Genomic DNA, 40,539 nt, shown 5'->3' with positions numbered 1-40,539 from the left:
ACGTTCGTTTGTAGATCAACAGAGTAGCCCCGTCAATGTCGGAGTAAATGCTTGCGCCCTCCGGAGGGCGCAAGCATTTACTCCGACACATACCTTCCTTTCAGTTGAACGTTTGGAGGATTTATATTTTGCAATCCCCTATGTAGGACTTCCTATAGTCCTATATGAGGGAGATGTTCAGTTGGGGGATTGCGCTGACCCTGACGGATGAGGAGGGGGTGCCGAAATCTCCCATGACTTTAAACGGGTTAAAATAGCTTGTGCCGTTTGGGGGCGACTGTGCCAGTCGGGTGCCATCAAGTCATCGAGTAACTGTGCTAACTCAGGAGAGAGGTGCGGAAGGTGACTGCACCAGATGAGCTGTCCTTGAGGGGTTTCGGGAAAGTCGAGGGGGGTTAATCCAGTTAAGGCATATAAAAAAGTCCGGGCGATCGCGAAAAAATCCGATTGGGGTTGGGTATCCCCGAGGAGTTGTTCCGGGGGTGCATAACCGGAGGTTCCCACCCGGGTACTTCGATTGTGGCGATCGGCGACACTGCCAAAATCAATCAGTTGCACTTGTCCATCGGGTGTGAGAATCAGATTGCTGGGTTTAATATCTCGATGCACCACCCCTTCGTGATGAATTGTGCCGATGATGTCCATCAACTGGGCTAACCAGTTGCCAGCAACGGTTTCGGAAATAGGACCTTGTTGCTCAATCAGTTGTTCTAGGGTTTTTCCGGCTTTTTTTTCCATGACGAACCCCTGGAGGGATTTGCGATCGCCCAGGGTGAGGATAAAATATCCCCCCGGTTCTACCAGGGGAATCCCCGGATGTCGCAACCAGATCAAGACTCGTGCCTCTTGTTTAAACAAGCGGACAAAATCAGGTTGAGTGGTAAATTTAAGGACTTTCATCACTTTGGGGGTTCCCCATTCCTGTTCTCCCCAATCCTGAACTTCATAGATATCGCAGGGATAAGCGGGATTGGGGTCTCGCAAGGGGGTTTTGATGCGATAGCGATCGCCAATCAGTAAGGGAGAACCGCAGTTGCCGCAGTGACTCTCGGTATCGGGGTTTTCCCGCTGGATGCAGTTGGGATTAATACAGTAACTCACAACCCATTTTAGAATATGATTGGCTCGAAGATGAGCGAGGGGAAACTTGGCTTTTTTGCAACGGTGAAAGCATTTTTTTGTGAAAAGCTGTCTACCTTAAGCCAAATTTCCCCGAATTGGATTGGGAACTCTAGGCGATCGCCTAGGGAAAACCCAGTTTAACCCGCCATAATCGCAAGCAAGTTACGAAGGTTAGCGCTGGCATATCCCACATCCATTTGGGTTTTATCTTCGAGTTTTCCAGCAATGGCTTCGAGTTGAGCAATCAACTCATCATATCCCCCACTTCGCATCACGAAAAGTTGCAACTGGTTTTTAATTTGTTGCACCATTTGGGGTTTCTGAGCGGCGGCAGCTTTGCCTTTTTTGCCGGTAGTTTGCACTGCGCCGAGATTATGTTGGATTAAAATTCTTAAACTTGAGAGTTTTTGAGTTTTCACCAACTCTTTAATCTCTTCACAGGCATTTTCCACTAATTTAGTGGTGACAAACTTCATCATCAACGGTTGTAAGGTGAAGAAAATGTCGCTGGCTGTTTCCTGTTTTTCGATTAAGGCGCGGCGATCCAAGGAATCGAGGTTTTTGAGCATATCCGAGAGGGATACGGATAATAACATATCCTCGCGCAAGCCGGAGAGAGTAACCGGAGTCTTGGCGATCGCCAACCAGTACAAGATTTCTTCTTCTGAGGGAGATAAGCGCCCGAAATGCTGCTCTAGTAACTGAGTCAGCGTATCTTCGATAAACAACTCGGTCGCTTTGAGGAAAGTGGCGGTATTTCCATTAAAGAATTCTTTAATGGTTGTGGCAACAACTTTATACCCTAAGAGATTATCTCCATAGCGTTTAACCATTTCACCCCACTCTTTTTCCGTGGGGGCCACTCCTTTATCGGCAAAGATTTCCCGGGCGATTTCGTGGGAATCCATCGGTTGCAGGGTCTGGACTTTTTCCCCATGCAACAAGGCAATTTCAGCGGGTTCTTCCGTGGTAACCAGGACGAAACAGCTTTGATGATTGGTTTGGGCAATCCGTTTGATGAAATCGCGATAGTTTTCAAATCCTGGACGATAATTCCCGGCGAGTTCATCCCCTTGGAGCAAGGCATCGATATCGTCTAAGATGATCAGGCAGCGATTCTTTTTCAGCAAGTCTAGCAGGCGTAAGATTCTGCCGCTGAGATCATCGGGAATATCCGGTTTCTTTTGGGTAGAAAGGGTTTGCAGCAGGTTCCCTAACAAGTCTTCGAGTTTGGGGGTTGCAGCAAGGGACCGCCACACCACGAACTCAAACTCGCTTTCAAGTTGTTTAGCAATTTGTACGGAAAGTACGGTTTTGCCAATACCTGTCATGCCTAAAAGGGTGACTAACCGAGAGCTTTCATCGATAATTAATTCTTCTAGGATTTTAAGTTCTTCGGTGCGTCCGTAAAATTGGGATACATCCGGCGATTCACCCCAATCTTGGCTGCGACTTCCGGTAGAGACGACTTCGGTAGAAGGTTCGGCTGCTGCTGCCGGTTCAGCTTTTTTGCGGGAAGTTGTAGCCGGTTCGGCTTTGGCTTTCCCTTTGGTTTTTGTGGGTGCTGGTGCTTCTGTTTCTTGGGCTTGGTATTGATAGAATAGCTGATGCCGCAATTCGGCCAATTTGCCCGGACCGCGCCCGTAAATGCTAAATTTTCTGTAGACTTCGCCGAGTCGTTTGCGAACCGCAATATTGCTGATCCCTAGGATCGTGGCGATCGCGGCGGTGGAATTGCCGTCAAGTGCCATCATGACGGTTTCTAACTCAGCATCGGAAACGCCGCGTTCTTTCGCGACTGCGGTTAAAAATTCGGGGGGAATTTGGTTAGTCAAGGTTTCTAAATCTTTACAAACGATACAACGTTTTTCATTATACTGTGTTTCTAACGATTTGTTGCCCGCTTCGGCGATCGAGTCAAAAATTTTTAACGGATTGAGTCTTGTACCGATGGCGATCGCCCTTTCACCCTAGCAATCAATGTTCTAACCCCTCTCCCCTCGTGGTTTGGACGGTGCTAGAGCGTCTGTTCGGGCTGTTTATTTCTTTAGCTACTTGACAATATTTTATCGATTATGCATCAGCACTTTGAATAAAAAATCAAGTGCCTCCCAGATATTTCACTCATCCTGGAAAAAAATGCACCCTAGAAAGATAAAAATTTTCATCCCCTCACCTCCCTCTAACTCAGGGGTTCGGAAAATATCCCCATGCCGCATTGGACACCCCCAGTTCTCCCGCCCTTTGAAGACAATCGGGACAAGAGCAACTGTTTGTTAATCCCAATGGAGAACAGAATATATACTTAGACAAAAAGCCATAAATTTTAACACAAGGCATAGAAAAAATCAACTCACGCAACAAAAAGTGACAAAACTTGCGATCGCCGATTGCGATCGCCTGCCCGTCAGGCATCCCCAATTCCCCAACCCCAGCGGAAACCAGAGGGTGAACTATGCTTTGTATTTTCCCCAACTCCAGGTATAAAGACTCTATCCGGGCAACATCACCCCTCACCCTCACTCCGACATTCCCCCTAAAGCCCGCAATCGGGCCAAATCTAACAAGCGAATCCGCGCCCCCTCAATCTCCAAAACCCCCTCACTGCTGAGTTTCGCAAACACCCGAGAAAGCGTCTCCGGAATCGTCCCCAAAAAAGCAGCCAATTGCCCTTTCGTAATATCCAATTCCACTTGTTCCAAAGTACCCTGGGGTGAATCACTTAAGTACAGAAGATAAGCAGCCAAGCGTTGCGGGACATCCTTCAACGACAAATCTTCCACCACATGAGCCAACCAACGCAGATGACGGGCAAAAATTCCTAACAAAGTTATGGCAATATTGGGATGAGCTTGCATCAAGGCCACCAATGCAGACCGGGGAAAGAATAACACCTGAGTGGACTCTAGGGCAGCAGCAGAAGCGGGAAACGGTTGACCATCAAAAGCAGGCACCTCCGCAAAATGCTGACCCGGACCAAAGATTTGCAAAATCTGCTCTTTGCCTAAGGGAGATTGTTTAAACACTTTAACTCGACCCGAAATCACGATGAAAAAACCAACTCTTTCATCATCGCCCTCCCAAAACAACACCTCTGCTTTTTGATAGGATTGCCCGATCGCAATCTGGGCAAGGGCCTGATGCTGGTCTGGGGGTAAACTCTGAAACAGGGCAGTTTGGGCAAGAAATGCGGGTTTATCAAAAGATTGGTCTTTCAAGAGGGGATTTCCAGGACTGGATCAACTCATTGATTTGATTGTACCGGCAAAACGGGCTGATCCAGAATGGGGTTGAGAAAAACTCACACCCACCGGACCTAACCCCCCAACCCCCTTCCCTTCAAGGGAAGGGGGAGAAGAGGGAGATGGGGGAGATGGGGGAGATGGGGGAGAAGAGGGGGAAATGGGGGAGAGGGGAAAATAGTTTTTCACGTTAATCTAGCAAACTTGATATGAGCCCTGATCTCTATCCCTGTAGGGGCGATTCGAGAATCGCCTGTGCCAATTAGAATCAATGCTTCAAATCCGCCTCAATCTGAGATGAGAACCGAATCGAGTATAAATCTGGCTTTCTTTGACTTAAGTCAAAGACATTCCCCGAGGGCCAACTTACAGTAGAGATAACAAGACGAAAGCGACCGAGAGGTAAGATCATGTATTGCAGCCAATGCGAACAAACTGCCGGTGGAGAAGCCTGTTATCAATGGGGTGCCTGTGGTAAAAGTCCCGAAGTGGATGCCCTGCAAGATTTATTAACCCATTTATTGCGCGGACTTGGACAAGTGGCGATCGCCGCCCGGAAACAAGGAATTATTAACCGCCAAGCCGATCGCTTCACCTGCGAAACCCTCTTTTCCACCCTCACCAACGTCAACTTCGACCCCGAAAGTTTTGTTCACTATATCCATCAGGCGATCGCCCTGCGGGATGGATTGAAAGCGCAACTGCAAGCTGTCGCCCCCGAGGTCCGTTTTCCCGAAGGTCCCGCCACCTTGGAACCCGCCCCCACCCTCGATCAATTAGTCCAACAAGGTCGAGATGTAGAATATGGATTTATCTCCAAATCCGCCCAAGATGTTGATATTTTCTCCCTCAAACTGACCATTATTTATGGACTCAAAGGCATCGCCGCCTATGCCTACCATGCCCAAGAACTGGGACAGGAAGACGATCGCCTCTATGCTTTCTGTCATGAAGCCTTAGCTGGACTTGACGCCGTGGATTTGACCCTAGAAGACTGGGTACAAATGGCCTTAAAAGTCGGGGAAATCAACCTCTTGGCGATGGAACTCCTCGATGCCGGAAATACGGGCAACTATGGTCATCCTGTCCCCACCCGTGTTCCCCTGGGAACCCAACCGGGTAAAGCGATTCTCGTCTCGGGTCATGATCTCAAGGACCTAGAGGAACTGCTTAAACAAACCGCGAATCAGGGAATCTCTGTTTATACCCACGGGGAAATGCTGCCCGCGCATGGGTATCCGGGACTCAAGCAGAAATATCCCCATCTGTATGGTCATTATGGGACCGCATGGCAAAATCAAACCCGCGAATTTGCGAAATTCCCAGGGGCGATCGTCATGACCACCAACTGCCTGATGCCACCCCACAACACCTATATTAATAGAGTGTTCACCTGTGGCCCTGTAGGTTGGCCCGGATTGGCCCATATTGAAAACCGCGACTTTAGCGATGCGATCGCCTGTAGCTTATCCATGCCAGGATTTACCGATAACACCGACCCCCGCCAAGTCACCACCGGATTTGCCCGGAATGCCGTCTTGGGTGTTGCCGATGAAGTAATCGCCGCCGTCAAACGGGGAGATATTCGCCACTTCTTCCTCGTCGGCGGTTGCGATGGGGCCAAACCCAGCCGCAACTATTACACCGAATTCGTGGAAAAAGTCCCTGAAGACTGCGTTGTGCTCACCCTAGCTTGTGGCAAATTCCGGTTCTTTGATAAGGAACTCGGAGACATTGGTGGAATTCCGCGCTTGATGGATGTGGGTCAATGTAATGATGCTTATTCAGCCGTGCAAATTACCCTAGCTTTAGCCAATGCCTTTGGGGTGGGAGTAAATGAACTGCCATTGTCGATGATTTTGTCATGGTATGAACAAAAAGCAGTCTCGATTTTGCTGACGCTGTTCCATTTGGGAATTAAAAATATTCGCTTAGGGCCAACCCTGCCTGCATTTATTTCTCCGAATGTGTTTGAGTTGCTTTCCCAGACTTATAATCTCAAGGCGATCGGCACTCCCGAGGAAGATTTAGCCGCCTGTTTAGGGACGACTGTCGAGGCATAATAAGGTCTATAAAAACCCGCAGGCTTAAGCCTGGGGCTACACGGACGAAGCGGTGCCTACGCAGGCTGAAATAAAAGCCCGCAGGCTCAAGCCTGGGGCTACACGGACGAAGCGGTGCCTACGCAGGCTGAAGTCGAGGCATAATCTGGTCTATAAAAACCCGCAGGCTTAAGCCTGGGGCTACACGGACGAAGCGGTGCCTACGCAGGCTGAAGAGAAAACCGACCTTTACCACCCGGATGGGGTATGAAAAGTCATTTTTATAGAGGAGCCCGCGCAGGCGGGCTTTGTTCGTATAGCCCCAGGCTTGAGCCTGCGGGCTTTTTCTTATTCCCAATCTGGGTAGGGTATCCAATTCGGTTTTCAAAAGTCTATAAAAACCCGCAGGCTTAAGCCTGGGGCTACACAGACGAAGCGGTGCCTACGCAGGCTGAAGAGAAAACCGACCTTTACCACCCGGATTGGGTATGAAAAGTCATTTTTATAGAGGAGCCCGCGCAGGCGGGCTTTGTTCGTATAGCCCCAGGCTTGAGCCTGCGGGCTTTTTCTGTGGACTTCTTCCAAATCGGGTTGTCTCAAGTCATGTTTAGAGAGGAGCCCGCGCAGGCGGGCTTTGTCCGTATAGCCCCAGGCTTAAGCCTGCGGGCTTTTTATATTCTTGAAAATTTAACCCATCTGGTTGATAAACCGGGCTTTTTTTTAGTTAAATTTAGGGAGAGTTACCTACGCGAAAATGCCCTCGTGAATTTTTCGAGAAAATGTTAGGGTTGGCAAAGTAATTGGGGGGAACTCTGATGCATCCCGATAGGGGAAGAGTCGAGAAGCTCCAAGCCATCCCATAGACTCCGTTAAATCACGAAATTATGAAAACTACGACCCAGTTAATTGTTGCAGCCGTTGCTCTATTTACGTCTTCTTTTATTAATGTGGCATCGGTTTCTTATTTGATTAATCGCATGAGTGATGATGGTCGAGTGGTGAATCATGCCGGAATTATCCGAGGTGCGGGCCAGAGATTGGTTAAGTTAGAACTGGCTGATGTGGAAGAAGATGATTTAATCAATGAAATTGAGCGAATCATCCAGGGATTGATTGAAGGCGATCGCGATTTAAAACTTCCGCCAGCAACCGACCCCAATTTTTTACAGAAAATGCAGGCAGTTCAAACCGGGTGGTTTACCCTGAAAGCCATCATTCAAGAGCATAGAACTGCACCCCAGGGAGATGAGATTCTCCTGGAAGAGAGTGAATTATTTTTTGAATTGTCCAATGCGGCTGTATTTGCGGCTGAAGATTTTGCCAAGGGGAAAGTTCAGTTAACTCAAGTCAGTCAAATTACTTTGTTTTTATTAAATTTGGCCGTATTAGTAGGGATTTGTTGGGTCACCCATATTCTCCAGTCTCAAATCAAAAAAGCGATTGTGGCGATCGCCTCCTCTTGTACCGAGATAGCGGCGATCGTCACCCAACAGGAATTGGTGGTTTCCATGCAAGCGGCTTCTGTCCATCAAACCACCAACACCACCACCCATATTCGTCACAGTTCAGCGGAGTCCGCCCAGGAGGCGATCGCCGCAAAAGAAGCCGCTTCGGCTGTCATGAATTTAGCCGTAGAAGGAGGTAAAACCGTCCATGACCTGTTAGAAGAAATGGCAACTGTGCAAAATAATTCTAGTGCAATTTATCATAAAATTACTGACTTTAAAGAACGCATCCGACGTATTGAAACCATTTCTAATATGGTCAGTCGCATGGCGAATCAAACAAATCTTTTAGCCTTAAATGCAGCCATAGAAGCCAAACGTACCGGAATTGATGGCAAGGGATTTACGATTGTAGCGGCTGAAATTCGTCAGCTTGCCAACCACAGTAAAAAATCTGCCGAAGAAATTCAACAGTTGGTTGCTGATATTCAAGCTGCGATGAGTTCCACCTTACAGGTAACCCAAGAAGGAAGTAAAAAGGTAGAACAATCTGTGGAAAGTATCCAGAAGATGACGGCAGCCTTTCAATCCGTTGCCGATGCCATTGATGAAATTTTCACCCGCAACGCCCGCATTTCTTTGAGTGCACAGGAACAAGCCAACGCCATTCAGCAAGTGGTTGAAGCAATGGATTCTATCAACAATGGGACGAAAGAAACCGTGAATGGTATCGGTCAAACCAAACTGGGAATGCAGCAACTCAATCAAGCAGCATGGAGTTTAAAGACAATGGTTTAGCAAAACTGCCGGGGTGTATCTTCAGATTCAGACTCGTGAGTTAGAGTTGAGACTGCGAACAATCCAGTAACTAATCGATAGGGCAAAAATGGCAACAGCTAAACCCAGTAAGGCAAATTCTGAATATTTTTCTAGGTCAAAAATAATAATTTTTCGGGCAACAGCAACCAGAGATGTGACAATCACCAGTTCCACTTGCACCGTATGTTTTTTCATATAGGCTGTAATATTCTCTAAAATTTCCATAGAAATCAGAACATTCAGGAACAAGCCAAATATTTCAAATAATGTATTTGTTAAAAAGCCCACAGGTTCAGTCAGCAAGACTTGAGTTAAAAATACAATCAAGTCAGCCACCGCAACTAAAATGATTAGAATCATTAAAATTGACAAGACTTTGGCGATCGCAATCTGAATTTGTTCGGTAATATGAACAAAATTTTCATCTCTAAATCCATCGCTAATTCGGTAATACCATCTTCTCAAGCGTCTCATCGTTTAACGTAAAAATAAAAGAACTCCGCACAGCCACCAGGGGGGTACCGGCGCTCATCCGCCAGCGACCCCCGCAGTAGTCGTCTATACCCCTGCCGGTGCTTTTGCCAACACCTCGGGGCTTAAGACCTGATTGAGTTTACCACTGCGATACCCTTCTAGGTCTAAATTAACGTAAATAAACCCAAACTCTTGAAAGGCAGCCACTAAAGCAGGCAAGTCCGTAATTAAAACAAATTCCTTGATTTGTTCCGGGGGTAATTCAATTCGGGCGCTGTCTCCTTCGGACCGAACTCGGAGATTTTTGAGTCCTAATTTTCGCAAATAACGCTCGGCGCGACCCACTCTTTGGAGCTTTTCTACAGTAATTTCTTCCCCATAAGGAAAGCGAGAACTTAAACAGGGTTGGGCGGGTTTATCCCACCAAGGCAAGTCTAAGAATTTCGCCAGTTGACGCACTTGAACTTTGGTGAGTCCGACTTCCGCAAGAGGCGATCGCGCTCCTCGTTCTTTCGCCGCTTGAATCCCCGGGCGATAGTCATGCAAATCATCCCCATTCACCCCATCTACCACATAAGGATATCCCCGAGATATCGCCAAAGGTTTGAGGGTATCATGGAGTTCACTTTTACAGAAATAGCAGCGATTCACGGGATTAGCAGTGTAATTGGGATTCGCCATTTCTTGGGTGGTGACTTCTTCATGAGCAATGCCAATTTCTGCCGCTTGAATCCGGGCATCTTCTAAGTCTTCTGGAAGCAGAGATGGGGAAACCGCTGTCACGGCTAACGCTTTCTCTCCCAGGGTATCGTAAGCAATTTTGGCGACTAAGGTACTATCAATGCCGCCGGAATAGGCAATTAATGCCCGGTCCATTTCTTGAAAAATTTGTTGAAGTTGTTCGAGTTGTTGAAGTTGTTGCATGAGGAGTTGAAGTTAAACAAAGGGTCACAGAGTCAAATTTGGAGGCGATACCGGCGTTAGAAAAAGGGTTGCATTGTCCAGAAGACCGAACCCCTAGGACAGGAGAGAAAGATGCCGGTTTAAAATTCCCGTCGAGAAAAGATTAAATTGGCGATCGCCAACAGGAGCACGATGTAAAATAAGGCGTAAATGAAATTGAGAACCAAGGTCCCCCCATCGGGTAATATCCCATAAACCGCTTGATTTTTGAGGTCTAACCGGGATAAGTCAGGTAAGATTAAATATAACCCTCGGGTAATTGCTTCAACCGTGGGACTTTTACTCAGTTCACCGGCTTGAACAATATCCTCACTCAGGTGTCCCATGACATAAACGGCAAAAGTCAGGAGGGTTGCTAGTAATGAACTGGTAAAGACACTTAAGGCGATCGCCACTGCCGTGAGTAACGACAGTTCTAAAAATAGATAAAACGCCGCAACGAGCAGACTCAACAGGGGATAATCTATCTGAGATAAACTCATCAACCCTAAATACAACGCCATCGTCACCGTAATCAGGACCGCTAGAACACCACAGAGTCCGAGATGTTTGCCGACGATAAATTCAGCACGACTAATGGGTTTAGCCAGCAAGACGAGAACCGTGCGATTTTCGATTTCATTTTGGATCGGTGCAGTTCCGACAAATGCCGCAACAATTAATCCCAAAAAGCCGATCGCCGCAATTCCCAAATCCAGCAGAATTTTGTCCTCAGTGAGAACAGCATATTCTGGGAGAAGGCGCATTGCCCCGATAAAAAATAACCCAAACACCATGATAAAATAGAGGACGCGAGCGCGAATCACTTCCCAAAAGACATTGTTGGCGATCGCTAACGTTCTGCCTGGGTTCACCAAGACACCTCCTCGCTTCAATTTCAACTTTTCTCGATTTTGCTATGAGCAAATTTTAAAGGCATAGGGGCTAAAATGCAATAGAAAAATCCCGGGACTTTGCCCAGTCAATCTAGCCGCCGAGAATCGCCTCTCTCTTTCTATTTTAATCGAAACCTTGTCCGAGTAAGGGGATGGGTCCGGATTTGCGATCGCTCGTGGGTCCGCACTCCATCTGTGCCCGATCTAACGCCTCTGCCGGAGGGCGACTGCTGGCGGGTTCCGGTTGCCGAAAGGTTCGAGAAATTTCGCAGGATTTTTCCAGGTAATATTCCTCCCCGGTTAAGGGCAACCCTGTCCAAATCGCGAATAAGGTGATACCATATCCAGCCTGACGCTGAATCACCGTTCCCCGCAGTTCCCACCATTGATTTTCTTCAATATTCGGTAACCTTTTTTTAACCGTTTTATCCATCTCAATCCGGTTTTCTAGCAATCCTGAAATCACTTGATCCACTCTGGGCAACTGTTGCCCCTCTATCTGTTCCCGGAGGAAAGCTTCCATCTCGTTAATCAGGATATTTCCTTGGGGGATTTCCGGCGCTTCAATTCCCCGATAAATTGCGAATGAACTGCGGGTTAAATCCTCCGTTAATAAGCTCGGATAATTTATCATCCACTGATTTAGTAAAAATCCAAATTGCAACCATAAACTAATCAAAACATGAAATAAAAACATCACCGTTAATTCTTTCAGCATTGAAATAGGAGGCCAACTGGGTAAGAGTTGCCCTCTAAAAAATTTAGGCACGGACCGCACCGAAGCAGTCAACAAGGGCCAGGTGACAATCATCCCTTGATGTCGCCAATTCTCGGGTAAGTCATCTAACAAGAGAATACTAAGTAGCAATCCCACAATCCAAGGACCGATCTTGATGCCCAATACTGTTATCGGTCGTTCCCATTGCCACCAAGCTGTTCCCAGCACAAAAAATATCAAGAATCCCGTATGGGTAAAATGATAGGCATTCAAAGCCGGAGGAACCAGTAGCCAGGAAAAGACAGAGAGCAACCCAGAAAATATGCTTAATAAAATCAAGGTTTCCCAACAAAAGGGTCGGGGAGGTCTTAATCTATCGATCCAGTATTTGAGCATTTTAGCCAATGAAACGGTGGAGGATAGGAGCCAGAAGCTACTCAGGGTATATTGATGCCTGGTTTGGTGATTATTCCAGGCTCTAGTTGCCGATTACCCTATCTGGTGTAATCTGAACTTAGATTTTAAAAGTCTTTTAACCATAATACTAATAAAATCACGCTATGACTATAGGAATGACCCCATAAAACAGCCATTGCTTGTCGTCGTTCAGGGGCTTTTTTAATTTTGCGAGTGTAATATCTCGCATCTTCTTCTAAGTCAACTTCAGCTTCTGTTTTGAGCGGATAAGCGGAGTCAATGATTTTATTGAATAAATTCAAACTAATGAGTTTGATAGCAAAGTTGGCCCAGAATAAAACAAAGCCAATTCCAAAAATTAAAGAAAGACTGCCCTCTCCTAATTGATTCAAAAAAACATAGGTAATGAGTTTGATTTTGAGGGTGGGGGAAAGAAAAGGTTCGATATAGAAGAAAAATATCCATCCCACACAAGTGGAAATTAAATTAATGGATAGGGCATATTCAACGCTAGTTTTCCGGCTAACTTGACAGCGAGCATAAAATACAGACGATTCAATGGCGACTGAAATTGTTAAAATAAAGGTTTGAAGCAAAATAGTCGGCAGAGGAAAAACCATAGTGGCTATTGACTCCTAATCTTGCCTATTCTACCTGACTGGGAGGGGGTTGAGTGGGGGAGATGGGGGAGATTGGGGAGATTGGGGAGATGGGGGAGATGTTTGTAGTAACGACTTCAGTCGTTACCGCGTTACTTGGCATCCGCCAAGTAACGCCCCATTGGAGGCGATCGCACCCAGTCCCCAAACAGGCGCTTAAGCCGCTCAGTGTGAGTGTCATGGCGTATGCCATGACACGATAGCAACGACTGAAGTCGTTACTACAAACGATCCGGAAACGACTGAAGTCGTTACTACAAACTTGGACCATCCTCCCCATCTCCCCCATCCTCCCCATCTCCCCCATCCTCCAATCTGCTGTGAATTAGGGAAAAGGGGACGAGAACTCTGATAATAAGAGGAGAAGGCATTCATAAAATACAAAGGAGCTATGACAAGAACTGGCATCGGCATTCGCACGGCGGTTTCCCACGAGCGCATCGTAGGTCAAATTCACGTTTATGATGGCGCGGGAAAGGGGAAATCCCAGGCGGCCCTTGGAGTCGTGCTGCGTTCGATTGGCTTGGGCATTAATACGCCCCTGCAAAGCAGAGTGCTGCTGTTGCGGTTTCTCAAGGGTCCGGCGCGGCATTATGAGGAAGATGCGGCGATCGAGGCTTTGCAACGGGGTTTTCCGCATCTGATCGATCAAGTTCGCACGGGAAGGGCGGAGTTTTTTGGACCGGATGAAATTACTCGGTTTGACCGACTGGAGGCGCAACGGGGATGGGATGTGGCAAAAGGGGCGATCGCCTCGGGTCTCTATTCGGTGGTGGTGTTGGACGAAATTAATCCAGTTCTGGATTTAGGATTACTCTCCACCGAGGAGGTGGTTCGTACCCTGGAACAGAAACCAGAACATCTGGAAATTATTGCCACGGGGCGATCGACACCCCCAGCTTTATTGGAGATTGCGGATTTACATTCGGAAATGAAGTCCCACTATCATGCCGGAGGGGTAGAAAATGGCATTGATGGGATTGAAATTTATACAGGTGCTGGAAAGGGTAAGTCTACCAGTGCCTTGGGTAAGGCGTTGCAGGCGATCGGGAAGGGAATCAGTCAGGACCAGTCCCATCGGGTGCTGATTGTGCAGTGGTTGAAGGGGGGAAGTGGCTATACGGAAGATGCAGCGATCGCCGCGTTGCGTCACAGTTACCCCAATCTGGTGGATCATCAGCGCTGTGGTGGCGATGCCATTGTCTGGCGGGGTCAACAGAAAGAAATTGACTATGTGGAGGCAGAACGGGGGTGGGAAATTGCGCGATCGGCGATCGCCTCGGGACTCTACAAAACCATTGTCCTGGATGAACTCAATCCCACCGTTGACTTAGAACTGCTGGAAGTGCAACCGATTGTTGATGCTTTACTCCGCAAACCCAAAGACACCGAAATCATTATCACCGGGCGCTGTCAAAATATTCCGGCCTACTTTGAGTTAGCCAGTGTTCATTCAGAAGTCTTCTGTCACAAACATTATGCTAATCATGGGGTAGAACTCAAGCGCGGGGTTGATTTCTAAATTTGATAATTGATAATTGATAATTGATAATTATCAACTATCAATTATCAATTATCAATTATCAACTAGCGGTTCCGGTGCGAACCAGCATTACCGTACAATCACAATTACGGGCGATCGCCTCGGGGATATTCCCCTTGACCACCGAGTGCAGTAAACCTTCGCGACTCGCACCCAGGACAATCACATCACATTGGTCTTTTTGAGCCAAATCAATCAACGCATCCTCAACGGAGTTAGCGCAGAGGGACGTTGAAACCACTGGACAGGAGACTTTCCGTTCCAGAAAAGCCAGAGCCTGGTCAAATACCCCCTGATCGGCACCATAAGTTCCGGGCCCAAACACTTGACAGAGGCGAATTTCAGGATTAGAAGTCATCGACACCAATCCGGGCAGTAATTTCACCGTAGCTAAACCACTCGGCCCACCCCGAATGGGAACCAGCCATCGTTGAAACGACTGAGGACGGGGTAGGGGGCGCTCCAGTCCGGTCTGAGAGACCGAAATCTTCCGGTGACGCTGGGTTTCCCGCCTGCGTCGCCAGGGGGGGAAGGAGGTTTTGCCCATTTTCACCAAAATCGCATCACAAGGGGCTTGACGAATCATGGTATCCGCCACATTCCCAAAAATCCGCCCGGGAGTGCCGGTATTGCCTTTCCATCCCATTAACACCAGGTCGATATGTCGCTCATCAATGGTTTCCAGCATAGCCTGGGCCAGATCATGGGCTACCCGAACTTGAGTATGCACGGGCACATTCCAATCCCGACCCATGCGTTCGGCAAGACGCAATAACCGACGAGAGGGAATGGTTTTGACCGGGGTTTCATCGGGGGATTGGTGACGGGAGATGACAATGATTTGTAGGCATTCCAGTTCATAGTTGCGCTGATGAGCGATCGCCACGGCCAAGCGCAGCAATGCTGGGGCCGTTTCCGGATTAGCCAGGGGGACGAGTAAGCGACCTTGACCTGTGGCGGGCGATCGCGTCTGATAGACCAGATAGGAGGCTTCTGGGTGCGGTCCAAATCCCTGTTTTCCCGTGAGGCGATCGCTTTCGGCGCGAATGATATCCGTGCGCGTAATAATCCCCACCAGCTTTCGGCCTTCCGTGACGGGCACGCGACTCAGATTGTAGCGGTTGAGTTGAAACAGCACTTCCATCAGGGTATCCCGAGGCGAAACTTTCACCGCCTGGGGAGTCATAATCTTTTCCAGGATGGTATCTGGGGGTAAATTCAGCTTAGAGATTTTAGCCAAATCCGATTGGGCCACCATGCCCACTAATTTTCCCTCATCTAGGACCGGAAATCCGCGATGATGAGAGCGGGAAAATGCCTGGACGACTTCCTCAATGGAGGTTTCGGGGGTTAAAGTTTCCACTCGGCGCTGCATGACATCTGCCGCGCGAATCTCACTTAGAATCGCATTCGGGGTGGCGTCTTCTTGGAGGTCAATGCCCTTAAGTTTGAGTAACTTATCATAGAGGGAACCGCTTTCAGCCATTTCCGCGACGAGGTAAGACACCACGGAAACAATCATCAGGGGGAGGACTAAATTAAAGTCCGTGGTAATCTCAAAAATCATCACAACAGCGGTAATGGGGGCTTTGGAGACCGCACAAAAAAAAGCCCCCATGCCTGCTAGGGCGTAAGTGGTGGGTAATCCGGTATCGAGGATGGAAAATTCCCAAATGCCCACTAGATATCCCAAGGCGGACCCGAGAATCAGAGAAGGGGCGAATAAACCTCCCGGTGCGCCGGATCCAGCGGCAATGATGGTCAGGCAAAAGTGAGTCAGGAAGGCGATCGCCGAAGCGCCAGCGGTGGGAGTTCCGGTGATCAGGAACTCCCGCAAGCCGCTATTATTGCGAAATAACGGGGGCAACAGGGCGATCGCCACGCCGCAAATCAATCCCGCCAGTCCCATGCGCCAAGGCAGGGGTATTTGCAGCACCTTCCGGTTGAATTTCAGACTCGCGAGAATGCCTTGGGTGAAGAGGGTCCCCAGCAAACCGGAGAGAATTCCTAAAATCAGGTAGAACGGGATTTCTGGGGCCGTGAATTGGGATTGAAAGCCCCCTGCACTTAAATTCAAATCCAGACTTTTTCCCCCCAGGATGCGGGAGACAACGGCCCCAATAAAGGAGGCGAGGATAGCTGGACCTAGGGAGAAGGCGGAAATATCATGGAGGAGTTCTTCAACCGCAAACAGAACGCCCGCGAGGGGGGCATTAAATCCAGCAGCTAAACCGGCGGCGGCACCCGCCGCGATCAGTTGTCGTCGGTAATCTGGGGAGGTGGGAAACCAGCGGCCAATTTCAGCCGCGATCGCCGCGCCGATTTGTACCGTTGGACCCTGCCGCCCCAAGGTCAACCCGGATCCCACTGTGATCACGGTAGTGATTAATTTAATGAAGGCGACTCGTAAATCGAGGGATAACGGAAATCCAGCCAGGGCCGCCTTCACCTGGGGAATGCCACTTCCGGATGCTTCCGTGGCAAAGCGTTCGACGAGAAATCCGGCAATCGCCCCTCCCATCAGTCCAATCATCGGCAATCCAATCCAAGAAGGCAGATTAAACGACGCATAGATCCGCCATCCACCTAACCATCCCACCCCTTGTTTCAGGAAAACCGCCGCCAGTCCTGAGACCAAACCAATTAAACAGGCTTCAAACATAGCAAGCTGTTTCGGTCTCAGGAAAAACGCTCTAAGCCTTGCCACTACCCAACTATGCGAGGAAAGAGACTGGAGCCACATAATCTCGTTTGCTCTGAGTTTTAAGTCAGGGAATTTGCGTCATTGGTCATTTGTCTTCTGTCCTTTGTCATGGGTCATTGGGAGGCAGGAATTGATAATTGATAATTGATAATTGATAATTGACAATTGACAATTGTCCTTTGTCATTGGTTCTTTCGTTTAATGACAAATGACAAACAACAAATGACCATTGACAAACAACAAAGGACAAAGGATCAAGGACAAATGACCAATGACAAAGAACAATCAAATCTAATAGGTTTTTCCCGTAACCGAGAGGCCCTCTAAAATCAGAGAAGGAGTATAGCAAGCGCCATTCCATTCCGCATCCCCCCCGATATCGATGACTTGTTTAAGAGCGGTATAGACATTTCCAGCCACCATCGTATCTTTAACGCGCCCAATGACCTGGCCGTTTTTGACCCGGAAACCGAGGTCTACATTAATGGAAAAATCCCCAGAAATTCCCGTCGCACCCCCGAGCATTTGATCCACGACGATCGCCTCATCTAATCCGGCAATTAGTTCAGCTAAAGATTTAGAACCCGGTTGGATCAGCCAGTTAAATAGACCCGGCGTGGGATAACTGCCTAAACCGGGGCGAAATCCGTTGCCGGTGGTGCCGATTCCCAGTAATCCTCCGGTGGTGCGATCGCTGTAGAACTGCTGGAGCACCCCATTTTGAATAAAAATAATCCGTTGGGTGGGCGTGCCTTCATCATCAAAAGGACAACTATAAGGCCCCGCATCCGGTTCTTGGGAAATGGTTAGAGACTCAGAGACGATCGCTGCACCGAGGCGATCGCTCCAGGGAGAGGATTGCTCCCAGACTCGCTTACCATTGATGGCTTCCTGGACCGTTCCCCACAGCATATCCGCCGCTTTAGCGGTAAATAAAATGGGCACTCGGCCACTAATTGCCGGAGCATTGTCCTGACTCCAGCCTAAGCGCTGCAAAATTTGCCCTGCGACTCCCCTGGGTTCTAGGCGTCCCCGTTGGGTTTGGCCGTCGGATACACTCAGGAAATCTTCTGAGCGAATCCAGTCGGCGGAAAGATAGCAACTTAAAGTGGTGTCTTTATAGCTACAATCGAGACCATTGGAGTTCAGCAGGCGGGTCGTTTCGCTGTCGCAATCCCATTCTCCATTGCAGAGAATTTCCGGGTAGGCATCGCGAATCAAGGCGATCGCCTCTTTTCCCCAGTCGAGCAACTGTTCCACCGGCACCATTTCCCCTAAATCGGGATAGGATGCGGAACGGTTGTCTGTCATTTCAATGGTTTCCGGCTGTGCCAAGGTACTCAAGGCGATCGCCTTGTCCACCAAGGATTTCGGGTCTACCGGCCCATAAGCGACCGCTAAACCCGGACGCCCATTCTTCCAGAGTCGCAGCGCCGTGCCTTCAGATTGAGCACTTTCGAGTTGTTTGAGACGATTTGCCTCAAAATAAACAGGGCGAGAGTGCGATCGCGACTGAAACACCTCTGCCGCCTCGGCCCCCGCTTGCTTTGCCAGATCTAAGAGCTGTTCTGGCAGTTCCTCTGTTTGCAAATGTTCAGACCCCATGAGAATTCAAGGATGAAGGATGAAGGGTGAAGGGTGAAACAGCTAGAGTCAAATCAGAAATATCTTTCCCCAACGGTTCACACTTGTAGAGCGCAACCCGATGTTGCGGACGCGACAAGACTTCACACTTCACAACTTTACGCTAAGTTGAGTTCCTGTAATAGCCAAAATCCTGCAAAAGATTCAGAATTGGGATCCGTTTGAATGGCTAAAAAATGCACCCCTTGGGCTTTATCCTTGGTTTCAGCAAATCCAGCCGCTTCGGCGCGAGTGGTTTTATCGGTTAAATTCGCCAGAATCCACCGCTCATTAAACCCTGTTTCTAAAACCACCTGTCCGGGTTCTTCCAGTTCGGGTTTCAAAAACCCTAACTCTAGTCCTGACATCCATCCCGCTAGGGCTTTCGCCCGGTTTGAGAAGACAATCATCCCCGGAATGATAGTTTCAGGGGTGAGCTGAGGCACTAAACTTTTTTCACCTAAAATGGGGAAGGCTTCTCCAAAGCCAATATCCCATTCGTTCATTTCTGCAAAGCTACTCGCTTCCAAGGTAACGAATGCCCAGCGATCGCCCTGTAGCGCATCGGGAAGGCGTTCCGGTTTCGGCGTTTCAAATTGCACCGAAGGGGTTAACCCGGCCCCTTGGAACCCCTCTTCTAGGGGATAAACCGTGTCCATCCGTTCCTGCAACCAACGGTATAGCGCGACAGTCCGCCGGGAGGGTTTGGAGGTAATTCCCAAATCCTTGCAGGCTTTGGTGATCATATTGTTCATCTGGCGACGGAAAAAGCGAATCTGTGTCGGCGGTTTGCCCGCAGTGGCGATCGCTTCATTGATGGCATTTCCTAACCACATCGAATTGACTTCGCTATTGGAACAATATTTTGAAAAGCGCAACAACTCTTCTGTGGAGCAGGTATCAGTCGGAGTCTCACAGATGAGCACTTCCCAGCGCTTTTTGCCATTCTCATCGAGAATCGGTTTGGAGTAAAAATCTAGTTCCCACGTTTTGCTCATCGATATTTTGCGCCGTTTTCCCAGCCTACTATCTCTATGAGCGATCGTATCATTAACTGGAGTTGATCTATGATTCATATTGACGGCTCGTTTGGAGAAGGTGGGGGTCAGGTCCTCCGGACTTCCCTGAGTCTCGCCACCCTCACGGGGACTCCGCTTACCCTCGATCGCATTCGCGCTGGACGCCCCAAACCTGGTTTAGCCGCCCAACACCTCACCGGGGTCCGCGCCGCAGCGACCCTCTGCAATGCCAAAGTTTACGGGGACTCCCTCGGTTCCCAATTTTTAGAATTCGTTCCCCAATCCCCCCCTCAACCGGGTCACTATCGGTTTGATGTGACCACCGCCGGGTCCGTGAGTTTAGTCCTACAGACGATTTTGCTGCCGTTAGCCTTAACCCCAGGAGAATCCCGGATTACCCTCTGCGGGGGGACCCATGTAGCCTTTAGTCCCACTTTTCCCTACATTCAGGAGGTTTATTTACCGGCGATCGCCCGCATGGGAGTCTGCGCCGAAGTTACCTTAGTCAAGTGGGGCTGGTATCCCCGAGGTGGGGGCGAAATTGAACTGCGGGTCACTGGGGGCCAGCCCCTCTGCGGACTCAATCTCCAGGAACGCGGTAAACTCCAACAGGTCCGAGGATTAGCTGCCGTCACTGAACTCCCCTCTCACATCCCCCAACGCATGGCCAACCGTGCCGAAAATCGCTTGCGCGAGGCCCAAATGAAAGTTCAGGTCAAAACCGCCCGAGAAAAAGGAATCGCTCCCGGTGCGGGCCTCTTTCTAACCGCGCACTATAGCAATAGCATCGCTGGATTTAGTGCCCTGGGAAAACAGGGATTACCCTCGGATCAAGTCGCCGATCGCGCCTGTGATGCCTTGTTGCAATTCCATCACAGCAGTGCCGCTGTTGATGTCTATCTCGCGGACCAATTATTATTACCCGCCGCCTTAGCCACTTCTCCCACCCACTATCATGCCCAAGCCATTTCTTTACATTTAACCACCAATGCCGGAGTCATCGAACAATTTGGTCTAGCCAAAATAGAGATTAATCCCGACCAGAATCTAGTCTCAGTTTTCCCGCAATAGCTGATGTTTCTTTGATGTTTTGCCCTTAACTCAATCCCGTAAAATCATGCACCCTGATTAACTATAATAGATTTAAATTTGGCGAAATTATCAGTTAAAACAGCGAATCAAACTATTCACGGAAACGAACCCTTTAATTGGAGCTTCTATCTCCACCCACGAGCGTTGGATTCCCCCTGGATCGGGAATATATTCGTAATCTTCAACCAATTGAACTCGTCCATTAGCGGGAACTCCTCCGAGATACTGAGAAGGACCGGAAACAGCAGAACGAATCGCCAGACCCTGGGGGGTTACCAATCCATTCACTTGGCGGCAAAACTGACCATTGGGAATCTCAGGCGTCTCGGAAACCGGGGATGGGGTGGTAGAAGTCGGTGGGGTTGCAGGGGGTGGTGGAGAGGGTCTGGCACTTCCGGAACAGTAGGCGAGATTGCCCCCACTATTCGGGGGACCATTGGAAATATAGCCTTCAACAGGGGCCGTGATTTTAATCCAGATGCGACCATCGGAACCGACAATGGGTTCGGCATCAGGCGCTAACGTCACGGTGGCGTTAGGGTCTACGCCGCCAATTTGGGTTTGACTGGGGTCTGGGGTGCGGTGGACCGCTAAACCCCGACGTTCCGTGACGCGACGGCATAGATCAGGGGGTTCTGCCTGTGCCAGGGGAGTGGCGATCGCCTGGGGAAGGGTGTTGGTTAGGACACTCAGGAGGGCGATCGGGATTGTCCACAGATTTAACAATTTCATGGGTTGAGTTTTGTCTCCAATTCCAACAGTTTCAGGTTTTAATTTTAGTAGAAATTCTTGATTTTAATGGGAAAGTTTTCAGGATTTTACCGGGATTTATATCGGGAATTGGCCAGGATGACAGGGTAAATAGTTTAATCCATTGGATGGAGGGTTTTTAGCTCAATTCATTTACTCTTTTAGTTGTAGTTGGGTAATTTTTTTGCGGGGTGATGGAAAGCCGGAAACGACTGAAGTCGTTACTACAAACGGGGGAATAAACGACTTCAGTTTCCATTTCCCCGATCTGCCGTTTCTCACCCTCATCCTCGTGACTTGGCTTCAGCCAAGTCACGAGGTAACGACTGAAGTCGTTACTACAAACAGGGGAAGAACCGACTCAGATTCCCATCTCCCCCATCTCCCCCATCTCCCCCATCCTCCCCATCTCCCCTATTTACACATAATTAAACTATCTGTAGACACAAACCCCGATACCGGGTTCGTAATTTGTACCCACTCTCTTGCTTCTGAGTTGCGATCGCGGAGGATTTGATAATTGGGGATGAGACTCACCCGAGCTCTCGGGGGGACCACACCTAAAGAGGCAGCAGAACGGGTGGGTTCAGCGCGAATGACCAATCCATTCGGTGCCTCTCGACCTTCTACTTCACGGCAGAGATTGGCGGTTACGGGAGTTGGATTGAAGGGATTCGCAGAAACGGATCCATTGCAGTAGACCAAGCTTTCCGTGGGGATATATCCGACGATTGGGGATGAAATTTCAATCCAAGTCCGGGGTTCACGATTTTGATCCGGCAGAAGTTGAGCATTCGGTGCGAGTAAAACTTGAGCTCCGGGTGCTAATCCACCGCGATTGGTGGCAAATCGGTTGGCATCGGCATGAATGCTGATGCCTTGGGGGGCCAAATTGGGGTCAATCCGACGGCAGAGGGAGGTGCCGAGGTTGGGAGAGGGGCCAGGGGTGAGGGCGGTGCCGGTACAGGGGACAAAATTGCCGGAACTTCCGGGTTCGCCGTTGGAGACGTATCCCCGGACAGGTGCTGTGATTTCAAACCAAACTCGTCCATCGGGACCGGGAATTTGGCGAGCACCGGCAGAGAGAGTTAGGGTTTCATTAAAACCGACCCCTCCGATCGCCTCCGAGTTGGGGTTCGGTTGAGAACGGATTGCCAGTCCCTGTTGTTCCGTGACTTGCCGACAGAGGGTGCCGGTTGCCTGCGCCAGTTGTAAGGAGGATTGCGCGGTGGTGGCGGGGGGGTGGAATCCCGTGGAGGCGATCGCCCAGAGGCCCAGTCCTACCCCTAGAATGGTCCGATTTTTTAACGGTTTCATCACTATCCTGATTTCTCTTGCGAAACTTTATTTTAATTTTAGGGAGCGATCGCCACAAATGGGGACCTGTGGTGGCGCTGACTCCCCAAGTTTAGGGCGATCGCTTTTGGCCGGATAATGTTTCCACTCTTGGCTCTTTTTCGGTTGGGATGCCAGAACTTTACACCCCTTTACAAAGGCAATCTTGCCATCTCATCCGCTCCCGATGGTTCTCTTTGGAATCTATGTTATAACCCACCTATCTACCCTTTCTTTCACAAGTTTTATGAAGATTTTAAAAAAGGACATCGATTGGGCAGTCTCGGAAGGAATTCTCTCCTCAGAACAAGGAGAATCTCTTTGGAATGCACTCCAAAAGCGGACAAGCAACCGTCCTCAGTTTAATTTCGCTAATGTTGCTTACTATTTTGGGGCCTTCATTGTGCTTTCCGGGATGACTTGGTTTATGAGTTTAGCTTGGGAGGAGTTTGGGGGCAAGGGTTTATTATTTTTAGCTTGCTTTTACGCTTTTTTGTTTATCTTGGCCGGTCAAACTCTCTGGTTTAAGCAAAATTTAAAAATCCCGGGTGGACTCCTGTTTACCATTGCAGTTTGCATGACTCCCCTGGCTATTTTGGGATTGATAACCCAGGCAGAATCATGGCTTTTCCAATATGTTTTTGACAGTCAATCCAGCTACTTTATTCAGGAAAAAAGTAGTTTTATTTTAATGGAATTAGGGACTATTCTAGCCGGAATTATCACCCTGAGATTTATAAAATTTCCTTTTTTGATGGCTCCGATTACCTTAGCTTCAGGATTTTTATCCATTCATCTCACTGCTGTAATTGTTTTTTATACTACCGGACAAACCTGGTGGTCCTACCAAGATTATTGGGTATTTTTCTGGTTTGGATTAATTGGTTTGATGGTGGCCTACTGGGTGGATGTCAAAACAAGTCGCATTGAAGAAGATTATGCCTTTTGGCTTTATTTATTTGGCTTGATGTCGTTTTGGTTTAGTCTGAGCTTCATGGGAAGGGGCTACTACGGGAATCCTTTGATCTATTTATTCATTAATATTGGCTTGATTTTGCTGTCCGTTTTGTTGCATCGACGGGTTTTTATCGTGTTTGGAACCCTAGGAGTTTCCTATTTATTATATGATTTATCTTATCGAACGTTTCAGGGGTCTTTGTTGTTTCCGTTAACTATCATGGTGTTGGGACTGTTGGTGATTTATGCCGGGATTCAATATCAGCGCAACGAGGAGGCGATCGAGCGATTGATAGTGGGCAATCTGCCGATGAGTGTTCGAGATATTTTACCTCGTCGGCGTTCCTGATTGTTTAAAAATCTAAGCCAGGATTGATGCAATTTTTAACATTAAACCCTAAATGTAGAGGCGATTCGCGAATCGCCTCTACATTTATTGCACCGGCATACTAGAGGTTTTTCCAGAATTTAATCCAGCTTTTTTAATCATTGAATCCGGTTAGACTGTCCGCGTAGGGATTAATAAATTCCGGTTGGAGTAGGGCCGGACTCTTGCCGTTTTCCGAGTTTTTTTCTAGTTTTGCCTCTTGTTGGTAACGAAGCACGGGGAGGTGCATCAATTCTTGTCGATAAATTTTGAAAATCCGGTTTAATGAAGTCGCTATTCTATCCCAACTGGCTTTGTCTGTCAATTTTTGAGCAATTTGTTGAATCAGTTCGTCCTCTTCGCTATCTTGGACGAAGGCTTGGAGACGATCGCCATCAGGAAAAATAGTGGCTTGGTAAACTTCTCCCTCGCACCACCACAATTCCCCCTGACTGAGCAACCAAGTCAGCAAGTAGGTTTCTGCATATTGTTCTGTAACCCAAGTCGAGATTTGCATAGACTCCATTTTTGGTCCATTGAATGGTCAGCTTTGACTTTGGCGATCGCAATCGCTCGTCACTATATCTCAAACAATCCCCCTCCATCCGGTTACCCTGAAGAAAATTTTTGTTGATAGCTTATGATTAGCAAGAATATTTGACCCCCATTCATTGCCATGAACCCGCGATTTTCTCCTAAAACAATTAATTATTCCCAAGTAATTCACTTGAGTCACCCGATCGCCCCGAATATCCCCCAATGGCCGGGAGACCCTCCTGTTGAGTTCCAGGCGATCGCCAACTTAACAACCGATGGCTATTATTTACGCCGGTTTTCGATGGGAGAACATAGCGCCACCCATCTGAATGCACCCAATAGTTTTTATCCCGAAGGAGTAGGAATTGAGGCTTATGCTGCTGAATCCTTAATCGTCAAAGCTGTGGCGATCGATATCTCTGAGATGGCCGATGAGAATCCCGATTATACCCTGACTTGCGCTGATGTCTTGGCCTGGGAAGCACAACAGGGAGAAATCTCTCCCGGGACCGTCGTCTTATTATATACCGGCTGGCAGAACAAATGGTCCGACCCCGATGCCTTTATCAACCAGCAGCACTTTCCCGGGTTTGCACCAGAAACTAGCCGATTTTTGCTCGATCGCCGTCAAATTGGCGGCGTAGGCATCGATACACACGGAGTCGATGGGGGACAAGATTTCACCTTTGCCACCAACCGGCAAGTGTTGGCACAACCGCGCATTGTCCTGGAAAATCTCACAAATTTGGACCAGTTGCCTCCCACGGGAACAACCCTGGCGATCGCGCCGTTGCAGTTGGTCCAGGGTTCCGGTTCTCCCGCTACGGTGTTGGCATTTTTGCCTTGAAAATAGCCTGTATTCTCAGGGGAGGTGATCCCAAGGAGTTCACAACATTTCCCTCTAATTCCGATGTCCATTGCGATCGAGCCATTTCAATAATGCCTGTTCCAATTCCGGGGAAAGTTGCACCGGCAAGGTTCCGGACCGAACGTGCAAATCTCGTTGAGCAAAGGGAATTTCCACCCCGAGATGGTGTAGCAAGGAGAAAATCCGGAAATACAAATCACTTTTAATCCCAAACTGCTGACTCGGTTCCGAGATCCAAATCAGGAGTTCAAAATCTAAAGAACTGCTGCCGAACCCTTTGAAAAATACCCGGGGTGGGGGAACCAGCAAGACATCGGGATGTCCCTTGGCGGCATCTAAGAGGGCATTTTCGACCTGGCGAACATCAGAAGTATAGGCGACGCCAACGGGCAGATGCAATCGAGAGACGGGATTGCGGTGGGACCAGTTAATCACCTCGGTTTCCAAAAACTTGGAATTCGGCACAATGATAAAAATCCGGTCTAAGGTTTGGATAGTGGTACTGCGACCCCCGATGCGCTCAACAGTGCCGACATATTCCCCGACTTCGACAAAATCCCCGACTTGAATGCGACGCTCAAAAACCAGAACGATGCCACTGCCAAAGTTTTTGGCGATATCCTGAAACCCGAAACCAATCCCTACACCTAGGGCACTAGCAACGATGGTGAGGGAGGTGATATCTAGTCCCCAGAGTTGCAGAAGGACGACGCTGCCGATGATGATTAAGGAGTATTTGGTGATGATGGAGATGGCTTCTTCTGCACCGCGATTTAGTCCGGCGAGACGCAAAACCCGCGATCGCAAGGCATTGGTTGCCATTCCGGATACAGCGACTACGGCAATTAGCATCGCGGCGATCATCAGCAGATCGATGACGTTGTAAGAGCGTTCGGTCAGGGTGATAATGGGGGTGGTAAAGGAGGTAATCAGGACGGTGGTGATCTGGTAGCTCCATTGTCGGCTTAAGGGGAAGAGGTTGGCAATATAAAGAAGGGTCCCCCCTGCCAAGACGATGCGAAAGAGTGTTCCGAGGAGGGTGAATAACACATCGATCGCCCCGATGGAGTTGTCGGTTTCTCCCTCGGAGTTTGTACCTCTGAGGCGATCGCGTAAGGGTTGGCGATACCGTCGCCACAGTTGGGTTAATCCGCGATTTAGGACCAAGATGGCGATGATAATGGCAATGGCGTGAATCAGCGATCGCTGGATAAATCGACCCTGCCGTTCTCTTCTGGCTTGTTCTAGGGCCTCTTGAATATCCCGCATCCAAACTTCAGCTTGAGCTTGGGGGGTGAAGTTATCCTCCGTATCCCCGGCAGTGACGGTGACTAAGAGGCGATCGTTGAGGTAAATGGCAGGCAGTTGATTCGTTTCGCGCACCTCTAGTTCAAAGGGCATGGCCGAATCTGCAACGGATTGGAGCTGAGTTTCAATCACGTTGGCGCGAACATCGGCGGGATATTCCCCTGCACGAGTGACAAAGAACAGGCGTCTGCCATCCAAGCTCACGGCAGCTTGTGCTTGTTGGAGTTCCTGATTGAGCCATTCCGAGCGGAATTGGGCGATGTAGGGTTCGGGTGGGACCGTGGCGATCGCCTCCTGGAACTGTCCCACTGGCGCAACCCACTTCAGAGGGGAAAGGTTTCCGGTGGCTCCAGCACTGTGAATCGGAGTTAGGGACAGGAGTCCGATCAGGGCAAGCAAGGGGATGATGGTTGCCCTGAACCGGGGTTGAAAGTTCCCAATTCGGGAGGGATTAACGGTTCTTCTTGGTTTCACGAGGAAGCTCAATGGCTTGATTTTGGACTCACCGGACATCGAAAGTCGATTTTAGTTGTCCTTATTTTGCCATTCCCTAGAGGAAAACAGACTGGGTTATCCCTTCGCTTTTTGTAGTTTAAAGTTCACACCGCTGAGGGGGACCTTTGAAACAAGTCGGGATAGTTGTGGTTGTAATTGTAGCAACAACTACTCTCAAGCATAAGGGGTCGGATCACCGCTGTAACGGCTCTTGTTTTTAGAGAAAATAGCTGATTTCCTGCTGGGACCTACTACTTTTTGGTTCTGTTGAAGATGCAATGATTTTTTTTCAAAAAAGTGCAGTTTAATTAATTCTTAAGATTTCTCAAACCTTGAATTTTCACCGCAAAAAAACCCCCGAAAATGATTTTCAGGAAAATTAATTTATAAAACTGTACGGATTGGGGGTTGGAATCTGAGTATAGAGCTTGAATAAGTACCCGGTTTGATCGAGCGATCGCCTGCATTTCCCATAAAAGAGGGAATGTTGCAAGAAGACCCGTTTTGCGGAATTTCGGTTCCCTAAAACGGCATTTAGATTGCAATATTCTTCAGGGATTAACCTGAGTCGATCGGGAAATTCCGTAGAAACACGGGATCGGCAGGATTGATGACCAAGAGATAACCCTAATTTAGGTGAGCGAGGTGATTTCTGCTAGACCCCTGGCGGTTGTTCACAGAAGAGGACCCGACCACCTGAAGGGTACGACTTTCTTCAAAGGCGTTTCCCAATGACGAACCCTATCAGGGGACGGTCTGGGGGGTTTTTTTATGCCCAGATTGGGTCTGAATTTAACGCTTTGTCCGACTGAGGAGGCGAACAATGAACATTCAACAGCTTGCAATTGGCACTTTAGCGGCCATTGTTACAGCGGATTTAATCCAAGATGCCAGTGTCAGTCCCGGTGGAAGGTCCCCAGCACTGGCATCCCCTGCGAGTAATGAAGTCCGCGATCCTCACCACCCTGGCGAGGATGCATTACAACACTATGCGGCAGTCACCCCGGGCGATCGGGACAAAACCCTGGATCCGAGTCTCACTGACTTCAATCCTGGCGATCCGACTTTGAGGGCCTCTTTGGAGCCTCAAATGCCATTAACCGACCTAGAAGGTCACTGGGCCCGAGAATTTATTGAAGTGCTGCAAGCGCAGGGAATTATTTTCGGCTTCCCCGATGGGAGTTTTCAACCCGATGCAGCGATGACCCAAGCGCAATTTGCGACAGTGCTGCAACGAGCCTTCCCAGACCGTTATCTCGGGGAGGATGAGTCATTGAGTGGAGAGGTTTCGGAGGATGACTGGGCACAAAGGGCGATCGCCCTCGCATCGTTCAGAGAATGGATGGGAGGAGATCCCACCCAAGGGTTTGAACCCAACCAACCGCTTCCCCGATTGCAAGTGTTAGTCGCCCTAGTCAAGGGCTTAAACTTAAAACCCCCCAGGGACATCCTGGGAAATGTAGACACTTATTTTTCATCATCGGCATCTATTCCCCCCTATGCACAAGCACCCCTAGCGGGGGCGATTCTCCTCTTGCAGAAACTGGAACAGCATCAGCATCTTTATGGAGGGACAACTCCGAATGACTGGTTTTCCAATCCCGATCGCATCGCTACCCGTGGGGAAGTCGCCGCTTTTATTTACCAGGCCCTGGCGATCGTCGAGGCAGAATCCTCCGGAACCTCGGTTCCCCCGGTTTCTGAGTCTCAATCTTTAACCCCCACCGGGGAAAGTCCGGAAATAACTGCATCCCTGTTTCCCCCCTTACCCGCAGAAAGCGCGGTCACTCTGTTTCCTCAATCCCCAGAAACCCATGAGAATCCGGATGACTCTCTGGAGAACTTCCATCAGAACGATCGCCCCGCCGTCGAGTCCCGATTCTTCCCACCCAGTAACCTTTGGGGGATTGGGGGAGAGGGATTTGCCATGACCGAAACCCCTCTCGAACCTTCCTTGGATCTCGACTCCCAAGCGGTTCCCACGGATGAGACGGTGACCGTTGGCGATCGCTTTCAACCCACTTGGGAAGGCCGATCCGACCCCTCGGAAAGCCTCAACGCCCTGTTACCCCCTCGTCCCGTCACCCCTACCCTCTCTGAAGCGTCCCCAGACCCCCTGGAAAACAGCATCAGCCTCCGTTTGGAAACCTTACGCGGCAGAATTCAAGCGACTCCCTCCCCGGTTCCAGAACTGCCCCCTCTAGCCGCAGCCGGTTCCTATCTTCCAGAACCCGCTGAACTCTTTCAAGGCTATATGTGGCCTGCCAGAGGCGTCTTTACCTCCGGTTTCGGAATGCGCTGGGGACGAATGCACAAGGGGATTGATATTGCTGGACCGATTGGTACACCGATTATGGCGGCAGCAACTGGCATTGTCACCTTTGCGGGCTGGAATTCGGGCGGATATGGAAACTTAGTGGAAATTGAGCATCCCGATGGCAGTCTCACTCGCTACGCTCACAATCATCGCATTTTGGTCAGCCCGGGTCAGGAAGTGATTCAAGGTCAACTGATTGCAGAAATGGGTAGTACGGGCAATAGTACGGGTCCTCACTTACATTTTGAGCTTTATCCTCCGGGTACTGATGCAGCGGATCCGTTAGCCTATCTTCCTGGCGATCGTCAGAAACTGCGCGTCGATTCTACGGTAGGACAAGCGGTCTATTCGCGGTGAAGTTTTAAGGGCAACAGCGTCAGGGATCAGCATTTTTCCAGGGTGGCAGGGTGATTGAGGACACGGCATTGCCGTGTCCTTTCGTTTGTGTCCCCTCACAAGGATGAACTGGATGGGACGGATAACGCTTTCACGGTTTCAGGATGTCGTCCCAGTTGTCCTGTCATTAATCGGAGGGCGAACTGCTTGACTGGGGGAAGGGTTCGCAATCCCCATAATCCGAGATGACGGAGGATAACTGCTGGTAAGAATTGATTAGAAAAGAGGCGATCGAGCAGGTCAGTAAATCCTAGAATAGTGAGATTTTCCAGTTTTCGCCACCGTTCATATCGTTTGAGGACTCCCAGGGACCCGATATCTTCTCCCCGTTGATGCGCTTGGGTGAGAATTTCGGCGATCGCCGCTGCATCTCGAATCCCCAAATTTTGCCCTTGTCCCCCCACGGGATGGCAACAATGGGCCGCATCTCCAATTAAGGCAAGGCGGGGTTGCACATAGCGACTGCTTTGCATCAGTTGCACGGAAAACACCCGGCGATCGCTAATGGGTTGGACTCGTCCCATTTGTTCGCCATACCGTTTCTGGAGTTCCCCTAAAAATTCCGCCTCATCCAAGGCAGCTAAGGCTTTGGCTTCTTCATGGGGTGCAGTCCAAACAATATTACAGCGATTTTCAGTCAGGGGTAAAATGGCAAAGGGTCCGCTGGGCCAAAATCGTTCGTAAGCAATATTGCCGTGAGGTTTTTCCGGTTTAACTTGGACTGTAATACAAGATTGCCAATATTTCCAACCGCGAGTTTTGATGCCGGCTGCTTCCCGAATCCGCGATCGCACCCCATCCGCAGCAATTAACACCCGGGTGCGAATTCGTTGGGTTTCGGGGTTTTCCTCAACCCTTGAGTGAACTTCTACCACCACGCCATCGGGTTGGTAGTCCACTCCCAAAACCTCCGCCGGACAGTTCCATGTGACATTAGAACAATCGGTGAGAAAATCCTGCAACGCCGAGAGTAATACCTGATGTTCCCCCACATAACCGAGGGTGTCTCGACCTAAATCTCCCGGTTGAAAGCGCACCCCTTCTTGTCCTGAATCGGAGAGACTAATTTGATTAAACGGGGTAATATTCGGTAAAATCTTCTCCCACACCCCCACCGCCTGGAAAATTTGCCCGGACAACAGGGACAAAGCATAGACTTGATTTCGGGAAGCGGCAACGGAAGGAGGCAATGCCTCAATTAGCACAACTTTTAATCCGGAATCTTTTAAAGAGGCGGCTAAAGTTGTCCCAGCAATTCCACCACCGGCGATCGCCACATCATAATCAAAAGCCGATTCCGATCCGGAAGTAACAGGTGTTTTGCGAGTAAGCTGCTGTAAGGGCATGGTTATCGAGGGTTCTCAAAGCAAATAAAGATAGGTCCTATTCCTTATCATTGTGCCGCAAATTGCAATTTCAGGCTAGGGGAGGATGGGGGTCATTGGTCATTGGTCCTTGGTCCTTGGTCCTTGGGGGATGAAAACTTCAGTCGTTTCTTCCCCTGTTTGTAGTAACGACTTCAGTCGTTACTCGTGACTTGGCGTCAGCCAAGTCACGCACTCTGCGCTTGTATGGGGACTGGATGCTTGGCCTCCACAGGGGCGTTACTTGGCTTTATGCCAAGTAACGCGGAAACGACTGAAGTCGTTACTACAAACGGGGGAGGGAACGACTGAAGTCGGGACGTTGAACGGGGGAGGGAACGACTGAAGTCGGGACGTTGAACATCTCCCCCATCCTCCCCATCCTCCCCATCCTCCCCATCTCCCCCATCTCCCCATCTCCCCATCTCTCCCATCCTTCCCTAAAATTGATACTCAATTCCAGTGATGAAATCGACCTGAAAATTGCTTTCATCCACAGAGGGGTTATTAGCATATCTCAAAATCAAAGAGTTATTAAATGACCATCTTTGAATAAGAGGAATTCCCAAGGTAGTCGAAGATTCCATATAATAATCCTCAAAATCATTAAAGGGCAGTTCAAAGGTGAGTACCTGACCCAAGCTGAGGAAATCAAAGTACAGATCTTTATAGCGCGTCTGATACTGAGCCACGGGAAAATCCAAATCATCTCGGCTGCGGGTGGAATCTTCATAACGAATCCCTAGACCCAACTGCATATCAAAGGAGCGATCGGGACCAGCGCGCCAAATGTTAATCTCTGGACCCGTATATAAATTGGTCCGAACATCAATGCCATCGGGTTCATCCCGACGGACTAAGGAACTGATAAAATATTGATAGCGTTCCGTGAAATGATGGCGATATTCTGTATCAATTTGACCCTTGATTTGATTATCGTCTTCCGGAGAAACTCGACTATCATCATAGTCATTGGTGAAACTGATTCCGAAATCTACTCGATCCGTCGGCCATTGGCGTTCCAGTGCGAAGTTAAAGTGGGTTTGACTGGTGATTTTTGTCCCCGAAAAGAAGAAAGCACCAAGTCCCACTCGACCTTGCCACCCGGTGGGTTCAAAGGGAAAGATGGGGCGAGATTCTTCCAATTGAGTGCGACTGGCAATGTCACGACTTTCTGATAAAATGGCTAGGGAGCGATCGCCGAATCCAAGGGTGTCATAAGAGAGGGCAATCTCGGCTAATAAGCTGGATTTTACCCCGGGGTCATCTAGGCTATTTGCCGTTGCTAATGCGTCCGAGAGCAAGTCCGCAGCGGTTTCCGGTTGTCCGAGTTGAAAATAGGCTCGGGCGATCGCAGTTTTGGCCCTCACCCGCACCGAGTCTGCTTCGATATCATTGGCGGCGATTAAGGCATCAGCCAAGAGCATTTGGGCGCGTTCTTCTTGGGCAATCGCCCCATACTTTAAGGCAATTTCAGTTAATAATCGGGCCTTGGCTTCCGGTTCTTCTAGGGTATTAACAACCTCTAATGCCTCTTCTAAAGTCGGCAAGTTTGCCTGAGCAATTCTGTCTATTGTTTGATTTCGTTGTGCAAGGGTTATTTTTGCTCCAAATTCGGCAAAATTTTGCTCATTTGTCCTCGTCGTTTCTCGGAAAGGGTCAAAAACAGTCTGGTGGTTGTGCGCTTGCGCCGGTAAAGTTCCGGTTAAAACCCCCAGGAAAATAGCCGTTGTTACCCATGAAATTGAACTTTTCAAATTCCTAACTCCAATCATAATTTTGGCAATTTTGACAGGCCATTTTTTAGCCTAATTATTCCGGGAAACTATAGCCTAAGATAGCAAATCAGACCATTCTAATTAGAAAGTTCCTGATTGGAAGCCTTGACAATTTGGGCTAAAAGAGAACCGGCTAAAAATCGAGAAACTCCGATGGCGATCGGTGCGGCAAACCACCCCCACCCCATCCGCAAATATTTGCTACCACTAGAGAGTAACCCTTAATGGACTCGAAAACAATCACCATGACTAAACAAAAACGTCCTAAATGGGATGCAGGCAGATTCTGGAAAACCCTATCCTATTTTGGAGTGGTCCCATTTTTGGGGAATATTTCCTGGATCCGAAATCTGATCGCTGGCGGGAAAAGTACCATCAGCACACCGGAAAAACCTGGAGTCATTCTCGTTGCCGGTGCCACGGGAGGCGTGGGGAAGCGGGTTGTGCAAAAACTTCAACAGCGAGGTTACGCCGTTAGAGGATTAGTTCGGGATCTCACGCGGGGACGGGAAATGCTGGGGACTGGAGTGGACTTGGTGGATGCAGATATCACTCTGGCGGATAGTTTGAGCGATCGCCTGCTGCAAGATGTCACCGCCGTGATTTCCTGTATCGGCACCCGAGTGCAACCCGTGGAAGGGGATACCCCAACCCGCGAAAAATATTATCAAGGCATCAAATTTTATACCCCGGAAGTCTTGGATGTACCCGAACAAGTGGAATATCGTGGCATTCAAAATTTAGTCGATGCCACCCGTTGTCAATTCGCGACCCTGGGTGCACCCCATGAAAAAATCATCTTTGATTTCAGCAAACCCACGGACAACCTCAAAGAAATTTGGGGTGCGCTAGATGATGTCGTCATGGGTGGAGTCAGCGAAAGTAATGTCCGCCTGGTGAACGCAACGGCTTTGTTTTCTGGGAACGTTTCCACCTCAAATTCCGGTGGATTTGTCTCCATTCGCACCCGCAATTTTGAACCCCCGTTGGATTTATCCGCCTATCAAGGGATTGATATTCGCGTCAAAGGCGATGGCAATCGGTATAAATTTATACTTCGCACGGACCCGAAATGGGATAGTATTTCCTACTGCTATTCCTTTGATACGGTGGCTAATATCGAATTTACGGTTCGGATTCCTTTTTCAGAATTTATCCCAGTTTTTCGCGCTAAAACCTTGAAAGATTGCCCGCCTTTAGATGCGAGTCAAATTCGCTCGGTGCAAATTATGCTGAGTAAGTTTGAGTATGATGGCGACTTGAATCCCAAATTTACCCCCGGACTGTTTCAATTGCAAATTCAATCGTTGAAAGCCTATGGTGGTCCAAGCTTACCCCGGTTTATTCAAGTGAGTTCAGCAGGGGTGACTCGTCCAGGTCGTCCGGGGTTGGATTTAGAGTCAGAACCGCCAGCGGTGAGAATGAATGAGCAATTGGGGGGGATTTTAACTTGGAAATTACGGGGTGAGGACGCGATTCGCGCCAGTGGCTTGCCTTATACGATTATCCGCCCTTGTGCGCTCACGGAAGAACCAGGAGGCGACGGATTAATGTTTGAGCAAGGGGATAATATCAAGGGTCAAGTGAGTCGAGAGGATATCGCCGAGTTGTGCGTGCAGGCGTTAGAACTCCCGGAAGCCTGTAACATGACCTTTGAGGTGAAAGCTGACCCAGCCGGAAGTCCGGCAGGGGACTGGCGGGGGTTATTTGCCCGGTTGGAGCGCGATCGCCAAGCCGTTAGCTAAATTTTATTACGGTTGGGACAAGGCACTGCCTTGTCCTGCTGGTGCTGTGCAGGAAAGCAAACGGGACTAACGCAAATCTTGAGATTGACCTCTAAAGGATAGATTGGTTTAGAGTGCTGATGGGTAAGTCCTGAACCTGTGTTGCTGCCAATATTAGGATCTGAAAATCGGTTGTTTGTCTCCTGAATCTAATACCGCAACGGAAGATCTCGGGAGTGACTCATACAAAGTATCTCTATCTTAATCTCAACAGAACTTGACAATGCCACTGATGCAGGTACGTTAGTCGCTCTCGGATCTGTTGTCATTTGGCTAGAACCAGACTCATCGGAGCGAAAAAGCCGAGTTTGCAGGCCATTGGAGGTCTTTTAGGTTGTTTCGATGCGCCAAATGTGGGAACGGAAATCTGAATGGATCAGGCGGATTTTTGATAAATCCGCCTTCAGGGGGATGTTTTTACCGGGGTATAGAACAATGCTGTCTAAAGGAGGTGTCAAAAAAAAACTTTAAAAGACTTCATCCTCAGTGGCTCACCCCATTTATCAAATTGTGGGAGTCAATTTTATTTACTACGTTCGAGGTAGCTACCATGTTTCAAATTGTACAAAGGATGATAGAGTTTGGCGGACTGGCTCAGGTCCCGACGCCAGAACAGTCTTCCGTTTTATTTTCAGGACCCCAATTTTTTGCGGCTTTAGTGTCCGGGGTCCTCTTAGCCTTTGGTTTTCAACTTTTATTAACAAATCTTTCGGTTGCTGCGGGTATTTCCTACATGGGTAATACTTCCAAGTCGTCAAGCTCACATTCTGACTCGGGAGATACCCTAGGGGGTACGATTCGGAAAGTAGAGACTGCAGTTGGCGTCTGGACTTTGGTTACCGTCAGTATTGCTTTATTTTGTGCGGCATTACTGGCGGTTAAACTCAGCCTGATGGTCAGTGTTGGGTTAGGGGCGATTGTGGGATTGGTGATTTGGGCCACCTATTTTTCCATCTTGGTTTGGGTCAGTTCTACTACTGTGGGCTCGTTAGTTGGTTCGGTGGTGAATGCGGCGACTTCCGGCTTTCAGTCGATTGTGGGAACAGCTACGAGCGCCATTGGTGCAAAAGCGGCCTCTAATCAGGTGGTGGCAACGGCGGAAGCGGCAGCCGCAGCAGTGCGCCGCGAATTCGGTCAAGCGCTTGATCCCGAGGATATTCGCGAGAATTTAGAAGATTACATTCAGGCTTTAAAACCGGCACAGTTGGACCTCAAAGGAATCCGACAAGAATTTGAAAATTTGCTAAATGAACCCCAACTGCATGAATTGGCGACCCAAGGAACGCTGCCGGATGTGGACCGGGAGTCTTTGGTATCTCTGGTGAGTTCACGGACGGATTTATCAAAGCGGGATATCAATCGCATTGTGGATGAGTTGGAAGCATCCTGGAATAAAACCAAGCAAAAATTACAACCCCAGACAGATTGGATGGGGGAATTGGTGAATTATATTAAGGACGCTTCACCGGCGGATTTAATTTCCGATCGCCTGGATAGTAAAATCGATCGCCTGATTGATGCGATCGGTAATCAGGGTCAGAATAAACAGAACAAAGGCAATCCACAATCCGGGATGATGCAGCAGGGAATGATGCTGGCATTTAATACTGCCTTGGGGATGCTGATGGGACGGACGGATGTATCCGATTTCGATGTGGAAAAAGTCCTCTCTCAGTTACAGGAAGCCAAATACAAAGTGACCGAGGGAACGGATAAAGTCACCCGACAAATTCAGGGTAAACCGGCTGAACCTTACAGCGCCTTGCGTGCCGATATTGAAAATTACGTCCTCAATAAATATTCCTGGCAGATGACGCCGGAAAATATTGAGCGGGAATTCCGGGATGTTCTATTTGATCCCGAAGCGGATCCGGGACTGATTCGCCAAGAGTTGGAACGCTTCCGTCGCGGCAATTTTGTTGATATGCTGGCTTCTCGGGGAGTGTTTACCCAAAAGCGGATTCAAGAAATCGCCAGTCATCTGGAGGGGGTGCGGTTGCAGGTATTGCAAACCGTGACTCGGGCGGAGGAAGAGCAAAAAGCGCAGGATCTCCGCAAGCGGGTAGAACGCTATTTGCGCCATAGTCCCAAGGATACCCTGAAACAGGCGGATATTGAGCGGGATTTCAAGAAGTTGATTTCCGATTCGACGGCAGATTATCGGGAAATGCGCGATCGCTTGGCACATATTGACCGGGCGATGATGATTGAAATGATGCGCGATCGCAATGATCTGACTCGGGATGAAGCAGCGGAAATGCTGGTGACGTTGGAACAGACCCGGGATGTGGTTTTAGAAGAGTCCAAAGGACTCCAAGAAGCGGCCCAAGCTAATCTGGATCTTCAGTGGAACCATGTCCAGGATTATCTGCGAAATACGGGGAAAGAAGAACTCAATCCTGAAGGCATCAAGCGGGATTTGGGTACATTATTGGATAACCCCAAAGCCGGTTTGTGGGCGATTCGGGCGCGGTTATCGCACTTTGACCGCGATACTCTGGTGAAGTTGCTTTCCCAACGGCAAGAGTTCAATGAAGATGAAGTGAACGCGATCGTAGACCGAGTGGAACATACTTGGTACGATGTTTCTCATCTCCCGCAACAGGTTGCGGGACAAGCGAAGGAACAGTACGATCAGGCGACTTCTGCAATTACTGAGTACCTGCGAAGCACGGGGAAAGAGGAACTCAACCCGGAAGGAATTCAGCGGGATTTGAAGAAACTTCTCGATAATCCCCAAGCCGGTGCGCTCGCCATTCGCGATCGCCTCGCCCAGATGGACCGCGATACGTTGGTCCAATTGCTGGCACAACGCCAAGACTTGAGCGAAGAAGATGTCAACCGGATTATTGACGAATTACAGCAAAATATTCGCAAGGTCCTGCGAGCACCGCGCCGACTGGCGACGCGGGTTCAACAACAAACATTTGAGTTTGAACAGGCTTTTGAAGATTACTTGCGAAATACGGGTAAGGTCGAACTCAATCCCGAGGGCATCAAACGCGACTTACAATTACTGATTGCCGATCCGCGTCTGGGTGCCAAAAACCTCGGACAACGTGTTGCCCATATCGATAGCACGACAGTCCGGGCATTGTTGGCACAACGTTCCGATATTTCGGAACAAGAAGCCCAGGAAATTGTCAATCGGATGATGTCGGTTCGTGACCAATTCCTGCACCAGGTGCAGAAGGTTCAAGACCGCATTAAAGCGGTTGTTGATGGCATTTTTGGCCGGATTCGCAACTACCTCAACTCCTTGGAACGTCCGGAACTCAACTACGAAGGACTCAAGCATGATGTTCGGACCTTGTTCGACGATCCACAAGCGGGATTTGATGCCTTGCGCGATCGCCTCAGTCACTTCGATCGCGATACCCTGATCGCCGTGATTAGTTCTCGCGATGATATCTCCGAAGCGGATGCTAACCGGATGGTGGCTCAAATCGAAGGGGTTCGCAATAATATACTCCGTCGTGCTGAACGGATGCAACTGGAAACCCAACGCCGTCTCGAACAGATGAAACACGAAGCAGAACGCCAAGTGGAAGAAACCCGCAAAGCGGCAGAAGTCGCCTCTTGGTGGCTGTTCTTCACCGCATTGGTTTCGGGGATTGCGGCTGCCGGTGCCGGTGCTCTAGGTGTGCTTCTGACTTCACGGGTTCTGTACTAACCTACGCTGACCCATTCCTCCTCTCCTTTGTAGGGGCAGTCCATCCATAGCCCCTACGGATAGAATTTGGACAAGCTATATAGAAACAAAGCCTCTTTTTTAAGGGGCTTTTTTTTACCGGAAAATTCCTCTAATCCGGAATCCGGTGTTCAAAATCTATAAAAACCCGCACCCTAAAGGGTGGGGCTATACAAACGAAGCCCGCCTGCGCGGGCTGAAGAGTAAAAACGACTTTCGATAGTCGGATTTGGTAGAAAATTCCCTATTGACATCTGATTTTCTTTAGGCTTTAATAGAAAATATAGTAGTCTCTCAAGGGAAAAAGCTGAGAGAGTATTCACTCACCCATGAACGAATCGGGAGGAAACCAATGTCTGAGTTAGTTGGCATTTCTAATCAAAAACTATGCAAACCCATAACCGGGCATTAACCGAGAAACTTTGACAATGAATTTTGCATTGGAAACCTCCATGCGGGTTTTTCGGGATGCCTGGGAATCGACACACCAGACAAATCGAGGAACTCTCATCTATCATGAACCTAGAACAACTGGGTTGGACTCCATTTTTTAACGAATCATTTGCACCGTATCGGGAACAAGGCTATCTTCCCGGACGGGTGGCGATCGCCCATAAACATCTCTACGTCATTTACTCCGAAAGCGGAGAACTCTTAGCCGACATTACCGGAAAAATGCGCTATCACGCCACCAGTGAAAACGATTTTCCGGCAGTGGGAGATTGGGTCGCGATGGGACTGCGCGAGGGGGAAAATAAAGCGATTATTCAGGCTATTTTGCCCCGAAAAACTAAGTTTTCCCGGAAAGGGACGGGAGTCAAAACCCGAGAACAAATCGTCGCGACTAATATCGATACAGTCCTGTTAATGTCAGGAATGGACCGAGATTTTAACCTGCGACGCATTGAACGGTATCTGATTTTAGCCTGGGAAAGCGGTGCAAAACCAGCGATTGTGTTGAATAAGGCGGATTTGTGCGATCGCCTGGAAGACGACATTGCTGAAGTTGAAGCAGTGGCGATGGGAGTGCCGATTATTCCTTTGAGTGCGATCGGCGGAGTCGGGTTAGATGCCTTAACTCCCTACCTGCGATCGGGAAACACCGTTGCCTTACTCGGGTCCTCCGGGGTCGGCAAATCCACCCTCACCAATCAATTACTCGGGACTGCCACTCAAAAAGTGCAGGAAGTGCGCCAAACCGATAGTCGGGGACGGCATACCACCACCCAGCGAGAATTGATGATATTACCCTCCGGTGCCATGCTGATTGATACCCCAGGAATGCGGGAAATTCAAACTTGGAACCATCAAGAGGGATTACCGGAAACCTTTGCGGATATCGAAAGTTTGGCGCAACACTGCCGATTTCGGGATTGTCAACATGACTCCGAACCCGGTTGTGCCATCCAGGAGGCGATCGCAGAGGGAACCTTGGATTTTGAACGATTTTTCAGTTATCAAAAGCTGCAAAGCGAGTTAGCTTATTTGGCCCGAAAACAGGACCAAACGGCTCAATTAGCAGAAAAGAAACGCTGGAAAAAGATTCACCAACAAATCCGGAAGCTGAGTAAAGGATAAAACAATGCGGTAATTTGGCAAAAATCATCGCAGAAACCCGGTTTTTCACTCCCTTGCAGTGGGTTAGAAACCGGGTTTCTTTCAACAATTTGGGTAACTTAGCAAAAGTTGTCGCAGAAACCCGGTTTCTGGTGCCCTTGAAGTGGGTGTTTTTGACTCCCTTGCAGTGGGTTAGAAACCGGGTTTCTTTCGTAAATTTAGGCGATGTGGCAAAAGTTATGCACCAAACCCGGTTTCTGGTGCCCTTGAAGTGGGTG

General features: G+C 49.0%; 29 protein-coding genes. 11 read left to right on the top strand and 18 right to left on the bottom strand.

The genetic code is table 11. The features are described from left to right. Positions 1-177 precede the first annotated feature (177 nt). The 3 genes from NG833_RS07715 to NG833_RS07705 all read right to left on the bottom strand — a co-directional run bounded on the left by NG833_RS07715 (position 178) and on the right by NG833_RS07705 (position 4,340). Positions 178-1,101 carry a serine/threonine-protein kinase gene (locus tag NG833_RS07715; RefSeq protein ID WP_254564719.1) on the bottom strand — a complete coding sequence of 308 codons (924 nt, stop codon included), beginning with the start codon at positions 1,099-1,101 and terminating at the stop codon, positions 178-180. Positions 1,102-1,259: 158 nt separating this feature from the next. Further along, entirely contained in the window at positions 1,260-2,957 is a 1,698-nt protein-coding gene (locus NG833_RS07710) for an NB-ARC domain-containing protein (RefSeq protein WP_254564718.1), read from the bottom strand. A 684-nt stretch (positions 2,958-3,641) separates the two neighbouring features. Then, entirely contained in the window at positions 3,642-4,340 is a 699-nt protein-coding gene (locus tag NG833_RS07705) for a Crp/Fnr family transcriptional regulator (RefSeq protein WP_254564717.1), read from the bottom strand. A 434-nt stretch (positions 4,341-4,774) separates the two neighbouring features. Between NG833_RS07705 and hcp the strand changes: the two genes are divergently transcribed. Both hcp and NG833_RS07695 read left to right on the top strand, forming a co-directional pair. Next, positions 4,775-6,427: a hydroxylamine reductase gene (gene hcp, locus NG833_RS07700; RefSeq protein ID WP_254564716.1), complete on the top strand. Its 1,653-nt coding sequence runs from the start codon at positions 4,775-4,777 to the stop codon at positions 6,425-6,427. 863 nt (positions 6,428-7,290) lie between these two features. After that, positions 7,291-8,649, top strand: a complete 1,359-nt coding sequence (locus NG833_RS07695; protein WP_254564715.1) for a methyl-accepting chemotaxis protein — start codon at positions 7,291-7,293, stop codon at positions 8,647-8,649. Positions 8,650-8,676: 27 nt separating this feature from the next. Here NG833_RS07695 and NG833_RS07690 read toward each other — a convergent pair whose 3' ends face one another. The 6 genes from NG833_RS07690 to NG833_RS07665 form a co-directional block, all read right to left on the bottom strand. Beyond that, entirely contained in the window at positions 8,677-9,144 is a 468-nt protein-coding gene (locus NG833_RS07690) for a phosphate-starvation-inducible PsiE family protein (RefSeq protein ID WP_254564714.1), read from the bottom strand. 84 nt (positions 9,145-9,228) lie between these two features. Continuing rightward, on the bottom strand, positions 9,229-10,068 hold the full coding sequence (gene larE / locus NG833_RS07685) for an ATP-dependent sacrificial sulfur transferase LarE (RefSeq protein WP_254564713.1): 840 nt from the start codon (positions 10,066-10,068) through the stop codon (positions 9,229-9,231). A gap of 119 nt (positions 10,069-10,187) precedes the next feature. Continuing rightward, positions 10,188-10,961, bottom strand: a complete 774-nt coding sequence (locus tag NG833_RS07680) for an ABC transporter permease subunit (RefSeq protein WP_254564712.1) — start codon at positions 10,959-10,961, stop codon at positions 10,188-10,190. A gap of 145 nt (positions 10,962-11,106) precedes the next feature. Then, positions 11,107-12,096 carry a DUF5357 family protein gene (locus tag NG833_RS07675; RefSeq protein WP_256555861.1) on the bottom strand — a complete coding sequence of 330 codons (990 nt, stop codon included), beginning with the start codon at positions 12,094-12,096 and terminating at the stop codon, positions 11,107-11,109. Between the two features lie 125 nt (positions 12,097-12,221). After that, positions 12,222-12,737, bottom strand: coding sequence for a filament integrity protein FraC (gene fraC / locus NG833_RS07670; protein WP_254564710.1), 516 nt, complete (start codon positions 12,735-12,737; stop codon positions 12,222-12,224). Between the two features lie 25 nt (positions 12,738-12,762). Continuing rightward, the gene (locus NG833_RS07665; protein ID WP_254564709.1) at positions 12,763-13,047 is read right to left on the bottom strand and encodes a hypothetical protein; all 285 of its coding nucleotides are present in this window, start codon (positions 13,045-13,047) and stop codon (positions 12,763-12,765) included. 120 nt (positions 13,048-13,167) lie between these two features. Between NG833_RS07665 and NG833_RS07660 the strand changes: the two genes are divergently transcribed. Continuing rightward, complete coding sequence (locus NG833_RS07660) at positions 13,168-14,298, top strand: cob(I)yrinic acid a,c-diamide adenosyltransferase (RefSeq protein WP_254564708.1); 1,131 nt, start codon at positions 13,168-13,170, stop codon at positions 14,296-14,298. 61 nt (positions 14,299-14,359) lie between these two features. On the opposite strand, the gene NG833_RS07655 is transcribed toward NG833_RS07660, so the two are convergent. The 3 genes from NG833_RS07655 to NG833_RS07645 all read right to left on the bottom strand — a co-directional run bounded on the left by NG833_RS07655 (position 14,360) and on the right by NG833_RS07645 (position 19,644). Then, positions 14,360-17,062 carry a chloride channel protein gene (locus NG833_RS07655; protein ID WP_254564707.1) on the bottom strand — a complete coding sequence of 901 codons (2,703 nt, stop codon included), beginning with the start codon at positions 17,060-17,062 and terminating at the stop codon, positions 14,360-14,362. Between the two features lie 252 nt (positions 17,063-17,314). Next, a complete protein-coding gene (locus NG833_RS07650; protein ID WP_254564706.1) occupies positions 17,315-18,628 on the bottom strand; it encodes a TldD/PmbA family protein in 1,314 nt (437 codons plus the stop codon). A gap of 137 nt (positions 18,629-18,765) precedes the next feature. Next, entirely contained in the window at positions 18,766-19,644 is an 879-nt protein-coding gene (locus tag NG833_RS07645) for a Tab2/Atab2 family RNA-binding protein (RefSeq protein ID WP_254564705.1), read from the bottom strand. Positions 19,645-19,713: 69 nt separating this feature from the next. On the opposite strand from NG833_RS07645, the gene rtcA reads away from it, so the two are divergent. Continuing rightward, the gene (rtcA, locus tag NG833_RS07640) at positions 19,714-20,736 is read left to right on the top strand and encodes an RNA 3'-terminal phosphate cyclase (RefSeq protein ID WP_254564704.1); all 1,023 of its coding nucleotides are present in this window, start codon (positions 19,714-19,716) and stop codon (positions 20,734-20,736) included. A 90-nt stretch (positions 20,737-20,826) separates the two neighbouring features. On the opposite strand, the gene NG833_RS07635 is transcribed toward rtcA, so the two are convergent. Together NG833_RS07635 and NG833_RS07630 are read right to left on the bottom strand one after the other, a co-directional pair. After that, the gene (locus NG833_RS07635; protein ID WP_254564703.1) at positions 20,827-21,489 is read right to left on the bottom strand and encodes an SH3 domain-containing protein; all 663 of its coding nucleotides are present in this window, start codon (positions 21,487-21,489) and stop codon (positions 20,827-20,829) included. Positions 21,490-21,921: 432 nt separating this feature from the next. Continuing rightward, positions 21,922-22,824: an SH3 domain-containing protein gene (locus NG833_RS07630; RefSeq protein WP_254564702.1), complete on the bottom strand. Its 903-nt coding sequence runs from the start codon at positions 22,822-22,824 to the stop codon at positions 21,922-21,924. Positions 22,825-23,089: 265 nt separating this feature from the next. Here NG833_RS07630 and NG833_RS07625 point away from each other — a divergent pair, with 265 nt between their 5' ends. Then, a complete protein-coding gene (locus NG833_RS07625) occupies positions 23,090-24,148 on the top strand; it encodes a DUF2157 domain-containing protein (RefSeq protein WP_254564701.1) in 1,059 nt (352 codons plus the stop codon). Between the two features lie 133 nt (positions 24,149-24,281). On the opposite strand, the gene NG833_RS07620 is transcribed toward NG833_RS07625, so the two are convergent. Then, the gene (locus tag NG833_RS07620; RefSeq protein WP_254564700.1) at positions 24,282-24,692 is read right to left on the bottom strand and encodes a hypothetical protein; all 411 of its coding nucleotides are present in this window, start codon (positions 24,690-24,692) and stop codon (positions 24,282-24,284) included. 150 nt (positions 24,693-24,842) lie between these two features. Here NG833_RS07620 and NG833_RS07615 point away from each other — a divergent pair, with 150 nt between their 5' ends. Next, entirely contained in the window at positions 24,843-25,550 is a 708-nt protein-coding gene (locus NG833_RS07615; RefSeq protein ID WP_254564699.1) for a cyclase family protein, read from the top strand. Positions 25,551-25,604: 54 nt separating this feature from the next. Here the strand turns inward: NG833_RS07615 and NG833_RS07610 are convergent, their stop codons facing one another. After that, positions 25,605-27,353, bottom strand: coding sequence for a mechanosensitive ion channel family protein (locus NG833_RS07610; protein ID WP_254564698.1), 1,749 nt, complete (start codon positions 27,351-27,353; stop codon positions 25,605-25,607). Between the two features lie 844 nt (positions 27,354-28,197). On the opposite strand from NG833_RS07610, the gene NG833_RS07605 reads away from it, so the two are divergent. After that, entirely contained in the window at positions 28,198-30,048 is a 1,851-nt protein-coding gene (locus NG833_RS07605; RefSeq protein ID WP_254564697.1) for a peptidoglycan DD-metalloendopeptidase family protein, read from the top strand. 95 nt (positions 30,049-30,143) lie between these two features. On the opposite strand, the gene NG833_RS07600 is transcribed toward NG833_RS07605, so the two are convergent. Continuing rightward, a complete protein-coding gene (locus tag NG833_RS07600) occupies positions 30,144-31,433 on the bottom strand; it encodes an FAD-dependent hydroxylase (RefSeq protein WP_254564696.1) in 1,290 nt (429 codons plus the stop codon). 458 nt (positions 31,434-31,891) lie between these two features. Continuing rightward, positions 31,892-33,208: a DUF481 domain-containing protein gene (locus tag NG833_RS07595; protein ID WP_254564695.1), complete on the bottom strand. Its 1,317-nt coding sequence runs from the start codon at positions 33,206-33,208 to the stop codon at positions 31,892-31,894. A gap of 266 nt (positions 33,209-33,474) precedes the next feature. On the opposite strand from NG833_RS07595, the gene NG833_RS07590 reads away from it, so the two are divergent. The 4 genes from NG833_RS07590 to NG833_RS07575 all read left to right on the top strand — a co-directional run. Then, positions 33,475-34,974: a CIA30 family protein gene (locus NG833_RS07590; protein WP_254564694.1), complete on the top strand. Its 1,500-nt coding sequence runs from the start codon at positions 33,475-33,477 to the stop codon at positions 34,972-34,974. 589 nt (positions 34,975-35,563) lie between these two features. After that, positions 35,564-38,686, top strand: coding sequence for an MFS transporter (locus tag NG833_RS07585; protein WP_254564693.1), 3,123 nt, complete (start codon positions 35,564-35,566; stop codon positions 38,684-38,686). Positions 38,687-39,220: 534 nt separating this feature from the next. After that, positions 39,221-40,282 (top strand): ribosome small subunit-dependent GTPase A, encoded by a 1,062-nt coding sequence (gene rsgA, locus NG833_RS07580; RefSeq protein ID WP_254564692.1) that lies wholly within the window; start codon positions 39,221-39,223, stop codon positions 40,280-40,282. A gap of 14 nt (positions 40,283-40,296) precedes the next feature. Continuing rightward, positions 40,297-40,539: hypothetical protein (locus NG833_RS07575; RefSeq protein ID WP_254564691.1), on the top strand; the 243-nt coding region annotated here is incomplete at its 3' end.

It is taken from the genome of Oscillatoria sp. HE19RPO (genome assembly GCF_024220515.1).
Lineage (GTDB): Bacteria > Cyanobacteriota > Cyanobacteriia > Cyanobacteriales > Laspinemataceae > Laspinema.
The sequence above is the reverse complement of the archived record's forward strand: the minus strand, read 5'-3'. Positions and strand labels throughout refer to the sequence as shown.

What these genes read in the sequence shown, in the direction of transcription:
- rsgA (WP_254564692.1), top strand. Translation starts at nt 39,221, where the DNA reads ATGAACCTAGAACAACTGGGTTGGACTCCATTTTTTAACGAATCATTT.
- NG833_RS07585 (WP_254564693.1), top strand. Translation starts at nt 35,564, where the DNA reads ATGTTTCAAATTGTACAAAGGATGATAGAGTTTGGCGGACTGGCTCAG.
- NG833_RS07675 (WP_256555861.1), bottom strand. Translation starts at nt 12,096, where the DNA reads ATGCTCAAATACTGGATCGATAGATTAAGACCTCCCCGACCCTTTTGT.
- NG833_RS07630 (WP_254564702.1), bottom strand. Translation starts at nt 22,824, where the DNA reads ATGAAACCGTTAAAAAATCGGACCATTCTAGGGGTAGGACTGGGCCTC.
- NG833_RS07635 (WP_254564703.1), bottom strand. Translation starts at nt 21,489, where the DNA reads ATGAAATTGTTAAATCTGTGGACAATCCCGATCGCCCTCCTGAGTGTC.
- NG833_RS07590 (WP_254564694.1), top strand. Translation starts at nt 33,475, where the DNA reads ATGACTAAACAAAAACGTCCTAAATGGGATGCAGGCAGATTCTGGAAA.
- larE (WP_254564713.1), bottom strand. Translation starts at nt 10,068, where the DNA reads ATGCAACAACTTCAACAACTCGAACAACTTCAACAAATTTTTCAAGAA.
- NG833_RS07690 (WP_254564714.1), bottom strand. Translation starts at nt 9,144, where the DNA reads ATGAGACGCTTGAGAAGATGGTATTACCGAATTAGCGATGGATTTAGA.
- NG833_RS07600 (WP_254564696.1), bottom strand. Translation starts at nt 31,433, where the DNA reads ATGCCCTTACAGCAGCTTACTCGCAAAACACCTGTTACTTCCGGATCG.
- NG833_RS07645 (WP_254564705.1), bottom strand. Translation starts at nt 19,644, where the DNA reads ATGAGCAAAACGTGGGAACTAGATTTTTACTCCAAACCGATTCTCGAT.
- NG833_RS07655 (WP_254564707.1), bottom strand. Translation starts at nt 17,062, where the DNA reads ATGTGGCTCCAGTCTCTTTCCTCGCATAGTTGGGTAGTGGCAAGGCTT.
- rtcA (WP_254564704.1), top strand. Translation starts at nt 19,714, where the DNA reads ATGATTCATATTGACGGCTCGTTTGGAGAAGGTGGGGGTCAGGTCCTC.
- fraC (WP_254564710.1), bottom strand. Translation starts at nt 12,737, where the DNA reads ATGGTTTTTCCTCTGCCGACTATTTTGCTTCAAACCTTTATTTTAACA.
- NG833_RS07615 (WP_254564699.1), top strand. Translation starts at nt 24,843, where the DNA reads ATGAACCCGCGATTTTCTCCTAAAACAATTAATTATTCCCAAGTAATT.
- NG833_RS07695 (WP_254564715.1), top strand. Translation starts at nt 7,291, where the DNA reads ATGAAAACTACGACCCAGTTAATTGTTGCAGCCGTTGCTCTATTTACG.
- NG833_RS07650 (WP_254564706.1), bottom strand. Translation starts at nt 18,628, where the DNA reads ATGGGGTCTGAACATTTGCAAACAGAGGAACTGCCAGAACAGCTCTTA.
- NG833_RS07605 (WP_254564697.1), top strand. Translation starts at nt 28,198, where the DNA reads ATGAACATTCAACAGCTTGCAATTGGCACTTTAGCGGCCATTGTTACA.
- NG833_RS07625 (WP_254564701.1), top strand. Translation starts at nt 23,090, where the DNA reads ATGAAGATTTTAAAAAAGGACATCGATTGGGCAGTCTCGGAAGGAATT.
- NG833_RS07665 (WP_254564709.1), bottom strand. Translation starts at nt 13,047, where the DNA reads ATGGTCCAAGTTTGTAGTAACGACTTCAGTCGTTTCCGGATCGTTTGT.
- NG833_RS07660 (WP_254564708.1), top strand. Translation starts at nt 13,168, where the DNA reads ATGACAAGAACTGGCATCGGCATTCGCACGGCGGTTTCCCACGAGCGC.
- NG833_RS07620 (WP_254564700.1), bottom strand. Translation starts at nt 24,692, where the DNA reads ATGGAGTCTATGCAAATCTCGACTTGGGTTACAGAACAATATGCAGAA.
- hcp (WP_254564716.1), top strand. Translation starts at nt 4,775, where the DNA reads ATGTATTGCAGCCAATGCGAACAAACTGCCGGTGGAGAAGCCTGTTAT.